Origin of the sequence: Croceitalea sp. MTPC5, from assembly GCF_036985505.1 — a bacterium.
In the GTDB taxonomy this organism is placed as follows: Bacteria; Bacteroidota; Bacteroidia; order Flavobacteriales; family Flavobacteriaceae; genus Croceitalea.
The window spans coordinates 115,343-173,013 of the sequence record NZ_BTGQ01000007.1; the positions used below are offsets into that span (position 1 = coordinate 115,343).

64 protein-coding genes and 1 tRNA gene (2 of these 65 running past the window's edge) are annotated in these 57,671 nt (G+C 33.6%); 33 read left to right on the top strand and 32 right to left on the bottom strand.

All coding sequences use genetic code 11. From position 1 onward, the window contains the following. Nucleotides 1-498 carry the 3' end of a site-specific integrase gene (locus AACM45_RS18670; protein WP_339144554.1) on the top strand. Its footprint begins 699 nt before the window's first position, so the window shows 498 of its 1,197 coding nt (coding positions 700-1,197); its start codon lies beyond the left edge, outside the window; it ends in the stop codon at nt 496-498. A gap of 109 nt (nt 499-607) precedes the next feature. Here the strand turns inward: AACM45_RS18670 and AACM45_RS18675 are convergent, their stop codons facing one another. Further along, nucleotides 608-1,171, bottom strand: a complete 564-nt coding sequence (locus AACM45_RS18675; protein ID WP_339144556.1) for a Crp/Fnr family transcriptional regulator — start codon at nt 1,169-1,171, stop codon at nt 608-610. Between the two features lie 185 nt (nt 1,172-1,356). Between AACM45_RS18675 and AACM45_RS18680 the strand changes: the two genes are divergently transcribed. The 20 genes from AACM45_RS18680 (at nt 1,357) to AACM45_RS18775 (ending at nt 18,560) form a co-directional block, all read left to right on the top strand. Then, the gene (locus AACM45_RS18680; protein WP_339144558.1) at nt 1,357-2,094 is read left to right on the top strand and encodes a DUF3108 domain-containing protein; all 738 of its coding nucleotides are present in this window, start codon (nt 1,357-1,359) and stop codon (nt 2,092-2,094) included. A 44-nt stretch (nt 2,095-2,138) separates the two neighbouring features. Beyond that, entirely contained in the window at nt 2,139-2,588 is a 450-nt protein-coding gene (locus tag AACM45_RS18685) for an SRPBCC family protein (RefSeq protein WP_339144559.1), read from the top strand. Nucleotides 2,589-2,692: 104 nt separating this feature from the next. Further along, nucleotides 2,693-3,421, top strand: coding sequence for a hypothetical protein (locus AACM45_RS18690; RefSeq protein WP_339144561.1), 729 nt, complete (start codon nt 2,693-2,695; stop codon nt 3,419-3,421). 1 nt (nt 3,422) lies between these two features. Continuing rightward, nucleotides 3,423-4,367 carry a hypothetical protein gene (locus AACM45_RS18695; protein ID WP_339144563.1) on the top strand — a complete coding sequence of 315 codons (945 nt, stop codon included), beginning with the start codon at nt 3,423-3,425 and terminating at the stop codon, nt 4,365-4,367. 66 nt (nt 4,368-4,433) lie between these two features. After that, nucleotides 4,434-5,450 carry an OmpA family protein gene (locus AACM45_RS18700; protein WP_339144565.1) on the top strand — a complete coding sequence of 339 codons (1,017 nt, stop codon included), beginning with the start codon at nt 4,434-4,436 and terminating at the stop codon, nt 5,448-5,450. 43 nt (nt 5,451-5,493) lie between these two features. After that, nucleotides 5,494-6,189 (top strand): hypothetical protein, encoded by a 696-nt coding sequence (locus tag AACM45_RS18705; RefSeq protein WP_339144566.1) that lies wholly within the window; start codon nt 5,494-5,496, stop codon nt 6,187-6,189. Between the two features lie 24 nt (nt 6,190-6,213). After that, a complete protein-coding gene (locus AACM45_RS18710; RefSeq protein ID WP_339144568.1) occupies nt 6,214-6,639 on the top strand; it encodes a hypothetical protein in 426 nt (141 codons plus the stop codon). A 147-nt stretch (nt 6,640-6,786) separates the two neighbouring features. Further along, nucleotides 6,787-7,671, top strand: a complete 885-nt coding sequence (locus tag AACM45_RS18715) for an alpha/beta hydrolase (protein ID WP_339144570.1) — start codon at nt 6,787-6,789, stop codon at nt 7,669-7,671. Between the two features lie 75 nt (nt 7,672-7,746). After that, nucleotides 7,747-8,565 (top strand): carbohydrate kinase family protein, encoded by an 819-nt coding sequence (locus tag AACM45_RS18720; protein ID WP_339144571.1) that lies wholly within the window; start codon nt 7,747-7,749, stop codon nt 8,563-8,565. 11 nt (nt 8,566-8,576) lie between these two features. Then, nucleotides 8,577-9,248 carry a hypothetical protein gene (locus tag AACM45_RS18725; protein ID WP_339144572.1) on the top strand — a complete coding sequence of 224 codons (672 nt, stop codon included), beginning with the start codon at nt 8,577-8,579 and terminating at the stop codon, nt 9,246-9,248. Nucleotides 9,249-9,251: 3 nt separating this feature from the next. After that, the gene (locus AACM45_RS18730) at nt 9,252-9,674 is read left to right on the top strand and encodes a hypothetical protein (protein WP_339144573.1); all 423 of its coding nucleotides are present in this window, start codon (nt 9,252-9,254) and stop codon (nt 9,672-9,674) included. Beyond that, the gene (locus AACM45_RS18735; RefSeq protein ID WP_339144575.1) at nt 9,671-10,744 is read left to right on the top strand and encodes a family 16 glycoside hydrolase; all 1,074 of its coding nucleotides are present in this window, start codon (nt 9,671-9,673) and stop codon (nt 10,742-10,744) included. The genes AACM45_RS18730 and AACM45_RS18735 overlap by 4 nt, the downstream gene beginning before the upstream one ends. Before the next feature lie 382 nt (nt 10,745-11,126). Next, nucleotides 11,127-12,035, top strand: coding sequence for an alpha/beta fold hydrolase (locus AACM45_RS18740; protein WP_339144577.1), 909 nt, complete (start codon nt 11,127-11,129; stop codon nt 12,033-12,035). A 5-nt stretch (nt 12,036-12,040) separates the two neighbouring features. Then, nucleotides 12,041-12,988 carry a TolB family protein gene (locus AACM45_RS18745; RefSeq protein WP_339144579.1) on the top strand — a complete coding sequence of 316 codons (948 nt, stop codon included), beginning with the start codon at nt 12,041-12,043 and terminating at the stop codon, nt 12,986-12,988. A 133-nt stretch (nt 12,989-13,121) separates the two neighbouring features. Next, on the top strand, nt 13,122-14,153 hold the full coding sequence (locus AACM45_RS18750; RefSeq protein ID WP_339144581.1) for an alpha/beta fold hydrolase: 1,032 nt from the start codon (nt 13,122-13,124) through the stop codon (nt 14,151-14,153). A 10-nt stretch (nt 14,154-14,163) separates the two neighbouring features. Next, the gene (locus AACM45_RS18755) at nt 14,164-15,378 is read left to right on the top strand and encodes a serine hydrolase domain-containing protein (protein ID WP_339144583.1); all 1,215 of its coding nucleotides are present in this window, start codon (nt 14,164-14,166) and stop codon (nt 15,376-15,378) included. Nucleotides 15,379-15,504: 126 nt separating this feature from the next. After that, nucleotides 15,505-16,404, top strand: coding sequence for a hypothetical protein (locus tag AACM45_RS18760; RefSeq protein WP_339144584.1), 900 nt, complete (start codon nt 15,505-15,507; stop codon nt 16,402-16,404). Nucleotides 16,405-16,577: 173 nt separating this feature from the next. Further along, on the top strand, nt 16,578-17,144 hold the full coding sequence (locus AACM45_RS18765) for a Crp/Fnr family transcriptional regulator (RefSeq protein ID WP_339144586.1): 567 nt from the start codon (nt 16,578-16,580) through the stop codon (nt 17,142-17,144). A 64-nt stretch (nt 17,145-17,208) separates the two neighbouring features. Next, the gene (locus tag AACM45_RS18770; protein WP_339144588.1) at nt 17,209-17,847 is read left to right on the top strand and encodes a hypothetical protein; all 639 of its coding nucleotides are present in this window, start codon (nt 17,209-17,211) and stop codon (nt 17,845-17,847) included. Nucleotides 17,848-17,849: 2 nt separating this feature from the next. Further along, nucleotides 17,850-18,560: a class I SAM-dependent methyltransferase gene (locus tag AACM45_RS18775; RefSeq protein WP_339144590.1), complete on the top strand. Its 711-nt coding sequence runs from the start codon at nt 17,850-17,852 to the stop codon at nt 18,558-18,560. A 268-nt stretch (nt 18,561-18,828) separates the two neighbouring features. Here AACM45_RS18775 and AACM45_RS18780 read toward each other — a convergent pair whose 3' ends face one another. Continuing rightward, a complete protein-coding gene (locus tag AACM45_RS18780) occupies nt 18,829-20,388 on the bottom strand; it encodes an amidohydrolase family protein (RefSeq protein ID WP_339144592.1) in 1,560 nt (519 codons plus the stop codon). Between the two features lie 113 nt (nt 20,389-20,501). On the opposite strand from AACM45_RS18780, the gene AACM45_RS18785 reads away from it, so the two are divergent. Then, nucleotides 20,502-21,566 (top strand): helix-turn-helix domain-containing protein, encoded by a 1,065-nt coding sequence (locus AACM45_RS18785; protein WP_339144594.1) that lies wholly within the window; start codon nt 20,502-20,504, stop codon nt 21,564-21,566. Between the two features lie 56 nt (nt 21,567-21,622). On the opposite strand, the gene AACM45_RS18790 is transcribed toward AACM45_RS18785, so the two are convergent. The 3 genes from AACM45_RS18790 to AACM45_RS18800 all read right to left on the bottom strand — a co-directional run bounded on the left by AACM45_RS18790 (nt 21,623) and on the right by AACM45_RS18800 (nt 27,615). Next, nucleotides 21,623-22,732, bottom strand: a complete 1,110-nt coding sequence (locus AACM45_RS18790) for a type 1 glutamine amidotransferase domain-containing protein (RefSeq protein ID WP_339144596.1) — start codon at nt 22,730-22,732, stop codon at nt 21,623-21,625. A 421-nt stretch (nt 22,733-23,153) separates the two neighbouring features. Next, complete coding sequence (locus AACM45_RS18795) at nt 23,154-26,723, bottom strand: ABC transporter permease/M1 family aminopeptidase (protein ID WP_339144598.1); 3,570 nt, start codon at nt 26,721-26,723, stop codon at nt 23,154-23,156. 1 nt (nt 26,724) lies between these two features. Continuing rightward, nucleotides 26,725-27,615, bottom strand: a complete 891-nt coding sequence (locus AACM45_RS18800; RefSeq protein WP_339144599.1) for an ABC transporter ATP-binding protein — start codon at nt 27,613-27,615, stop codon at nt 26,725-26,727. A 200-nt stretch (nt 27,616-27,815) separates the two neighbouring features. On the opposite strand from AACM45_RS18800, the gene AACM45_RS18805 reads away from it, so the two are divergent. Further along, nucleotides 27,816-28,931: a sensor histidine kinase gene (locus AACM45_RS18805; RefSeq protein WP_339144600.1), complete on the top strand. Its 1,116-nt coding sequence runs from the start codon at nt 27,816-27,818 to the stop codon at nt 28,929-28,931. Then, complete coding sequence (locus AACM45_RS18810; RefSeq protein WP_339144602.1) at nt 28,928-29,632, top strand: LytR/AlgR family response regulator transcription factor; 705 nt, start codon at nt 28,928-28,930, stop codon at nt 29,630-29,632. The genes AACM45_RS18805 and AACM45_RS18810 overlap by 4 nt, the downstream gene beginning before the upstream one ends. 196 nt (nt 29,633-29,828) lie before the next feature. Here AACM45_RS18810 and AACM45_RS18815 read toward each other — a convergent pair whose 3' ends face one another. The 10 genes from AACM45_RS18815 to AACM45_RS18860 form a co-directional block, all read right to left on the bottom strand. Continuing rightward, nucleotides 29,829-30,392, bottom strand: coding sequence for a BfmA/BtgA family mobilization protein (locus AACM45_RS18815; protein ID WP_339144603.1), 564 nt, complete (start codon nt 30,390-30,392; stop codon nt 29,829-29,831). Between the two features lie 373 nt (nt 30,393-30,765). Then, nucleotides 30,766-30,839 (bottom strand) — tRNA-Arg (locus tag AACM45_RS18820). Nucleotides 30,840-31,106: 267 nt separating this feature from the next. Continuing rightward, nucleotides 31,107-31,937 (bottom strand): RteC domain-containing protein, encoded by an 831-nt coding sequence (locus AACM45_RS18825; protein WP_339144604.1) that lies wholly within the window; start codon nt 31,935-31,937, stop codon nt 31,107-31,109. A gap of 157 nt (nt 31,938-32,094) precedes the next feature. Then, nucleotides 32,095-33,684, bottom strand: coding sequence for a type IV secretory system conjugative DNA transfer family protein (locus tag AACM45_RS18830; RefSeq protein ID WP_339144605.1), 1,590 nt, complete (start codon nt 33,682-33,684; stop codon nt 32,095-32,097). 2 nt (nt 33,685-33,686) lie between these two features. Continuing rightward, nucleotides 33,687-34,766, bottom strand: coding sequence for a MobB family relaxase (gene mobB / locus AACM45_RS18835; protein WP_339144606.1), 1,080 nt, complete (start codon nt 34,764-34,766; stop codon nt 33,687-33,689). Between the two features lie 2 nt (nt 34,767-34,768). Then, nucleotides 34,769-35,350: a BfmA/BtgA family mobilization protein gene (locus AACM45_RS18840; protein WP_339144607.1), complete on the bottom strand. Its 582-nt coding sequence runs from the start codon at nt 35,348-35,350 to the stop codon at nt 34,769-34,771. Between the two features lie 363 nt (nt 35,351-35,713). Further along, nucleotides 35,714-35,911, bottom strand: a complete 198-nt coding sequence (locus AACM45_RS18845) for a hypothetical protein (RefSeq protein ID WP_339144608.1) — start codon at nt 35,909-35,911, stop codon at nt 35,714-35,716. 10 nt (nt 35,912-35,921) lie between these two features. Further along, nucleotides 35,922-36,371, bottom strand: a complete 450-nt coding sequence (locus AACM45_RS18850) for a JAB domain-containing protein (RefSeq protein ID WP_339144610.1) — start codon at nt 36,369-36,371, stop codon at nt 35,922-35,924. 84 nt (nt 36,372-36,455) lie between these two features. Continuing rightward, entirely contained in the window at nt 36,456-36,938 is a 483-nt protein-coding gene (locus tag AACM45_RS18855; RefSeq protein ID WP_339144611.1) for a single-stranded DNA-binding protein, read from the bottom strand. An 11-nt stretch (nt 36,939-36,949) separates the two neighbouring features. Continuing rightward, entirely contained in the window at nt 36,950-37,087 is a 138-nt protein-coding gene (locus AACM45_RS18860; RefSeq protein ID WP_339144612.1) for a hypothetical protein, read from the bottom strand. A gap of 360 nt (nt 37,088-37,447) precedes the next feature. Between AACM45_RS18860 and AACM45_RS18865 the strand changes: the two genes are divergently transcribed. Further along, nucleotides 37,448-38,275: a mechanosensitive ion channel family protein gene (locus AACM45_RS18865; RefSeq protein ID WP_339144613.1), complete on the top strand. Its 828-nt coding sequence runs from the start codon at nt 37,448-37,450 to the stop codon at nt 38,273-38,275. Nucleotides 38,276-38,299: 24 nt separating this feature from the next. Beyond that, nucleotides 38,300-38,989 carry a TerC family protein gene (locus AACM45_RS18870; protein ID WP_339144614.1) on the top strand — a complete coding sequence of 230 codons (690 nt, stop codon included), beginning with the start codon at nt 38,300-38,302 and terminating at the stop codon, nt 38,987-38,989. Between the two features lie 139 nt (nt 38,990-39,128). Here the strand turns inward: AACM45_RS18870 and AACM45_RS18875 are convergent, their stop codons facing one another. The 3 genes from AACM45_RS18875 to AACM45_RS18885 form a co-directional block, all read right to left on the bottom strand. Further along, a complete protein-coding gene (locus AACM45_RS18875) occupies nt 39,129-39,539 on the bottom strand; it encodes a hypothetical protein (protein ID WP_339144615.1) in 411 nt (136 codons plus the stop codon). Further along, nucleotides 39,511-39,933, bottom strand: coding sequence for a VOC family protein (locus tag AACM45_RS18880; protein ID WP_339144616.1), 423 nt, complete (start codon nt 39,931-39,933; stop codon nt 39,511-39,513). The genes AACM45_RS18875 and AACM45_RS18880 overlap by 29 nt, the downstream gene beginning before the upstream one ends. Before the next feature lie 122 nt (nt 39,934-40,055). Then, nucleotides 40,056-40,589 carry a Pycsar system effector family protein gene (locus AACM45_RS18885; RefSeq protein ID WP_339144618.1) on the bottom strand — a complete coding sequence of 178 codons (534 nt, stop codon included), beginning with the start codon at nt 40,587-40,589 and terminating at the stop codon, nt 40,056-40,058. A gap of 221 nt (nt 40,590-40,810) precedes the next feature. Between AACM45_RS18885 and AACM45_RS18890 the strand changes: the two genes are divergently transcribed. Next, complete coding sequence (locus AACM45_RS18890) at nt 40,811-42,223, top strand: CotH kinase family protein (RefSeq protein WP_339144619.1); 1,413 nt, start codon at nt 40,811-40,813, stop codon at nt 42,221-42,223. 2 nt (nt 42,224-42,225) lie between these two features. On the opposite strand, the gene AACM45_RS18895 is transcribed toward AACM45_RS18890, so the two are convergent. The 8 genes from AACM45_RS18895 to AACM45_RS18930 form a co-directional block, all read right to left on the bottom strand. Next, nucleotides 42,226-43,398, bottom strand: coding sequence for a metallophosphoesterase (locus AACM45_RS18895; RefSeq protein ID WP_339144620.1), 1,173 nt, complete (start codon nt 43,396-43,398; stop codon nt 42,226-42,228). A 97-nt stretch (nt 43,399-43,495) separates the two neighbouring features. Next, nucleotides 43,496-44,266: a transporter gene (locus AACM45_RS18900; RefSeq protein ID WP_339144622.1), complete on the bottom strand. Its 771-nt coding sequence runs from the start codon at nt 44,264-44,266 to the stop codon at nt 43,496-43,498. A gap of 23 nt (nt 44,267-44,289) precedes the next feature. Beyond that, nucleotides 44,290-45,165 (bottom strand): mechanosensitive ion channel family protein, encoded by an 876-nt coding sequence (locus tag AACM45_RS18905; RefSeq protein WP_339144623.1) that lies wholly within the window; start codon nt 45,163-45,165, stop codon nt 44,290-44,292. 111 nt (nt 45,166-45,276) lie between these two features. Beyond that, a complete protein-coding gene (locus AACM45_RS18910; RefSeq protein ID WP_339144625.1) occupies nt 45,277-45,720 on the bottom strand; it encodes a hypothetical protein in 444 nt (147 codons plus the stop codon). A 15-nt stretch (nt 45,721-45,735) separates the two neighbouring features. Further along, nucleotides 45,736-45,945 carry a LapA family protein gene (locus AACM45_RS18915; RefSeq protein ID WP_339144627.1) on the bottom strand — a complete coding sequence of 70 codons (210 nt, stop codon included), beginning with the start codon at nt 45,943-45,945 and terminating at the stop codon, nt 45,736-45,738. Between the two features lie 26 nt (nt 45,946-45,971). Continuing rightward, on the bottom strand, nt 45,972-46,241 hold the full coding sequence (locus AACM45_RS18920; RefSeq protein WP_339144629.1) for a hypothetical protein: 270 nt from the start codon (nt 46,239-46,241) through the stop codon (nt 45,972-45,974). Between the two features lie 53 nt (nt 46,242-46,294). After that, the gene (locus tag AACM45_RS18925) at nt 46,295-47,056 is read right to left on the bottom strand and encodes a patatin-like phospholipase family protein (RefSeq protein ID WP_339144631.1); all 762 of its coding nucleotides are present in this window, start codon (nt 47,054-47,056) and stop codon (nt 46,295-46,297) included. Between the two features lie 219 nt (nt 47,057-47,275). Further along, complete coding sequence (locus AACM45_RS18930) at nt 47,276-48,106, bottom strand: GIN domain-containing protein (protein WP_339144633.1); 831 nt, start codon at nt 48,104-48,106, stop codon at nt 47,276-47,278. Nucleotides 48,107-48,440: 334 nt separating this feature from the next. On the opposite strand from AACM45_RS18930, the gene AACM45_RS18935 reads away from it, so the two are divergent. From AACM45_RS18935 to AACM45_RS18960, 6 genes are all read left to right on the top strand, one after another. After that, nucleotides 48,441-49,064, top strand: coding sequence for an RNA polymerase sigma factor (locus AACM45_RS18935; protein ID WP_339144635.1), 624 nt, complete (start codon nt 48,441-48,443; stop codon nt 49,062-49,064). Beyond that, nucleotides 49,064-49,240 (top strand): hypothetical protein, encoded by a 177-nt coding sequence (locus tag AACM45_RS18940; protein WP_339144637.1) that lies wholly within the window; start codon nt 49,064-49,066, stop codon nt 49,238-49,240. Before AACM45_RS18935 ends, AACM45_RS18940 begins: the two co-directional genes overlap by 1 nt. Nucleotides 49,241-49,363: 123 nt before the next feature. Next, complete coding sequence (locus AACM45_RS18945) at nt 49,364-49,564, top strand: hypothetical protein (protein ID WP_339144639.1); 201 nt, start codon at nt 49,364-49,366, stop codon at nt 49,562-49,564. Between the two features lie 20 nt (nt 49,565-49,584). Beyond that, nucleotides 49,585-50,412, top strand: coding sequence for a mechanosensitive ion channel family protein (locus tag AACM45_RS18950; RefSeq protein WP_339144640.1), 828 nt, complete (start codon nt 49,585-49,587; stop codon nt 50,410-50,412). A 119-nt stretch (nt 50,413-50,531) separates the two neighbouring features. Further along, a complete protein-coding gene (locus tag AACM45_RS18955; protein ID WP_339144641.1) occupies nt 50,532-50,960 on the top strand; it encodes a TerB family tellurite resistance protein in 429 nt (142 codons plus the stop codon). A 2-nt stretch (nt 50,961-50,962) separates the two neighbouring features. Continuing rightward, on the top strand, nt 50,963-51,802 hold the full coding sequence (locus tag AACM45_RS18960; RefSeq protein ID WP_339144642.1) for a universal stress protein: 840 nt from the start codon (nt 50,963-50,965) through the stop codon (nt 51,800-51,802). A 46-nt stretch (nt 51,803-51,848) separates the two neighbouring features. Here the strand turns inward: AACM45_RS18960 and AACM45_RS18965 are convergent, their stop codons facing one another. The 6 genes in view from AACM45_RS18965 to AACM45_RS18990 are tightly spaced (at most 17 nt apart) and all read right to left on the bottom strand, a layout consistent with a single transcriptional unit that may run on beyond the window. Beyond that, nucleotides 51,849-52,664, bottom strand: coding sequence for a DUF4138 domain-containing protein (locus tag AACM45_RS18965; protein ID WP_339144644.1), 816 nt, complete (start codon nt 52,662-52,664; stop codon nt 51,849-51,851). A gap of 11 nt (nt 52,665-52,675) precedes the next feature. Continuing rightward, on the bottom strand, nt 52,676-53,617 hold the full coding sequence (gene traM / locus AACM45_RS18970) for a conjugative transposon protein TraM (RefSeq protein ID WP_339144645.1): 942 nt from the start codon (nt 53,615-53,617) through the stop codon (nt 52,676-52,678). Further along, entirely contained in the window at nt 53,604-54,224 is a 621-nt protein-coding gene (locus AACM45_RS18975) for a conjugal transfer protein TraK (protein WP_339144647.1), read from the bottom strand. Before AACM45_RS18975 ends, traM begins: the two co-directional genes overlap by 14 nt. A gap of 17 nt (nt 54,225-54,241) precedes the next feature. Then, nucleotides 54,242-55,081 (bottom strand): hypothetical protein, encoded by an 840-nt coding sequence (locus AACM45_RS18980; RefSeq protein WP_339144649.1) that lies wholly within the window; start codon nt 55,079-55,081, stop codon nt 54,242-54,244. Nucleotides 55,082-55,084: 3 nt separating this feature from the next. Continuing rightward, nucleotides 55,085-55,654: a conjugal transfer protein gene (locus AACM45_RS18985; RefSeq protein ID WP_339144651.1), complete on the bottom strand. Its 570-nt coding sequence runs from the start codon at nt 55,652-55,654 to the stop codon at nt 55,085-55,087. Nucleotides 55,655-55,656: 2 nt separating this feature from the next. Beyond that, nucleotides 55,657-57,671 carry the 3' portion of a TraG family conjugative transposon ATPase gene (locus AACM45_RS18990; protein ID WP_339144653.1) on the bottom strand. Its footprint extends 394 nt past the window's final position, so the window shows 2,015 of its 2,409 coding nt (coding positions 395-2,409); its start codon lies beyond the right edge, outside the window; it ends in the stop codon at nt 55,657-55,659.

Below are 57,671 nucleotides of genomic sequence, written 5' to 3' on the forward strand. Positions count from 1 at the left end.
CGAAACTATTTCATTTGTTCTTTTCTATTATATGGGATGAACTTTACAGATATGTGCTATCTCAAATTGAAAAATATTGTAGATGGTAGAATCAAATTCAGAAGAAGAAAAACTTCTAAACTATATGATATCAAAATAACGGAGCAATTAGCTCAAATTCTTATCATATATCTAAAGGGAAAGGGTAAAGAGGACTATATTTTCCCAGTAATAAAAAGAGAAAATCCAGAACTACAAGAGCGAGAGATTTCTTGGGAACGCCAACGCTACAATAGAGGCTTAAAGACTATAGGGGAAATGTGTGGTATTGAACAAAGACTAACCACATATGTTTCGCGTCACAGTTTTGCCACACAAGCTATGCTCAACAATGTACCTTTGCAAGCTATCTCTGCCATGCTTGGTCATAGTAAACTAAACACCACCCAAATTTACCTAAAGTCTTTACCAACAAATATACTTGATGATTATAATCAGCAGTTGATAGAAATGATATAGGAAAAGTGAATAGTTCCTAAAAATTTAATAAACCAACTAGTTTTAAAAAAAGCCGGTTTAACTAAACCTATTCTATGAAAACTATTTTTCATCGAAAAGCATCAAAAAATCATCTACCTGAACGGATTCTGCTCAATGTCTCTTGGGTCATTCCTAAATACGAGGCTATCATGCTTAACGGAACTCTTTGTAAGATACCAGGGTGAGTGTTGATGAATATTTCATAACGTTCTGCGGCAGTATTAAAATGAATGTTGTCAAGTCTTTTGTCTAACAATAAGATTCCTTGATTACTAAATAGTCGGCCTATTTTTTCGAGTTCACGGCTAGAAGAAAACAGTTCTTCCAATTTAGCATATTCAAATTTCCATAAGACACATGGCTCCAAAGTTTCTATCCATTTATTGCTTGGCTCTCTTGTAAAAAAACTTCCAATGGCTCCAACAAATTCATTTTCTGGGCCTATCCAACAAGTCACATCTTTACCATCTTTATAGAGATAGATTCTGATCAAACCTTTCTCTACAAAATAAAGGTTATTGCATACATTGCCTTCTTCAAGAAGTATCGTTTTAGATGGGTATTCTACCCTTTCGATAGTACTAAGCAGTAGCTTTTCATTTTCGGGGGACAAATTACCAATATCCCGGAAGGTTCTCAATAAGTTTTCCATTCCACGTATTCTCTATTTTTTAATCTTCAAGGTTTCATTTCTAAGACGCTATCACAAGTGTTTTGTTACTTCAAATTTTCACTTTCTTATCATCTATATGTTACGCTCCCTATTATTTGATATATATCAAATATATTCTATTGGCAAATTTTCATTTTTGCCATTCATCAATCAATAATATAAACATGAAAAAAATCGTCCTATTCTCTTTATTCTGCTTAATTAGTACATCAACAGTAATATCTCAAAATGCAATTAACCCATCAAATCTCAAGATAGACAAAGCCTTTATATTTCCAGAAAAGTACACAATGAATATGTTCTTTATTGTGGATTCTCAAAAAATACCAATGGGGAAAATTCATACCTCATTAGTTAAAGTAAACGAGAATATTGCTATCATAACCAAGTTACAAATGCCAAATCAAACGGATGGTCAATGGATAGATAGCACCGTTGTTAATTCTACAAATTTTAAGCCTTTATATCATTCGTCAAAAAACCCTCAACGAGAAATGGTTATGGAATTTGGTAAAAAAATCACCGGTTATTATAAAGATTTAATGACCGGTTCTAAAACTCAAATTTTAGAGACGACTATTGAACCTTTTTTTGACAGCAACTTTTACCCTTATCTAATACGGTTACTACCGCTTGAAGATGAATATGCTACTGCAATATACATGTTTGATTACAACCCAAAATCAAAAATTGGAATTATGAAAGCAACCATTTTGGACACTAAGTCAAGTGAAATTGATTTTAATGGAAAAGAAAGAAAAATTTGGGTGGTTAAAACCACTAATGACATTTCTGATAATAAATTCATTACCACCTTCTATATAGATAAAACAACAAGACAAACACTGAAACAGGTTACTGAAAATGAACGTGGGCAACTTGTTATGGAGCGCACAGAATAAGTAACCATTGACACAATCAAAGTCAATTAAATAAACACCTATAAATGAGCAAAGAAAATAGAACAATAGAATTAGAAAGAACCATTAATGCACCACTAAAACTGGTTTGGAAAGTGTGGACAAACCCAGAACATATTGCCAAATGGTGGAGTCCCAAAGGAATGGAAACCCAAATAAACCATTACGAATTTAGTGAAGGGAACACCTGGAAATATATTATGAAGCTGCCAAATGGACAAGAATTTATTGCTGAAGGCCAATTTAAAGAGATTGAAGCTCCCATTAAAATTGTAACCGAAGCCCATTTTCGTCCAAAAACTGAAGGTGTTCTTCTGGAAACACTCTTTGAGAATCAAGGGTTACAAACCAAATTAAAATTTAATGTGGTACACCCCACCGAAGAATACAAACTGGCACAAGAACAAATGGGCGTAGATAGCGGATGGGAAGCAGCTATTGATAGGTTTGCTGAATGTATATGGAATTTATCATAATCAAAAAATCATATCAACATAAGATTCCATCGAATCAGTATAACCACTACAATAATACTATTTGAAAATAGACGAGTGAATTTCAGCGTAAAATACTTCTTGGATTGGAAGAAAATCAAGTTATGACCAATACCCTTAAAATCAGCATTTTTCTATTCCTAATGGTTCGGAGCATTGGATTTTCGCAACAAAAACAAGATAGTTTAGCAAATAGGATTTCAAAAATTAGTACAGCTACCACTGCAGAAAAATCAACAAAATCTTCCATTCCAGTAGAAACGATGTTCGGTAATCGAAAAGTAAACTATCTGTCAATATTAAATAATAAGTTAGGGAACAGTAAGAAGTTAAGTTATTTCAGTGTAATCACTATTGCTGCTCCATATGATAAGACCAATGGCCCTAATGAATTAATTGTTTCTAACGCATTGACTTATAAATTAAGTAAAAAATTGTTTGCTACGGGAGGGCTGCAGTACCATTTTCTAAAGGGAGTTGTTCCTGCTAGTGGTTTCCAGTTTTTTTCCGCAAATGCCAAATGGCTATTTGTTCTTAGTTCAAGCATTGCTTTTGCGTTAAACACTAGCTTTCAAAATGTTGGTATTATGGAGTTTAAGCCTTGTATTTCAAATATATTAAAGCTATACACCAGAGTACAGGGAATTTATAACATTAAATTAAAAAATAACCTTCATGAAAGAAGTCTTCTTTATCTACGTACGGGACTTACTATTAAAAGAACCAGTTTGGGTTTAGGTTTTAATATGGACTTTTACGGTCCTGATAAAACAAAACAGGAGAACTTTGGGATTTTTATCCATCAATTGTTGTGATATGATTGATATTTTAAAAAAAGTAAATAGCTATCCATCCATCTTGCTACTATTAATATTTATGTGTAGTTGTAAGAGTACCAATCTTTCGTATTTCAACAAAACGCTTCCTACCACAACACCGGTATTATTTGCTCCTAATTTGGTCAATACTAATAGGATTGAACTTAATGTGGTTTTTAATTATGATCATACAGAAATGTTCTTCTCAAGAATTGTAGAGAATAGTTTTGTGATACATCATTCTGAACTTATAAATGGTGAATGGTCCAATATCGAACCCGTTAAAATGTATGCCGATGATGTTTTAGTTTCTGTTGCCTGTGACCCTACTATTACTAAAGACGGAAAAACCATGTATTTTCTTGGTGTTGACCCAGGGTTATATACTAATGATGTTACTAGAGAAGAACTTTATAAAATACCTCCAGACATTTATAGAAGCAGAAAAGTGAAAGGAAAGTGGGAGTTAGCCTCTAAAGTGGATTTTTCAGTTTCCACTGAATATATAGAAACCTATCCTGTGGTTACGGCTGATGGGAGTTTATATTTTCGTTCAAACAGACCCAATAATAAAGGAGGAATGCAGACCTATCGTGCGCATTACCTGGGAGATGGAAAATTTGAAACACCTGTTTTAGTAAACCTTAAGACAGAGCACAAAGAACTAATAACCTATGTTTCACCAGATGAGCGATATGCCATTACCAATGGACAGGGTAGATTTCAAATAACGTTTAAAAAAAATGGCGAATGGACTAAACCGAAAGAAATACCCTTAAACTATGATAGTGATTGGAGGTATTATTGTCCTTACATGTCTTCAGATGGAAAGTATTTTTTCTATTCCAGACGATACAATGACCCCAACAAAAAAGGATGGGTTGGAGTGGAAAAAGGAGAGGTTTATTGGGTAAGCGCAGACATACTTTTAGACGTAAAATAGAATAAAATTTCAGTAAAAAAATTAAAAGATTGGGACACTGATTTTAATTAAAACTTACTACAAATAATGAAAAAAACATACTTAATAAGTTTTGTCTTACTGTTGCTTATAATAGGCTGCAACGATAAGACCAAAAAGTTATCTGAATCCAAAAAAACACCTAGAGTGCCAGATTCATCAAAAGCAACTAAAACATCCAATCAAGAAAAAATAAAACAATTCAATTGGGATGATATAGCCGAATCAACTGTTGATATTGGTGCTTTTCCATATATCTCTCCTCCGGAGGGAATGGTTGTAGATAAAGAATATTCGACGTCTTATGAGTTCGATAAACTCGAATTTTTTGATGGCAACTCTTCCTTTGTTTTAGATGGTAGGGTAGAAAGGATTAAGACAGAAATGGAAGGTGATAAAGAGTGGCAAGAATACTACTTTCAAAAAAGTATTTCAGAATATTTAAAATCCATAGGGGCACAACTACTATTTGAAGGGCAAATACCGAATGAGTTTATCCAGAAATGGGGAGAGGACCCTAATGCCATATATGCCCATATGCATGAATTCTATGCAGGCGATGTTGTGAATTACCCCGTTAGTATTTATGTCCTTAAGACACCGAATAAAAAAATAGGTGTTCAAGTTTCGCCAACCTCAAAAAGAATAGGTATTGTAGAAAACAGTGCATTTGTACAAACTATAGAAAAAATATCAGCAGATGATATTTTTAAGGCTATTGAAAAAGAGGGAGTAGCCACATTGTACATCAATTTTGATACGGGAAAATCTAGAATCAAAGCCACATCTTATGAAGTTATTGGCGAAGTTGCTAAAATGATGATAGACAATCCAAACCTAAGAATTAGTATAGAAGGCCACACCGATGCTACAGGTAACCCAATGGATAACATGAGACTATCTAAAAGCAGGGCTCAAACTGTGCTTTTAGCCCTAACTGATGAAGATGTAGATGCTGCAAGGCTACAGAGCAAAGGTTTTGGCCAAACAAAACCAATTGATACAAATACTACTGAAGAAGGAAAAGCGAAGAATAGAAGGGTTGAATTAAGAAAACTAAACTGATTGAAAAAACGGAGTTATTGAATAAGTTCAAATCTTAAAGCTAATGAAAAAACTATTAATTATCGTCTTTGGAATATCTTCAATATTACAATCATGCAAACATGATAAAGCTAAAGAGATATCAATTTTAAACCAAGAAAAAAAATCATTTGATTATTTAAATGTCGATTTAAAAGAGCAGTCAGACTATTACTGTAAAGTAAAAATCAATAATGACGAAGGGGTTACTACAGATTACCTAATGAGCAGTAGTAATGCCATGAAAAAAGAAAACATATTAACATTATTTGGTATCTCACTGAACGATGCGATGTATGAAAAATATGAACTTTATATCAGCTTAAATAGAGTTCATAACTCTATAGATCCAAAACTCGAAGTTGGAACTTACAAAATAATTCCACTTTTTTCAGATATCGAAGATGATAGTTTAAGCTTTCGAATTGGTGAAAGTGTAATTAGTGAACAAAATTTTGAGGAAACTAAAAAAAATAATCTATTACATGAGATAGAAGGAAGCTATGCACTTGTATCTGATTATCCTAACGTCTTAAAAATTAATGATGTAATCAATTTAGGAATTACAGAAAAAAGCTTGTACTACACAACCGGCAAATATCGAGTAAAAGGAGAAGCTCAACTCGAATTATTAAGTGTTGATACTGAAGAGAAACTAACGGTAAGTATTGACTTCGATGTTGAGCAAGAATGGTATTTAAGCAAAAAGAATCTTGATTAAACTAGAATATCAATAAAAAGAAAAATGATTAAAAAACAATTTTTAGCAATAACTATATTAGCTTTATTAACATTATCTTGTTCTTCAGATGATGACCCGAGAGATAATTACCCCAAAAAAAAGGACATTTCATTTTCTGTTACATCTTCTGACACGGATCGATTATCAAGAGTAACAATTAAGATTATAGGGAATGGTGTGGAAATTTCTAATTCTTCTTATAGTCAGTCCCATCTACCTTTGACAAGGGAATATTTGAAACAATCAATTCCCTTCCAAACACTATTAGGTATTACATATGAAGATAACTCAGGCGGAGAGATTGGAGTTCCTTTTGAGCCATATAATATTAAATTTATAATAAAAGTGGACTCTGAAACTGTTGCTGAAAAAGAGATTACGATTAACGGCCCTGGTACTGTTGATTCTGTTGAGTTTACATTTAATTAAGAATTTGGGTTACAAAGTTTACCCGCAATTTGACAAACTTGAATGTGTTTGGATTTACCAAAATTCCCAAACTCAAAACCAAATCGTATAAATAACTAACGATTCCTACTTTTTTCAATTATGAGAGACTGGTATAAAAAATACACAATGAAACATAGCTTTACATATTATCTTACACTCATAATAATCAAATTAAAAGGTTTAAAACAAAAATTTAGTCAAGACCCTATTGATTATGAATCCATACGCAAAGAAGATGTATATAAACCCAATGGAAAGTTCTTTAAAAAGAACATAACTAATAGGTTACAGATATTAAACACCTCAATTACTGAAATTGGGCTTAATGATTCAAATAAACTCATATTGTTTATACACGGTGGAGCGTTTATCTCTGGTCCTGGTAAACATCACTGGGATACCGTAAAATCTATTGTTCAAAGTACAGATTGCACAATTTGGATGTGCAATTATCCAAAGGCGCCCGAATTTCATATCAGTGACATCTCAGAGAATATTGATGCTGTTTTTATGAAGGCTACTGAAGTGTTTGAACCCAAAAACATAATCTTATTAGGAGATTCCGTGGGCGGAACATTAATCACAAGTTTAGTGCAAAGACTGTTACAAGAAGAATGGCAATTGCCCAAAAAATTACTATTGATTTCACCAGTAATGGATGCTTCTTTTACCAATCCAGATATTGATAAGATAGATTCCTTTGACCCCATGCTCTCAAAAAAAGGGCTGTTAAGTGCAAAGAAAATGTGCGCAAAGGACTACCATTTAAAAGACCCTATCATTTCCCCTATTTATGGAAGTTTTGAGGGTTTTCCAGAAACGATTCTTTATGCGGGGGAAAGGGACATTACCTATCCTGACCAAATTTTGGCCTACAAAAAAGCAAAAAAAGCTAACGTAAACATCAAACTGATTGAGGGAGAGAACATGCCTCATATTTGGCCCTTTTTACCTATTATGAAAGAAGCGAAGATGGCATTAAATGGATTAATAACCAAAATCAAAGAATAATCTAGGTAATTCTCTGAATAAGTTATCAGTTTAATCTCTTGAATACAGTTAAAGACAGTCTAAATCCTAAATATTTTGCATAACAATCCAATTAAAATCACAGCTTTAACCTCTTTCTGCGTTGACTTCTTTCCAGAAATCGGCACAACATATGTAGGTGGTAATTCTTTAAATTTTGCTACACAATGTAGAATATTAGGTCAACCTAATATTTCAGTAATTGGTGCCATTGGAAAAGATACATTTGGAGATCTTATCCAACAACATTTACATAGCTATACTATAAATACTTCTAGAGTATACGCTAGTGGCGAACCTACGGCATCAAACAAAATTTTTATTGATAAAAATGGAGATCGGTTCTTTAAAGAAGATAGTTGGAATGGAGGAGCTTTTGATACATTCAGATTATCTGAAAATGACTGGGATTCCGTTAGAAATAGTCAAATAATAGCCATGCCAGCAGGTGATCCCAATTTAATAGAACTGCTGGATAGAAGACATCCGGATCAATTGGTAGTGATTGATTTTTTAGACTATTTGGGATTAGATTATATAGAAAAACATATAGACAATATTGATATTGTTTTTTTAAGCGGAAAAGAAAATCAATTAAATGACCTTTTTGAACTATCTGTAAAAAAGCAAACTTTGATTGTTCCTACAATGGGGGCAAAAGGCAGTATCGCTTTTTTTGAAAACAAAAGATACTTTCAAAAAGCAATTGAAGTTGATAAAATAATTGACACGACAGGATGTGGCGATGCCTTTCAAGCAGCATTTAGCATAGAATGGTTTTATACAAAAGACATTAAAAAATCCTTATACGCTGGCGCTTTTGCTGCAAGTAAGGTCCTAAGTTTTTTAGGTGGAGTTCAAAAAATAATTAATTAAAAATCTTAATTATGAAGATAAAGACATTTCAAAAAATAGGCGGGTTCTCCTCAATTTCATTAGGTTTAATTTACATCTTAGCCTTCGTAGTCTATGGTGGGATATTAGATTATCCGAGCAAAGAAGCATCTGAAACTGAAAGACTAGCATTCTTGTCAGATAATTACTTAGTGCTATCCTCAATAACTTTTATTAGCTACGTCTTGTTCGGGATAATACTAGCTGTTCTGGTGATAGTTATGCATCAGCGAGTAAAAGATAGTTTTCCCAACAGTTCTTTGGTTACATCTGCCTTTGGTATCATCTGGGTTGGTTTGGTTGTTGCCAGTGGAATGATTGCAAATATTGGACTTAATTTGGTATTGGAAATTGGAATTGAGAATCCTGAAAAAGCCATGACAATCTGGTCTAGCGTGGGTATTGTTTCAGAAGGACTAGGTGGCGGCAATGAGATAGTTGGGGGGATTTGGGTGCTGCTATTAAGTACTATAAACCTCAAAAGTTCCCTTTTTTCAAGGTCATTGAACTTTATAGGCTTGCTTGTGGGTTTTGCAGGTATCTTAACTGTTTTACCTATTGATATATTCAAAGAGGTTTTCGGAATTAGCCAAATCATTTGGTTTATATGGATTGGTATGACATTAATTCGCAAACCAATCGACATGAAATACAATGTAATTTAAAATATGAATTCCAAATTGGCAATCAAGATAATGTTATGGGCATTGGCAGGCATCATATTCTTTCACTTTACCGTCATATTTAAACTGGTGCCTTTTGAAATCACCTGGGGAGGTAGATTAAAAAGTGATATGGAGATGTACATTTTCGAAAGCATTTCAATCCTACTCAACCTACTTTTGTGTACAGCTCTCCTTATAAAGGCTACGTATTTGAAAGAGGTTATATCAATGAAATTCGTAAATATCATTTTATGGTTTTTTCTTTTTCTGTTTGTCTTAAATACGATTGGAAATCTTTTCGCTAAAACACATATCGAGAAATTCTTTGCCATACTCACTTTTATGTTCTCCCTTCTGATTTTTATCATCCTTAAGAAAAAACCACAAGATAAATTCTACCGAAATTCTTCAACAAAAAAATCATGAAACAACTCCTTTACCTTGTAATCTGCTTATTTGGCATCCAAATTTTAGTAGCACAAAATACTCAAACTCAAATTGAGATGATTCCTTCTAATTGGAACGTCCCCAATGATGCCTTGTTTGAAAAATTTGACAATAGAAAAACCCTTGTTCTAAAAAATGGTAGAGCAACAGTAAAGAATTTGAATTTTACTAATGGATCTATCGAGGTAGATGTATATGCTAAATCTAAAAGAAGTTTTGCCGGTATCAGCTTTAGGGAACAAGACGATACATTAGAAGAGGTTTACATGCGATTACACAAATCCAATCAGGCAGATGCGGTACAGTACACACCTATGTTTAACAACGAATCCAACTGGCAACTATATCGGGAACACCAAGCAAATACATCTTTTAAGGATGAAGGTTGGAATACCTTGCGCATAGAATTAAAAAACCGAAGCGTTCAAGTATTTGTGAATAACGTCAAGGTTATGACTGTGGATAACTTAAGAACAGAACAAAAAGAAGGTATTATCGGACTTTGGGCTTTATTTGGGAACCGATTCTCAAACTTTAGGGTTACGCATGGCAGTATTTCTGAAAAGCAAGCTGAAATAGAAACACCAAATAGGGACATGAATATCATAAGGTATTGGGAAATCACAAAAGCGTATCCCTACGAAGAAGGTAAAGTAAGATTCGAAGATTTTTCAAAAGAAAATTACACTACGGTATCAACCGAAGCATCTGGATTATTACCTATATCCAAGTATGTTAAAAAGACAACCTCTGGTAGCTTTGAACGAAATAAGGAAGAATATGTGGTTGCCACTACATCCATCAATTCAAAGACAAATAAAACACAGATTTTTTCTTTTGACTATAGTGATAAAGTTTTGGTATTTATAAACGGTAAACTTTTTTTTAATGGTAATAACGCTTTTAGACAAAAAGGCGTCCAATTTATGGGGCACATAGATATCAATACCAACAAACTATATCTTCCACTTAAAAAAGGTGAAAACAAAATTCATTGTGTGGTTATAGAAAAAGCTAATGGCTGGGGATTAATTGGAAAATTAGAATAATCTTTTACAACAGGGTTGAAACCTTTCAAACTAACTTAAACGGATCATCCAAAAAGGGCTTTTATGGAAGATTTATTATTGAAATGTATAACAACAACGAGCAAATCCTTGGAAGAAGAGATCAGTCCTTTAGAGAAAAAGTTAAAGCCTTTGAAGTTCAAAATGGGTTAGACCATCCTAAATATGGTAGGAGTGTGTTCATCGGCCTATTTTATTATGGATGGAGGTTTCTATGAGTATTATTTGAATGATGATTTAAACAGTAAAGTGATTGACCCTTGAAGTAATTTCAAAAAACCTTAGCCTTGGCAATGAAATGAAAATATAACGCTTTCAGAACTTAGTAAATGGTATACTTGATGTATAAATTTAGATTTACTCAATGAATTCGGAAATAATAGAAACGAAGATAAATAGAACCAAACAGCGTATTCAACTCAGAGATAAAAGACATCTGGGTTTTGCTGAATACGGTCCTCGTGACGGATATCCAATAGTCTATTGTCCCGGCTCACAAAGCTCAAGATTAGAAATGCATTATGATCTTTCTTTTACAATTACCCATCAGCTAAGAATTATTGCAGTAGATAGGCCAGGTCATGGGATGTCAGACTTTAATCCAAAGGGTAGTATTCTTGAATTTGCACGAGACATCAAAGAACTGATGGGGTTCCTCAAGATAGATCGATTCTCAGTTGCAGCCATGTCTGCTGGAGCTCCTTTTGCTTTCGGTATTGTTTATAAAATTCCTGAGAAAATTAATCAAATGGCTATTGTTAGTGGATTTGCTCCTCTAACAAAGCATAATAAGAAAGCTTTGTCTAGAAAAATTAAGCTGATGCTTGGTGTGTCAAAATCATTTCCTAAATTCTTTGCCCTACTCTTAAGGTTTCAGGCGAAGCAAATAGCTAAGAACCCTGAGAAAGTACTTCAAAGTTTTTTAAAAATGATGAATGACTCAGACAAAAAAATCCTTGAGAACCCAGCGGTGATTAAGGTGCTTCAAAATATGTTTACAGAAGCCTATAGAAATGGCAGCAAAGGGGTTGCTTATGAGATTTCTAAGATATTGGTAAAAGATTGGGGGTTTGATTATAGCAAGACACAAGTTCCTATATCATTTTGGCAAGGAGAGAAAGACAATAACGTTCCTTATGAGTGGGCCGAATTTATGGCGAATCAAATAGAGCGATCCAGTTTGAAAACATACCCTAACCATGGACATTTATTGATATTTGATCATGCCGAAGAAATTTTTTCAAGCTTAAAAGATCCCGTATCGTTAAACTGATGATCATGATGAAAATAGTTGACAAAAAAATATTTTATAAAGCTCTAGTAAAATTCTACATCCTCTTTTTATTCTTGTTGGTTGGAGCCTGTGTCCCCGAAAATAAGAATACACTATATACTCTGGAACAGAGTCCGAATCATTTTCCAATTGACTTCAAAAGTGAACTTGTTCCCGAAGGAAAAATCATCCATAGAGGAATTTTTAGCCCCGACCTTAAAGAGTACTATTACACAGTTTCCGACACGAACTTCGGAAACTTTCAGGTCTATATAATTCATAGCCTAAATCATGGCTGGTCCGAACCCGAACTTGCTTTTTTTAATAGTCAATACAATGAGCATGGAATGAGTTTTTCTCCGGATGGAAATACTCTTTATTTCAGTTCTACGAGACCGATTCCAATGGAAGGAGTCAGTGCAACATGGCACCTGTGGAAGTCTGAGAAATTGAATGGACGATGGAGTGAGCCTGTTTTTGTAGACATTCCCAATTTAAGGAGTAAGCTGGTTTCTCATCCCACCGTTACCAATTCAGGAACCCTTTACTTTCATTCGAGTAACCTTGACTATAGTGAAATGAGCATTTATCGATCTAAAAAAGTGAAAGGAGTTTTTCAAGAGGCAAAGCAAGTCTCATTTTTCAACAATTCAGAAATACCAACCTGTACGCCATATGTTTCACCTAATGAAGACTATTTGATCTTTGCTTTGGTTGGAAATCAGCTTGATTTGATGATTAGTCATCGTGATGGTCAGGGGCATTGGTCCAATCCGATAAAATTGGATAAAAAAATAAATACGCATGGACAAGGAAACCCATATGTAACACCAGACAACAAGTTTTTGTTTTTAGCAACTGGCAAAGAGGGAGACTCATGGAAGATTCAATGGGTGAATATTGAAGGAGAATTGGAAAATCATTCATTTCAAAATGGTTACAACCTTCCTTAATAGCCGGGAAAAGTTTGATCAAATAGAACACTTATAAAAACCGATAAAATCAAATTATGAACACAAAAATATTGATGACCTGTAGCGCTACTTTCTTGTTCATAGCAGCTCCTCATAAGCTAAAAAAAATCGGATGAAAAAGATCGGAAAGACAATTTTAGCAGTGCTCGTATTGATTGTTGTAATTCTTTTTGTGTATACCAAAATAGATAAAAGTCCTTCTGAAGATACCATTAGCAAAGAATTAAGGAATTGGAAATCAAACTCGGAAGTCTTTCAATTCCAACAATTCAATATTTCCTATTTCGACACCAAGGATGCATCCAAAGAGGTTATTGTATTGCTTCATGGATATCCAACGTCGTCCTTTGATTGGAGCTTACTATGGGAAGATCTGAAAAAAAACTACAGACTCATAGCTTTAGACATGTTGGGTTTTGGTCTGTCCGATAAACCTAGTGATATTCAGTATTCCATTTCTCTTCAGGCGGACATCCAAGAGGCTATTTTAAAAAATCTCCAGATTAAAAGGTTCCATATTTTGGCTCATGATTATGGAGACAACGTTGCTCAAGAAATGATCGCGCGCTTTATGGAAAGCGGATCAAAATATCCTTTCCAAATCAGGTCAGCAACACTGTTGAATGGAGGCTTGTTCCCAGAAACTCATAAGCCTACCAGGGTGCAATCTTTACTAGCGAGCCCATTAGGAAGTCTTATTTCCCCTCTTGTTAATCAATCACTCTTTGAGAATAGCTTTAAAAAAGTTTTCGGAGCGCAATTCCTTCCATCAAAACAAGATCTTATTGACCAATGGTATTTAATATGCCAACAAGGAGGCAACAGAATCAATCATAAATTAGTTCATGCCAGCAACGACAGAATCGTCAATCAAGAACGATGGAGAAATACACTTGTTCAAGATAGAATTCCCATACTTTTTATAAATGGACTACAAGATCCTGTGACTGGCAAAGAGACCGTTGATAGATACAGAAAGATTGTTCCAAACCCAAACCTAATTACGCTTGATTCCATTGGGCACTTTCCTCAATTGGAAGCACCAAAATTGGTCCAAAAAAATCTTGTTAGGTTTATAAATAATCCAGAAATGATTTTTGAAGAACCAAAGGTCCTTATTAACGTAGTTACAACGAATTTATAAAAAATATCAAATGAAAAAGTTACTGAAGAGTACATTACTCACAATTCTTTCAATTGTCCTATTCCTAATTGTACTTTTATCAATTCAATATACACCTACTTACGTTTATCGACTCATAATTATGAATGTAGCGGATGTTTATGATTATAACAATTTTGAAAATCATAGGATTAAAGGAGCAAAACATGCGAATACATTTATTTCAAATCCAAAAGAGAAGTATATAGAATCCCTATTTGAAGAACTCGTAACTAAAACTGGATTTAACAGCTTTAAAGACTGGGCAACCGGGTCTCAAACGACTGCTCTTATTGTTATAAAAAGAGATACAGTCATTTATGAGAAATATTTTAATGGTTTTAGTAGAGATTCCTATTTCCATTCTCAATCTATGGCAAAGTCTTTTATATCGTTTTTAATTGGGACTGCTATTGATGATGGTTTTATAAAAAGTGTTAATGAACCCATCACAAATTATATTCCTGAACTTATAGAGCGAGATTCAAACTTCGAAAAAATAACCATCGAACATTTACTTGAAATGCGTTCAGGGCTTGAGTACAACACAAGTCGAATACCCTTCACTAATATTCATTCTCCTTGGCACGACGAAGCGGTTGGATACTATCATCCCAATGTTCGAAAGTTGTTGCTTAAGGATGTAGAAGTTTTATCCGAACCAGGAAAAGATTTTCAATATTCTAATTATAATACAAGCTATTTAGGATTAATTCTAGAAAGAGCTACTAACTTATCTGTATCAAATTATTTGGAGCAGAAATTATGGTCAAGAATTATGGAATATGATGCGCTTTTTTCCATAGACAGCAAAGAATCTAATTTTGAATATATGCCAAGTCGTTTGATTGCCCGAGCGATTGATTATGCGCGTTTCGGTCAGTTAATGCTAAACGAAGGAAACTGGAATGGTAATCAAATTATATCCAAAGATTGGGTTTGGGAATCTACTAGAGAAAACAAATCAATTCCTAGAGCTATATACCCTAAATGGTTTGGTAGAGGAGAAAAAAGAATTTACTATAACTACCAATGGTGGGGGCATGTAAATAAAGATGGTTCTTTTCATTTCTATGCAAACGGAAACCTAGGACAGAATATTTACATTATACCACAAAAAGAAACTGTAATTGTCCACTGTGGTAATTCACTTCAATATTACAGCAGTGATTTTGACTTATGGAACGTTGCTTTACAGTTGAAATAGAATTCAATAAGAGTTAGGATTCAAAATGAAAACTGACTGTAACACAGTGTATAAAACATAGCTAATAATTACCAAACCGAGAGGTTTGTATATTCTTATGTTGGCGGTAATTAAACTAAAGAGAACTTGAAAAACAACATAATTAAATTTTCAGCACTTATTTTCATTCTATTTTTAAATGCTTGCAAGCCTGATAAGTCGAACACAAAAGAGAATGATTCATCAAAAAAAGAGATTCTTTACCTAGGTCAAAAACCACCTGGCTTAATACCAGAGCCTTTTGCCCCTGGATTAGTTACTACTCAAGGCTGGGAATATTATGGAGATTTCACACCGGATTTAAAAGAATTCTATTTTCTAAGAGAAGTAGGAAAAACTAAAGAAGATAAGAGAACGGAATTCGTCGTTATGAAAAGAACTCATAATCAATGGCAAGATTCAGTAATATCCTCTAGAGTTGGTACACCTTTTATCTCTCCCGATGGTAAGACTATGCACTTAGGTAGAAGATATAAGGAACGTAATGATAACGAAGAATGGTCTGAAATAAAGGAACTTGATTCTCCTTTTGACAGCTTACCGATCATGCGTCTTACGGCTTCTTCTAAGGGCACCTACTTTTTTGATGAGTTCAAAAAGGACTTTACAGGTGATATTCGTTACTCGCGACTTGTAAACGGAAAATATGAAGAACCGAGGCTACTCAATAAAGAGATTAACAAAGGAAAAAGCTTTCACCCATTTATTGCTCCAGATGAATCATATCTACTTTTTGATAGCAAAAGAGAAGACGGATTTGGGGATTCTGATATTTATATTAGTTTTCGTCAACAAAATGGTTCTTGGGGTAATCCTATTAATTTAGGAAATAAAATAAACACTGAAGCTTGGGAAGCATCGGCGAGTGTTACGCCGGATGGAAAGTATCTTTTCTTCAACAGGAACATGGGTTCAAAAGAATATGAGAATGTGGATATTTTTTGGGTGAGTATGCAAGTTGTAGAGAACTTAAGACCAAAAAATTAAGATATAACTACCGCCAACACGGTGTATAAAACATTGCTGGTAAATGCTAAACCTAAAGGTTTGTGTATATTTAGAAAGTCCGCCAAATTTTTAATTTGGCTTTTAGAAAAAGAAACCATAGAAATTCGGCTCTGTATTAAACCGATAAGTTAGATTCTTTTTAAAATAGACTTATGTCAAAGAATAATTCACTTCAAAATTATTTAATACAAACCATTAAGCTTTCTAAAAGAGAAACAGACTTCGTAAAGAATAAGCTTAATCATTTAGAATTAAAGAAAGGCGATTCATTACTTAATATTGGTGATGTGTGCTCATCAGCTTATTTTATTATTTCAGGAAGTTTCTACCAATACAACCATGATGACGATTTTAATATAAAAGTTATTGACTTATATTCTAAAGAAGATTGGATGTTAAATCATCGAAGTTTTACTTCAAGAAAACCATCACAAAACTCTATTGAAGCTTTTGAAGACAGCACGGTGTATGAACTGTCCATAGAATCAATACATGAGCTCATAGCAATATCTCCTAGTTTTCTTAAGCTTGGGAAAATATTAGATATAGCCAATAATCGTCTAGAGTTTTTTGATCAAAACAAATCTGCTGATGAAAAGTATAGATATATACTAACTCAAAAGCCGATGCTGATTCAAAAATTTCCTTTAACAATTATTGCTTCATATCTGAAGATATCTCCAGAAACATTAAGTCGTGTTAGAAAAAGAATTAATTGACTTTAGTCAAGAGAGAGATCTTAGAATAAGATGAATATTTGTCGATATTTTAAATTTCTCTTCAATGAAAAGTCAATTTTATAAGATTACAGGGATTTCTTTGTCAGCAGGTTCCTTCTTGGCTATCATTACAATGATTTTACATCCATCAGGTGGCAGCTTCCAAGAAATTATTAATCAAGCAGCTAAGATGCAAATTGCACATTCAATTGCTATTGCTTGTATACCATTTATGTTGTTTGGATTTTATGGCTTAACCGATAGGCTTTTAGGTCTAAGAAAAATTTCTAAACTTGCCCTTATTTCGGTTACTCTTGGACTTTTTTCAGCAATGTTAGCAGCTCTATTCAATGGCTTAATATTACCGAATTTTTTAAACCAACACGCAAAAAGTCTAGAACAAAGCGAGTCTTTTTTGAAGATCCTAGTAAGTTATGGTTTTACCATTAATAAGGCATTAGACTATGTATTTATTGTTGCTCTTATTTTTGGAATCTTAATCTACTCTATTTTAATAATTAAAACTCAAAAAATCTCTAAGTACTTAGGCTATTTCGGATTATTAATATTAATATTTTCAATAATTGGTGGTCTTACAGGTTTTGCTTTCACAAGCTTAATTGGTTTTAGGATTTTTGTTTTTAGTGTTGCCGTTTGGATTTTATGTTCAGGAATATCATTAATTCAATCTAACAAGGCGTAGTTATGAACAAACTAAAAATCAAAGCGGCATATAATGAATTAGCCGAAAGCTATAGTAGATTGATAGAGCACAAACCTCATAATGCTTATTACGATAGACCTAATACATTAAGTTTACTTGAAGACGTAAACAACAAATCAGTTCTCGATGCAGCTTGTGGTCCTGGAAAATATGCGGAAATATTGCTTTCAAAAAATGCGCATGTAACTGGATTTGACTTCAGTTCTGAAATGATAAAATTTGCTAAAGAAAGAAACCAAAGTAAAGGTAAGTTCTTTGTGCACGACTTAAGTAGTCCTCTGACAATGATAGATGACAAATCCTTTGATTTTGTTCTATGTGCATTGGCTTTACATTACATAGAAGATTGGAACTTAACAATCAAAGAATTTCACAGGGTTCTCAAAACCAAAGGTCAATTAATTATCTCAATTGAACATCCATTTTTTGAATACAATTACTATGAATCTAAAGATTATTTTAAAACAGAACCCGTTAAATGTATTTGGTCAGGGTTTGGAAAACCAATTGAAATCAATAGTCACAGAAGACCACTTCACGATTGTATTTCACCCTTAACAAAGAATGGGTTTTATATCGACAAATTGATAGAACCAAAACCCTTAAAAGAGTTTGAAAAATTAGATCAAAAGCATTATGAAGAACTTATAGAATTTCCAGCTTTTATGTGTCTTAGAGCAGTTAAGAAATAGAAGGCATATACCGAAGACCTAAAAACAACACTATAAATAAAAATGAATCTTTTGTCTTTATTTCTCCAAACTCTTTAAATTCTCGGAATAAATACGATGTGCACGTGTTAAAAATGAATCTATCCAAACTATTTTATTCTCTTTTTTAGAAATAGTACCTGATTTACTTACAAGTTTTTGGACTTGCAAAAAAAAGTGGACAATCAGATAAAAACTACCATTAAGATTAAAAGGTTAAATAATATAAACCAATACAGTCAGTAGATTTTTAGTCTGCAAACTGTACTCTAATTAATGGACTACTTATAAAACTATACATCACTTTAACATTCATATGAAAACTAGAAGCTATAGATTGCGTGAAGTCTTTTAATTCTTGTAAGGTACTGGAACTATAATATGTGCCATTAAGAATAACACTGTTGATTGATTTTGAATTAGTTATTTTTTTTAAAGGATTTTTGTCTAGAATAACTAAGTCCGCTATTTTTCCGTTTTCAATAGTTCCATATTTGTTTTCCATATTTGCAAATTGTGCAGGAATAATAGTTGCACTTCGTAAGGCTTCTAGGTTTGAAAAACCACTTTTGGTTAACTCTTCCAATTCGTCATGAATACTAAATCCTGCAAAAGTATAAGAGTCTGTAACATCTGTTCCCGCCATAATAGGGACACCTATTTTATTAGCCATATCAACTTGCTTTTTTGAAGCTTCATAAAAAGAAGCACTAAGTCCTTTATTTACTGATGATGTATTTTGCTTTTTATTATGATTGACATCAAATCTCCACCATAGATTTTTTCGTGCCCAAGAAACATATTTTAGTTTGGGATTGCTTAAAAAAGAGTCTTTATGTGCAAGCGCTTCAAATTTCAATGTTTGTAGTGTAGGTGTCCAATACACATCATACTCTTTCATAAGATGCATGAATTCAGTAGCTTTTTCAAAATTAAAATCCTTCACCATTGATTTTTTTGATTTTTGAAAAAACTGTTTCCAGTCTTTAGATACTCTAAGGCTATCTGCTTTAGGAAAAGCTTCATACATAAAAACACGACCATGTTCAAAACTGCGCTGTCCCAACTTTATAGATTCTTCTAGACTTACAAAAACAGGTTTGTGTCCAGCTAAGTGTAATCCATGTTTTGGTGCCTGAGTTGCAAGTCTCTTATAAGCTCTAGGTGAAATCTGCTGATATACTTTTATAAAATCGACATTCTTATTTTTATAAAAGTTTAAAACTGAGTCTACATCTTCATTTTTTTGAAGTTTAAAATATTTTGGGTAGTTGTCTGGTACAGAAAAAGAACCATCCATTTGATAACTACTTTGTAATATATATTTTGGTGCTACTCGTAAATTATTATTAATGTCTTCATTCCATTGTAAACGTTCTTCACTTCCTACCCAATAACTATCTTTTTTATTTAGTTGCCCAGACATATCTCGTACTCCTGTAATACCGTTAGCAATGTACAATGGGTGATGAAGCCATTCAGACTGCTGATTAGAATGCGTATGCATATCCCATAACCCAGGAATTATGTATTTTCCTTTTCCCTCAATTACTAAATCTGTTTTTTGTATTTGGTATTTTAAAGTGTCAATAGATATAATGATATTATCTTTTATTAAAATAGTTCTATTAGACCTTACTTTACCTGATTTAACATCAATTATGTTTATAGATTTAATCAAGGTGCTAGGATACTTTTTTGGGGTCTTAAAATTTGGCAAAGGCCATAAAATAGCTACTCCAAAAATTAGAATAAGTAGTAAAATGAATACAAATAGTACTTTAATTGATTTAATGATTTTTTTCTTCATTAATAGGATTTATTATAAAATAGTAACAAAGGCTAAAACGAATCGTCTCATTTTAAAGAACCTTTAAAAATTTGTATTAATAAAATAATATCTGTCCTTATGGCGATATATATATGAATACCTATGCTAGTATGCGTTTTATAGATATTTTTCTTCTTCTTATTAGTAGCGCTGGGCTTCTGCACGGAATTACATTTGCTATTTATCTTACTTTTTTCAAGAAGAAAAAATCAACTACTAATTATCTTCTATCCTTAATTTTGCTCATTATGGCTTTTAGAATTGGCAAATCTGTTATGCTTAATTTTGGGGATAATTTAGAGCCTTTATTTATCTTTTCTGGTTTGACCTTACTTTTATTAATTGGACCATTATTAAGATGGTATGCCAAGGGAATGACAACAACTGACTTTAAATTTTCATCTTATTCTTTTATTGAAATTATTCCATTCATAACCATTTTTGTTATTAGTTTTTTTGTTCCTGAAAACGTATTCGAAACTAATCAGCAAAACGTTATAATACTATTCAGCAGTATTTTAATCTTTTGTTATTTACATCTCATAACTTATATTTTTATTGTAAGTATTTCTACAAAAAAATTAAAGAAAAAAAATCTAAATCAAACAAAGTCCCAAAGAACAATATTTGAGTGGCTGCGTTTATTAATTATTGGTTTCATCATCATATGGATTTCATATGTTTCAAACATTGTAGACAATTCAATTCCCTATATTATTGGCCCTATTCTTTATTCTTTTGTCATTTATTTTTTAAGCTTTAAAGCTTACCAACTTAAAATAATTGACATAGACGGAAATGTATTTAAAACAAATAATGGCAGCCAATTATTTAGTAAAATATCCTCGCTAATTATTGATGAAAAATTATATTTAGATTCTACCTTTTCGCTTGCTTCCTTGAGTAAATTAATAGGTGAAAGCACTCAAAAATCTTCACAAATTATTAATGAATATGCCAAACAAAATTTCAATGATTTTATCAATTATCATCGCATAGAAGAAGCAAAAAAACTTTTAGTAAATCAAAGTAATGAAAAATACACTATATCATCTATTGCTTTCGATTCGGGCTTTAGTAGTTTATCCTCATTTAATAGTGCTTTCAAAAAATTTCAGGGAACAACGCCGTCTTTATATCGAAAAAAAGGTGTTTAATTTTTTGAAAATAGTAGTACAATATTCATTTACCAAGCATCAACTCATTTTGATTTTTATTGGTCTCTATCTACTTTAGATTCACAATCTTTAGCAAAAGATACCAAACCACTAAGATTATAGAAGTCACCCATATTACCTTGCATAGCTGCCATAATACTGTGCTTTGCTATTAATAATCTATTTAAAGGTTTTTTCTCTTTTAGCAGAATAGATGTTATCATATCCTTGGCCTTAGATTTACCAAACGATTTATAGGTTGATAAGACTTTTACGGCATTTTCTTCATCGGTTACTACTCTTGGTTTTGGTTGATACCCCATTTGCTTAACCATTCCCTCAGCAACGCCCCAAGTTGACCATGGATTTTGTCCTGTTATTATATTATCATCAAAACTAATTTTTTCTAGATATATATCACCTTCATTAAATTTGGCTCCACTTTCAATTATTTTATCTTGTAATAGAAATGGAAATATGGATGCTGCATCCGAAATTAGCAACAACTCTTCTTTGTTGGTGAATGCACTTATCTTTTTATTTTCTAAGAGATGTCGACCATTGTCTAAAGTTACATTTACGAGAGCAGAAGGTCCATGGCAGACTGCGCCTATAACCTTATTAGCTTCATAATGTTTTTTGACGATAGATTGAATGTTTTCGTTATTCGGAAAATCATACATTGTACCTTTACCACCTGCAAAATATATGGCAATGTAATTTTCAGGTTCTACTTCATTTATTAGAAGGGTATTGGCTGCCTTATATTGCGCAATTGAATCATTTAAAAAAGCATAATCATAAGACCCCATATCTTCATCATCAATAACTACTGGTGATTTTCCGCCTTTGGGGCTTGCAATATCAACTTCGAAGCCATTAGCTTCAAACACATAATAGGCCCGCGCTAATTCTGTTAATTCATATCCTGTAGTTTTTCCACTAGTACCCATAGTGGCCGTACTCGTTACTACAACCAAAATCTTTCCTCTTTTGGGTATTCTATTTTGAGACAAGTAAGGCAAATCACCTTTATTTATAGTTTCTAAAGAAAAATCTTTAGGTGGTATTAAGCTTTTAAACCAAAATCCGAAAGAAACAACCCCAATAATTAAAAGAAGAATGAAAATTGATATCCGTTTGACCCATTTATATTTTCTAAACATAATTTTAAATAATTTTAAATTCCGGTCAAAAAAAAGGTTTAAAGCCCATACAAACTGTCGAAATGATAATTCCGTCAGACAATTTTATCAAATAGGAAGATACTTTTATCTGACTTAAAAGACTGATTATTTTAAGTATTTAATAATAAGAATACATAAACTAAACGTTCCTGAAGTTATACCTAATTAGGAAGAAATAATTCTTAGAGGTAAGCTTTGAAGAATTTCTGGTTTCTTGTTTATTAAAATTCCACTACATTCTTTAGCATTATTTAAGTGAAGACTGTCAAATAATTTTACAACTAAAGACAATCCATAATTAGAAAACAATCTACCAATATTTCCTAGTTCTTGAATTATAAAAAAAGAAGTAATTTCAGTAGAATATAACATTGAGGAAAAAAATACTCATAATTAAGCTTCATTTTTCCAAACTCCTTAAATTATCGGAATAAATACGATCTGTGCGTGTTAAAAACGGATCAACAGAAATCACATCTGGCAAAACATCTACTTGGATTCTAAGTATTGTAGAGCTATCCTTTAAATTATGCTGCTCTAAATAGATTGGAGTATCGTTTTTGCCTAAACCTTTTGGATGTTTTTTGAACAAACCTATTTGAATAGGTTCGTTAATTGCAATCTCTTTTTCTTCACCATCAGCCAAAGTTTTATAACGCTTTGCTTTTACTTCCATGATAATTTCAAAAGTTCCATTGTCTAGTTCTTCATAAGAGGATGAGGTAATAGATAAGTCATAACGAACTATTTGTTTCATCCAATCATCAATCAAAGAATGATGTTTTTCTGGAGTGATTTTATATAATTCATTTAAAAACTCCAAAGTATGTACTTCAAATTCTTGACTTTGTTTATATCTCTGTGAAAGTGTTCTCAATACCTGATTCAATTTATCTTCTCCTATAAGATCACGTATGGACAACATGACGAGTCCACTTTTTCCATAATTTAGATACCCTTGACCGGCTGTAAGATAGAGTGGAGACTCTTTTTTTACGGCATAAGAACGGCCCTCAAAATATCGATCATTAGATGCTTGATTCAGTTGCCAAAGTGCTCCTTTTCCGTACATCTTTTCAAGAACAACCCCTTCTGTATATTTGGCAAAACCCTCAATTAAAAATCCACTTCCAGCTAAATTTTTAGCCTTTAGAATCATACCCCACCATTGATGAGAAACTTCATGTACAGTGCGTTTAGAAACAAGATCGAAAGTCCCAGTATTTCTGATATCGATTAGGTATAAATTATCTTCTACCATACCGATAAGTCCAGGGTGCGCTGCCCCTCCAAAATTATGGAAGGACGGTATTTCTGCCATGCGTAAGTAATCAAAAGGGTAATTCCCGAAATTTGTCACAGAATATTTCAATGTGGCTTTCACACTATTGTCAATTGTATTGTGGTTCATATCATGATTTGGATGGTAATAGTGTTCTATTGAAATATCTTTAAAGGCACTTTTTCTTAATTCATACTTACCAGAAATATACGCTAGGGAAGGAATGTTTTTAGAAGGAAATTTATAGTGATAATAATGCCTGTCATTTTCTTCCCAATCCTTGATTAGATTTCCGGCAGCTAAAGCTATTTGATCATTGTCTGTAGATACAATCGTTTCATAAGTAACACTCCCAAGACGTGCTTCTTTGGAAAAAAGATGTGAATCTCCTTCTAGTTCGATCTCTTGTTTGGGAAGCCCTCTTTTTTGACGTTCATAAGCATTGGACAATTCCATGGAATGACGATATCCTAAAGCAGGCTCAAATACATCATGTCGGATATAGCTACCATTTTTTACAATGGTTTTATCCACTTTAAATGGACTGGATTGCTTTGTGAGGTTATAGCGCAATCCAGTTGTTTCGTTTGGAAGAATAGGCTGAGTAAATTTAAATAGGTAGGTGCCAAAAACGGTATCTCTAAAGATTATTTCTGCGTTTTCCAGTGTAATTTCAGAAAGTGATTTTCGCTCAGTGATAAATAGGTGCGTTATTGGAACTTCGTTTTTGTTGATCAAAACGTAATCTGCACTTACGCTATATTTTCGTTCGTTAGGATAGATATCTACTTCTGTTTTCATATCTAAATAATGAAGTCTAGGAATACTGTCATATACTTTGTATTTTCGTTCATATGCCTCAGCATAATTCATTCTTTCATCTGAGTTTAGATACCTGTTTTCAATATTTACCTCATTAAATAACACAATTCCTGAACCAAGGAAAAAGATAAACGAAACGAACATTCCTCCAATCTCCCGTTGTTTCCATTTTTTAAATCGAAAACTCTCTAGAAAATTACTAGTCCTTAATGTGCCTCGTTTCCATAACTTAAAAGACAAAATAGATAGAATTATTCCGAAGGAGGTCCAATACAATGTATATGTGTGAAAAGCAGAGGTTTGTATAGAATACCCTGTCATGTTGGAATACATAGGGATTGGCATATCGCCTAGACGCAGCATTGGGTGTTCTATCCCAATATAGAATGACAGTGAAGAACCTAGAAATAAGAGTACAAAACCAGTGATTCCCATTCCTAAAAACTTATTATTTACAACACTCTGAACAAACACGGCAAGCATACAATATACCAGCATAGAAGCTCCATAATAGTAAAAGATAGAGACGTATTGTTCAAAATCTAGATGGGAAGACCCTTTTGCTAGCTGAAACCCAATGCAAACAATGATTACTGAGGCAATAAGGAGCATCGGCACCAATACTAGTGTAAGTAATTTTGATAAGAAAAACACCCAGTTGACTGTAGGGGTTGAGTATAAAATACTATCCATTTTTCTATCTCTAGCTCTCCAAATAAGTTCTCCACTGTAAAAAACGATCAGAATAAGGCTTAAAATTGGCACTAATTCCATGACTATTTCTATCAGTACGTTTGTTAATGGGTACAAGCTATCACCATAAATACCCCCTTCAGATATTCTTGCATAGACTTCATAAATAGAAGTTACTATGAGTGTCAGAATAATCACTAAAAATGGGAGACTCTTGAAAACACTCCTCATATCCATCTCACATAATGACCAAAAAGCTTTCCATTGTCCTTTGGTATTGATTTGACTAACAACCTTGAAATACGGGGTAATTTCTAAGGGTTCGGTAGTGATTTTTTGTTTTCCAATCGTTTTTTTAGACGTCTTTCTAAAAGAAAATAAACGGTACGTAATAGCGAGAACGATACATGATAGTCCTATCCACAGTATTCTGTTCCATAAATAAAATCCTGAAAATGAAAATGTCAAATGGTTTTTGTCATAAGGTGTCCAAAATTGCGTGTGTTCGAAAAATGTTGCCCCTGAAAATGGGTCGGTCATAGCTGCCATGGCCATTGCTTCGGGTGAAGCAGAGACGGATGATGCAAGGATTGGTGAATTGGAATAAAACGCGATAAGAAAGTACAGCATATAGATGAGCACAGCACTTGCATAAGTGGCGAGATTACTCTTTGATAGTATGCTAACAGAAAAAATAAGCGTTGAGCAGATAAAAAGATTAGGGATAATAATAACGGTAAGGGGCCATATATATGATTGCAAATGAAACGGTGCTATACGAGTAGAATCTAAACCTGAAATAGACAATCCAGTAAAAAAACCCGGAAGGAAAAGGCTAAAGCCCAAAATGCTAAAAATGAAAACACCAATAAACCGACTCCAAAAAAAATGCTTTTTCTTGACCGACGTACTAAAAATAAGCGCTTCCATTTGATGTTTTTTGTCTCTAATGACACCGCTAATGGCAAAGAACATAACAATGAAAACTGAACCTAATGAAAAAATAGTCGCGTAATTAGTGATCTGATAAGCCGAGTTGAAATTTACTTGAGCAGGTGCTTGACCTCTACCTCCAATAAAAAAACCGAAGAAGAAAAAGAGTAAAGCAAAAATGAGCAGTGCGCGTTGCCTTGATTGATATAAAACTTCAAAGCGTACTAAATTTAATAACATCCTAGTCGTTTTTTAATGATTGATTTAAAAACATTTGCGCGAAGTAATAATCTTCTAACCCTACGGTAACCAACTTGAATTTTGAGGTAGGCTGCTTATCAGAAAGCACCCTTATTTGCGTCTCTCCAGCAATGAGTCTAGTAGAAATGACCTGATAATTCTCTTTGTATTCCTCTAACTGATCTTTTGGAATAATCTTACTCCATACTTTACCAGAAATACCTTCTACCAAAGCTGAAGGACTCCCTTTTGAAATAATCTTCCCTTGAGCCAGAATCGCAATTTGTGTGCATAATTCCTGTATATCCTCCACAATATGGGTTGATAGAATAACAATTATATTTTGTCCAATTTCACTTAATAGGTTCAAAAAGCGGTGTCGTTCTTCTGGATCCAGTCCAGCTGTGGGTTCATCTACAATGATGAGCTGTGGATTCCCTAATAAAGCTTGTGCAATACCAAATCGCTGTTTCATACCGCCAGAAAAAGTATGAACTGATTTTTTTCGATGCTGATACAAGTTGGTCTGTTGTAAAAGTGCTGAAACCTGATCTTGACGTTCTTTTCTGTTGAGAATGCCTTTTAAAACAGCAAAATGGTCTAGAAGTTTTTGAGCGGATATTTTAGGGTACACATCAAATTCTTGTGGTAAATACCCCAAGCCTTGACGCATAATCTGTGGTGTTTCAATAATGTCAATATTATTGAATTCAATAAATCCTGAAGAAGGTTTTTGAAGGGCTGCAATGGTTCGCATCAAGCTAGATTTTCCGGCACCATTAGCTCCTAGTAATCCAAACATTCCATTAGAGATATTTAAATTAATTGAATCTAATGCTTTTACGCCATTGGGATATCTTTTAGATACATTTTCAATTACAAGTGTATTCATCGATTTTTAATTTAAAGCGAATCTATTTTTGAACTTAAACACTGGCTAATAAAAATGACCTTTGCAGCTTTTTTTGGAGTATAAAACAGGTAAAATACCACAAACCCTTTCTTGTATTAAAACAAGGGTTATTGATGGCAAATATGATGTTGTTTGTCAATTAGTTTGTATACAGACTTTTACCACCGTAGTTTTAACGTATGAGTTCTGCTGTAAAAAAATATAAAACCTTCGGAATCGCTTTTGTTTTACTTGCTTTAGTTGTATTCTTTTTAGAATGGATGGGCTTCATAAAAATTCCTAAGGATGCCCCTCTGGAAACAGCAATTATCTTTGCTTTTTGGCTGTTGGTTGCCTCTTTTGCTTTATACCATTACAATTACTTAAAAAAGAATAAAGCAATCCTTGTAAAAGTACTGGTACTGTTCATTATTGCCTTTATAACTTTTGAAATAGAAAACCATTTTAACGTTCCAAATCACCCTTTGGTTATTTTTTTAATAGTTCTTTTTTGGCTGGGTGTGGTTTACACATTATTTCCAAAGTTTTTTGCAAAATATAAGGTTCTAATTGTGCTAACTTATGGCTTGTTATTGTGTTATTTCTTATATATACGTTTTGATGAAAACTATCTCGACCTGCACCATCAGAAAGCTATTAATTTACTTGTGTTTCCTATTCCCATTTTATTTTTCATTTGGGCTTACGAGCAATGGAAATGGTTTAATACTCTAAAATCTGAAAAGGCCAAAGCAGAATTAGAATTATTGAAAACCCAAGTAAATCCCCATTTTCTTTTTAATACGCTAAACAACTTGTACGCACTCACAGTTAAACATTCAGAGAAAGCACCCGAAGTGGTTCTAAAACTATCTGATATGATGCGATATACCATTTATGAAGGTAAAAATGACCGTGTTCTTATTACTGAAGAAATAAGTTATCTAGAGAATTATATGGCACTACATAAAATAAGACATCACAAAAATGTAAGTCTTAAATTCAATCATAATGTTTTACCTAATGATGAGGTTGCCCCATTATTATTTATTATTCTGTTAGAGAATGCATTTAAACATGGTGTTGAAAAATTGACTAATGATGCTTTTATTGAGATGACACTTAATAGCACAAAAAAAGATATTCATTTTTCAATTACAAACAATTATGATTCTTCTGTAAAACAAAGTAATAAAGGAATTGGGTTGGAAAATCTAAAACGAAGGCTTTCTCTTACCTATCCAGATTTACACAAACTTACAATTAACAAAACTGCAACGACATATAATGTCGAATTAATAATTAGTAAAGTATGATAACATATATCATAATTGATGACGAACCATTAGCTCACGAGCTCATCGAAGAATTTTGTGGCATGCTACCTCACCTTGAGCTTAAAAGGAACTGTTATAATGCTATGGAAGCCATGCAGTTTTTAAACAATGATTCAGTAGATCTAATATTCTTGGATTTGAATATGCCAAAACTTACTGGATTTGAATTTTTAAAAACACTAAGCAATCCACCTAAAGTTATTGTAACAACCGCTTACAAAGAATTTGCCTTAGAAGGTTATGAATTAAATATTTCAGATTACTTATTAAAACCTTTTAGTTTTGTGCGTTTTGTCAAAGCGATTAATAAAGCTATTGGTCCAGAACCGCAAAAGATTCATGTCAATAAAAAACCTAAAAATCATCTTCGTTTTTTCGTAAAGGGGGATAAAAAATACCATCAAATTAAATCAGAGAACATTTTATATATTGAAGCGTACGGTAATTATACTAAGCTCTACTTTCAAGAAACGTTTATAATTAGTCACGAAGGTATATCTTACTATGATGATCTTTTACCAGTTACTCATTTTCAAAGAGTGCACAAGTCATTTATTATTGCTTTAGATAAAATAGATCAGATAGAAGGAAATAATATATTGATATCCAATAGAAAAGTACCAATCGGGAGAACCTATAAAAGTAACGTTAGCCTGTTATTGTCAAATAAAAAGACTTAACTAAATAAATATGTTGATTACAAAATCCGAAAAAAGAATATTTGAGAAGCTTTATAAAAAATACTACGGATAATTATGTTAATTAAAAATGCCTTCATTGCTCTATATGTTATTACTCCAACAGCGAGCGAAACGTTGTTTCGTGCTGCAAGCCCCAAAACTTACCAAACTTCATCCTATCTTTTTGCGAGGTAAATCACAATTCTTGTTTAAGTGATTCCTTCAAACTTTCCAGATGACTTTGTTCTACATCAAGTTTGAAGTATGCTTTGCCAAATCGGGGTTTTTCCAGTGTGATTTGATTCAATAGTTTCAAAATCTGTATACGCTCCTTTTTCCAGTTTTCTTTAAGCATATAGTTATCGTATTGGGTCACCCTATCCCGCTTTAAGGATTGGTCATACATTTTTTGCTGCAACTCTAAATCCATTCTACTGTTTTTCTCTTCTTGCTCTGCAAAGTCGAATATCTTCTTTAGCATATCATGGATTTTTGGGATGCTACTGTTCTTTTCCCAATTTCGAAGGAGCTCCTCTATATAATCAAACCTTTTGGTCATGTAATGTACGTAACCCATATAGTTCATCAGATATTTGTTTTTTGGGGAGATTTTTGCGCCCTCAAAGAAGTCCATCATCAGTTCCAAAGTCAGGGTATGTGACTTGGAAATTTTCTTTGAAAACTCCCGATATCTTCCAGCGACTATCCGATTGATGCTTATGGCCGAGAATTCACTTTTTTTCTTCTTTTTCAATTTCATTTACAGTAAATTTTTTCAACGTTTATAGGGTCTCACAGGGTTTTTAATGTGTTTTTGATACAAAAAATAATTGTAACGTATCTTCAATTCATTGAAAATCAATGGTTTGTAATCCGTAACATCGCTTTAGCGTGTTACCCTCTTGCTTTACAAACCTTATCCGCTTCGCTACTAATTTTTGTAAACTCTAATCTGATGGTTATGAATTAATTTGAAGATAAAACAAGCTTAGTTAAAAACGAAGAATCTATTTTCCTTGATGGAAATTGAATCAATAAATGTTAAAATTTGATAAATTTTGAAGTGTTTGCAAATTGTTTGCAAATAAAAAAGTCTCAAAAGTGTAAAACCTCTGAGACTCTAGTAATACTAGTGATCGCGGAAGGATTCGAACCTTCGACCGTCTGCTTAGAAGGCAGATGCTCTATCCAGCTGAGCTACGCGACCTTATCCATTAAATAAAAAAACCGAATCTTCCGATTCGGCTTTTGTCGGGGTGGCAGGATGACAACCTAACCACGTAATGTCTTCAATAACCGAATCTTAGGGGATTTCTATTATTCTTGTTCCCGAATCGTTTCCGATTTAATTGATTTAACTTGTGTTAAATTCTACTGCAAAGATAAAGAAACTTAAACATCAAAACAACTCAAAACACCAATAAATTCAGTACAAACCAAAAGTTTTTTAAAGGATTCAAAACGTGGTGGTTGCCTAAAAATCTTCTTTATTCATGCGAAATAACAAACCCTCGGAAAGTTCATCTAAAAACTTGGTGCGGCTCTTTTTTCTTGCCTTTATTTCCGAATAGGTTTTATAGAAATCCTTTAAATCAAAGTCAAATATTTCTTGAAAACGTGATACAATTTCCTTGAGTTCAATGTGTCCATTATTGATTGACCTTGAATGATTGAGAGCATAGATAAGTTCGACCAAAGCCGCTTTTGATGATGTCCATTTTAAGCCTTTTAAAACACCATTAACTTTTTTGCCATTCCTTTTATTCAAACTTTTTAATCGTTCTTCTAGGTACTTTATAAGTCTTTTATTTGCCCATAATTTCGCTAAAAGTAAATCGTGTGAAGTGCTAAAATCGGGGTCGCGATAATAGTATTTCGATGTAGTAACATTAAACTTATTGAAAAATGCTCTGGTGAAATAGCGGTCGTCTAAGTACATTCTTCCTTGCTCTATATATTGATTAAAGTCCATATTAACCATAAAGAACCTATTGAGCTTTTTTATCTTTTTTAGAATTGCTTGTTTTTGTACAGTTTTATTTCCTTTTGGAAACTGCGCTTCAAATGACCGTAATTCTGAATAATAAATTAAGTTAGTTAAGGGAACTTGTTTGGTATCTTTAAAAAATTCTATTTCTAAGGTAGGGGTTTCAAAACCGTTAGCTAGTACCTTCCTCTTAAATTTAGACAGGAGATTTCTACACAGTACAATTGATAAATCTGCCTGTTTGATAATATCCAAAGTTGTTGACTTGATACTTTCTAACTCATTCAGCAACTCTTTCGTCAGCAATTTTTTTTCCATAAATCTCTGTTTTTGATAATTGGAACAGCATACTTATGTGGGCGGGTTGTCTGGTTTTTATGTATTCAAACCTATTCATGATAAAATTTTCTTTTTCTTTATGAATAATCATCAAAAATTATGCCTTTATCCTTACATATAGAAGGATGCTATACTACTAAGAATCAAATAATGACTGCGCTTCCCGATGGATTTTATCAAAGTTGGCTTTAAATTCTGCTTCTGTAAAATTCAAAGGTTCTGGAAGTTCCCTTTTTATTTCCGCTAACCTAAACGTTACCTTTTTGTCTTTACCGTCAAAGAATACAACAAACTCTCCCTGTTTCAACCCATAGAAAGCATCAGCACGTCTTTTAGCCACTTCTTTTTCTCCTTGGGTTATACGGGTATCAAAATTCAAAGAATGTCCTTTACTAACGCTCCTAGTTTCTTTCTTTATGATTTCGAAAAAACGTTCGTAATACTTTGCAGTATCTGGGTCATTAGCTTTACCAAAAAATTGATATGAAAGGTTACTCAATATAGCTTTACTTGCTTTATCGCCATACATCATATCGTTCTGAATTTTATCCTGCAAAACGTAAATAGTAATGATATCATAACTACGTAATGTTGCTGGTATTCTATGCATATTTAAAAGCCTCAGCGTTGCAGCTTCTTCCATTAATAGAAAAGAAGGAAGCCGATTGCGCTCACTCATTTGTTTGGTTATGGAATGAATTACCGTTGCAATGACTGGAGATAACGATGTTTCTTTTTTAGGATTGTTGACCACCGAGATTACGGACGGAGAATCTGGATTGTTTGGGTTCAAAGGCACTTCATCAGCAGATAAAACCATGAATATTTTTTGGGTACTTATTTTTTTGAATGCATTGGCTAGAGTGCTTCGCACTCCTGCCGTTTGTCTATCTGAATCTACTCCAACAATATAGGCATCTGCCATAGCCTTTGAGGTAACATTTGCACTTAGGAATTCAACCAATTCATTGGTGGTTAAATATTGATAAATTGCTATCATGTGAGGAATGGTACAGTACTCTGGGTAGTTTTCCTTTAACCTCCAAATTAACCCGCCAATTAATCCTTCTACGGCATCATTAAAAAATTTTGATGCGCCTGTACTTCCAGATTCTTTTAACTCCAATAAGTTCTCGATAAGAACTCTAGATATTTCGTTTACACTTTCCTCGTCTGGAATATATTTTGGGGCAATTGGATTTACTTTATTATAAATGGGGTCAAACGAAACGATATAAAAATCCTTATTGGTCTTTTTGAAGATAGGATAAGCCATTTCGGATATTTCAAAGTTTTTGTAGTCATGCATAACACCACAAAAATCATGAGTACCTAAATGTTCAAATAAGCTGTATACAACACTTTCTGTTTTTCCTGAACCTGCCGAACCAATTATGGAAATACCTCTTCGTATGTTTCCTAATTTTAAGCGATACCCCTTAGTGTCTATAATGACTTTGTACTTTTGAAGCACATTAGGCAAATCTTCTTCCTTTGGATAGTGAATAAACAAAAATAGATTGCCCAAAATATAAGGCAGTTTAAAATATACCAGGGTCTTTAAAAAAACATTTAAAGGCACTATAAAAACATACAACACTATTGAAATTACAACTGCAATTAGAACAATGTAGAATCCTCTATGCATATACCTAATCGCACAATAAGAAATGGAGCAAAGTAGCATAAAACATAAAATTGATATTATAATTGTTGAATCTATCATAATCAAACCCCTATCGAACCTGATTGAACTGCTTTATCAAGTCCCTTTTTTAGTTTATTGAATACTTTAATTGCTAGCTCAACTTTGTTTGTAGGAATGCTAGGTACATTTAATCCTGTCTTTTCGAAAAGTTTAAATGCCACACCTTTTTTATTCGTGGGCAATCCTATCTTTTGCAAAGTTTTAATAGTTGCCATTCGCTCATTAATGGGAAGCCCTGCAACAATGGCAAAAAATTTAACAGGGTTCTGTTTATAAAGGTTTTTTGCCTTATAACTTTGTATGAACTCCCTTTGGTACTTGAAAATTTTGTCAAACCTCTTTTCCGAAGCCTCAAAAAAAGTACTCCTATCAAAACCTTGCTTTTGTTCCTTTCCGTTCAAAATAGTTGTGTTTTTGCGGTGTTGAGAATTAGGAGATAAGCTGTATGTATTTGTAACATCCTTTCGGCTTACAATGATGTGAATGTGGGTTTGCATTCCGTCTTTTTTCATGCCTTCTGTTAAAATTTTTCCATTGATTTTATAAGGAGCTTGCGTTATCTGTTCATTAATTTTTCGTTGAATTTTTTTTGTGTTTCCTTTAAGCTCTCCATGCTGTATTTTGGCAAGTTGATTTTGTAATTTTGCTATCCTTTTTCGATAAGGTTCATTGGCTTTAACCTTCTTATCAAAACCTCTATAAGTTCGCTCATGTTCAATCTTAGCATAATACTTTATATCGTCCACGGTAATCTTTCTATCCCTGTAAAATGATGCTGCATAATCCTTCATTAGTTCCCTAGTATAATACCTTAAAAATGCAGGGTCATTGTTAATATGCTTCAGTTCTTTTGCGCTTGGGCTTACAACTATGGAGTAAAATTTCGGGTCTCTTTTCTTTAGTTTTTTAGTGTTTCCGTCAATTTCCGAAATAACTTTCTCGATGCTAACCTCATCGTTAATTTGGTCAAAGAAATATTCTTGTAATTCAGGATGTTTTCCCTCATTTTCTTTCTCTAGATAGTTGACATAATCAGTAACACTACTGTTATATGTTTCGTTACCTCTTCCTATTTTTTGTGGTGTTATACTAATATGCATCTTCATTTATTTTTTAGTGCTCTTTTAAACTTTTCCAACTCCTCTTTTGATATGGATAGCTTTAAAAACTCTTTCCCAAAATTGCTTTTTACTACTTCTATTTTGTTCAAAACATAATCGTAATCTTTGGTAATGCTTTGCATCTTCTCTGCCAACCTTTCGTATCGGATTTTGGGAACGGTTATTTCAATTTCCTTTCTTGTTTCAATAACTTTTTCATTACTTTTTTTCTCCTTTCTGATTGTTTTTTTATCCTTCGTATTGGCTTCAAAAAGGGATAAAAGCATCGCATTAGTAGGCTTGGTTTGATTGATTTCTATGTCTCTTAAAATAGCTATAGTGGCTTCATTTCTTTTTATGGATGTATTGGTTAACTCTCTATTTTTAAGCAGTTCTTGAAGCATACTTTGAGCAAACTTTTTTGATGGATTAAAACCGTGCCACTCAAAAAAGTCCATAATAATGGTGAGGGATTCCGAATGCGATTTGGCTATTTTTTTTGAAAATAAACGAAAGCGTTTCGCAACCAATTCCCTTAGGTTTATGGTACTGTATTTATACTCGTATTTTCCTTTTACAATCATTTTGCGCCAAACTTTTACCGTGTTTATGAGGGTTTGAGAACGGTTTGCGCCAAAATTTGAATCTCTTCTATTACTAAAAAACGTTCAAACTCCATTATTTATGGGCTTTTGCGGAGCAAATCAAACTCGTAGCGTCGCTTTAGCGCGCTACCCTCTTGCTATTCCTTTTCGCCCGCACACGGTCGAAAAACAATACAAATACCAAGGTATTCGCAAATACCCAACTTACAGCCCAGTACCTAGGTTTTAAGAAATCTGGTGAATTGCTTTTAAAAGATTCTCAATAAGCGTAACAAATGATTGTATATCTATCAAAAAAAAGAACAGTCTTACAACTGCTCTTTTTAGGTGGGTAACATATTTCTATATATTAAAAACGTAATCAAAACTATACAAATTACGTTGGGCTTCTTGTTCCAATAGCGATTGGTAACTAAGGTTATTCTGTTTTGCATATCGCTTTAGCTGTACACCATATTTGCTTTCAATATCGGACCTTGATAGGGAGAGTAAATACTGCTGTGTATCTTCATCTAGGTTTGTAAAATTCAAATAAATCATAGTTAAAAATTTAAAGTAACCCGTCATCGGCAAAACTGAAATAATCGCCTGTTGGAGTGATTATAATATGGTCTAATACCCGAACATCAAATAACGCCGTAGCCTTCTTTATTTTGTTTGTAACTTCCTTATCCGTTTTACTTGGGCTTAACGTACCGCTCGGGTGGTTATGGGTTAAAATAATACCAACGGCAAGGCTTTTTAAAATGACTGCCAGTAATAATCTTAGGTCTACTGGCGTACCAGTTATACCACCCTTTGAAAGTTCAAAAACCCCTTTCACTTTATTGGCGTTGTTCAATAGAAGCACCTTAAAACTTTCGTGGGCTTCAATGGTGTCTTTATCCCAATAATCGTAGATAAACGAAGCTGCATTTTGCGAGGTAGTTAACTTTATCCAATTATCGGACTTTATGCGGTCTTTGTAACTTATCTTAATTTCATTAACTTGTTGTCTCATTGTAATCTGTATTAGGTTATTAATGAAAAAAGAGGGCGTTACTTTTGCGGGTGCGCCCTCTTTACTTTAGTTCAACTAGCTTATTTAAGCTGTTTTCTCCGTTTTATTTTTACGGCTTTGGGTTCTTCTTGTCTGTGGTGTTTTTGTGGCAGTAGTTGCTTCTTTATTGCCTTTGTTTTGAGGTTCTTCGATAGCTTCTTTTACTTCAATTTCATTAGTATTTACACTATCGTTTTTAGAACCCAATAGCAAAATTTCGCTTGCTACAATTTCCGTAACGTAACACTTAACATTCATTTCATTGGTATAGCTTCTTGAAATCAATTTACCTTCAATAGCTACCTCTTTACCCTTGTGCGTGTATTGTTCTATAATATCCGCTTTCTTATCCCACGCTACCACATAATGCCATTGTGTAGACTGTACTTTTTCGCCTTGGGCATTTCGATAATACTCATTTGTGGCCATAGAAAAACGGGCAAGTTTATTACCGTTTTCAAGGGTTGTAATTTTTGGTTCGCTTCCAATGTTTCCGATTAACTGAACTTTGTTTCTTAAAGTACTCATAACTAAAAAATTTAAATTATTACTATTTGATTTTTGCCTTTTCGTAAGGCTTTTAAAAGTGATTTACTTATTATATCCAGAGCGTTTTCCTTTTTTTGATTTTTTAACTTTTGTATCGCTTCTGTTTTATTGTTTCTGTATGATTTCATCTTTTTTGTTTTTGATTTACTTCCCATAGAGCCGTCACTGTTACCTTTTTTTGATGCTGTTGTGGATTCAATATTTATCCCTAGCAGGGCGTATAAAAAGTGGAGTTTACGTAACGGCTTTATGCCGCATCGCTAGGGATAAATGTTGTTGTTTTGCTATCAAAAAAAGGTAACAGTGATGGACTTGCCTATGAGGAAATTATAAACAGAATTTGTGAAATATAGAATCAATAGAAGCGATACAAAATACAAAGTGAATACAGCTATAGGAATGGTATTATATTTCTTTCCAAATAAATGTTGAAGTGACCCAATAGTTTATTTCGTGTCTCAAGGGGTATCATATAACAAACTTCAATTATGGAAATCATCAATAAAATTATTAACTATACCATTTCCCTTGGGAAGGACATACAAATTTCAGTTAAGGCAATTCTTATCCTAATTGTCATTTTTATCATTACATCCTTAATACTCCAGGTCATTCGAAGAATGGTGAATAGAAAGTTAAGTGTAAACGAAAGTCAGAAGTTCAAAACTGTTTTCTCTTTTGCCAAATATTTTATTTACATCATTGTAACCTTTATTACTCTAGATAATATTGGTGTTGATATTACTGCTATTTTTGCGGCATCTGCTGCTCTTTTAATTGGAGTTGGTTTAGCATTACAAACGCTTTTTCAAGATATTATTTGCGGTATTTTTGTATTACTTGATAAGACGGTTCACGTTGGAGATGTTATAGAAGTTGATGGAAAAGTGCTTAGGGTTACCGACATAAATTTGAGAACTACCAAAGGGATAAATCTTGAAAATAAAGTGCTAATTATTCCTAACCACACGTATTTGTCCAATACCCTATACAACTGGACTCAGAACAATAAACTTACTAGAGAAAATGTGAACGTTGGTGTTGCTTATGGGTCAGATACAGAATTAGTACAACGGCTATTAATTGAGGCAGCCAATAGCACTAAAGGCATATTAAACAACCCAGAGCCTGTTGTGTTTTTTACCGAATTCGCCGATAGTTCCCTAAATTTTAAGTTGGTTTTTACTGTTGATGATAGCTTTCTAGCCGTTAAACCAAAAAGTGATTTACACTTTGAAATTGATAGATTATTTAGACTAAACAAGGTTACGATTCCCTTTCCCCAAAGAGATGTTCACCTTTTCGCTCAACAATAATTTTTTCGAAAATCTTACCACTTCATGGATGCAATTATTTCGCTTCTTTCTCTAATAGCTTTAGAAGTCATTTTGGGAATAGACAACATTATTTTCATTTCAATTCTTGCCGATAAACTCCCCGAAGGTAAAAGGGATAAACTGCGTGTTTGGGGTATTGGTCTTGCCCTTTTAGTAAGGCTTGCGTTACTGGCATTGATATCTTGGATAATAAAGTTAGATGCTACACTTTTCACATTATTAGAAATTGAATTTACCGGTAAAGGAATTATTTTAATATTTGGTGGGTTGTTCTTATTGTTCAAAAGCACCAAAGAGATTTACTTAAAAACCGAACAAGAAAACAGTACATTAAAGCCTGTAAAAAAGGTAAGTTTCAAAACACTTTTATTTGAGGTAATCATTCTCGATTTGGTGTTTTCTATTGATTCCATAATCACAGCAGTTGGATTGGTAAATGAAATTTGGATTATGTATACTGCCGTTATTGTGGCAGTAACTACAATGCTTATCGCATCAAAAGCAATTAGTGAATTCATTTATAAACATCCATCTTTTAAGGTTTTAGCGCTTTGTTTTTTGATGATGATTGGAACTTCCCTAATAGCCGAAGGGCTTCATTTTGAAATACCAAAGGGATATATTTATTTCTCTATGGGATTTGCCTTCTTCGTAGATATTGTGCAAATGAGAACAGTTAAGGCAAAGCAATAAAATTGTTGAATTTTATGTGACCTTGGTTAACAACAAGTGTCATAAAAGTGCGAGTGAAAATGATGAGATGATTAGTTTTTTTGATTGATGAAACAATCTAATCTATTGGTTGGAACACTAGGTTGTTATGAAGCTAGAGCTAACGCTCTAGCTTCTTTTTGAATAGCAAATTCAATTGGGTGAGCATTATTATTTCAGACTTATTCTTTTTGTTAAAAGATGAAACTATTGCATCGCAGGCTTCTTTAATTGTATGTTTAAGCTGTTCACTAAAAATCGCTATATGATTGGAATAATACATCTGGAATATTTCAAAGGCTCTAGAACTTTTTTGTTTATTAGCAATTAAATCCCTTAATGTTTGATACATTATCTCTTTACTATTAGTAGTATCAATAGGTACTGACCAATGTTGTTCTACTGATGCAATAATTTTCAACTTTTCTTCACGGGTCATAGACCCGTCGGACATTGCGATAGCATAAAATAAATGAGCCAATGACTCGTAAAAGTCTATTGCATCAGCGTTGTTGGAAAACTTCAACATCATTTTTAAAACTTTTAAATTCTATCATATAACCATTGGGGTCTTTTACGAAAAACGAAAGATGTTCCCCTACCTTGTTTTCCATAAAAACAACTTCGGTGGTAACCTCTAAATTGTTATTCTGAAAAAATTGCTTGTACAGGTCTACCCATATTTGGTTTTCTATGATGATTCCAAAATGGAATGACGGGAGCACATTTTCACCAATCTTATAATCCTTAAAATCAAAATTGAACTCCCCTGCACAGGTGAACGTAATTTGATTACCCAATAAATTAACATCTATCCATTTATCAGTTTGTCTGCCCAAAAGCATGCCTAACTGTTGCGTATAAAACTCTTTGGTTTCTTGTATATCTCTACAAGGTAGTGCCAAGTGAAACTTTGCGTTTATCATGATAACATATATTTAAAAGAACACACTACACTCTTCTGATTTTTTCATATCCTAGGTGTGTAGTTCGACTATATTTTAAGTAGATTTAAGACCCTAAACAACATTTTGGGTCACACAGTTTTTCACTGTACAAATTTTAAAATAATAGAAAGAATAAGAGCTATGCATACACCTATAGTCAAAGCAACAACTGAGTTTTTCAAATAGCGTCTTTTTCTGTCAAGTATTACGCCAATATGGTACATATCCTTTAACATTGACCGATGGGCAAATTCACTATCGCCTCCCATTTCAATCATCGTGTTCTCAAAGTCTTCTTCCTCCATACTAAGATAGTTACCAAAATATAGAGGGTTTAGAGAACCACTTTTTAGGGACTCAGCATTCATTTGGTTTTTATCACTCTCCGGAATAATTGCTAAAACAGAATAAATGATGGATACCAAGCAAAATAAACTACCAATCACAATGACATAAAATTTAAAATCGTACACATTCTGATTAGCAATAATTCTACTTATAATGAAAGAAAGTAAAACCACATTTACAGATAATATAATACGTGCTTTTCTATCTACCATTTGATTTAAGGTATAATGATTTCTGAGGGTATTGGTGAGCATATTCGTAAATGCTCTATTTTTTGACTGGCTCAATGTATTATGGTTTAGGTATTTGCATGAAACTTTCTCGTTGTATAGCATCTATAGGCGCAAAACCTAAAAATTCCATAAAAGAAGTAATTCTTGCTTATTAAAAATGCAAAAATAAATACTTTTTAACAGTTTATTTTTAAAAAAGTGGAAGATTCTTATTTTTGAAATTTATTATAAAGTCAAAAATGCACGCCAAAAATCTTACTTTTTTTATATGGTCAATGATAGTATTATCGATTACCAACACACTTTTTTCGCAAACTATTGTTCCCAAAAAAGGTAGTTATGGGGTAGATGATAAAAATAAGATTATCGTCTGGCACAATTCCAATTTAGATAGTCTAACAGCTTTTGAAAACAATAACAAAATAGAATTCAATGCGGTCTATCAACTTCCCAAGATTACTTCTAAACTGTCTTACAACCAATCTTACGAATTAAAAAGAGATAACTCTACTTTCCATTTATATATTACAAGGTTACCCGTAGTGAAAATAAACTTTGATACGGTTAAGTTGGTCAACAATAAAAAGACACCAGGGTATCTTACATACTACAATGAGAATAAATTTGAAGAAAGTGTTATGGGCATACGCCAAAGAGGTAATCTATCATTAACCTTTCCTAAAAAATCCTATGATATCGAGGTATGGAAAGACTCCCTCAAGAAAGAATCAAAGGATGTAAAGTTCAAAGGACTTAGGTCTGATGATGATTGGATTTTGGATGGACTCTACAACGAACCTTTACGTTTACGCTCTACTGTTGCTACAAAGATGTGGACAGATTTTCACAAACCTTACTATTTAGATAAAGAACCGAAAGCGGTCAATGGTTTTGGTGTAAAATTTGTTGAGTTGTTTCGAAATGGCGAATATCTTGGATTATATGGGCTTTCAGAATCTGTTGACAGAAAGCAACTAAGGCTAAAAAAGAACGATGGAACAAAGGTATTTGGTGAATTGTTCAAAGCCAATTCTTATGAAGGTGGTACATCGTTCAAAAAGGCTGGCGAGTATAACAACATTTTTCCTCATTATTTGGGGTTTAGGATGGAATACCCAGTAATCGATTACAATTCACATTGGAACAATCTATCGGCTTTACTAGATTTAGTAGTCAATCAATCTGATGATTCTTTTATAAAGAACATAGGTAGGCAGATTGATATTTCCAATACAATTGATTACTTCATTTATGTGAATCTTTTAAGAGCTACCGATAATCTTGGTAAGAATTACTATTTGGCAAAATACGATGCCAAAGAACCTTACTTTTTTGTGCCTTGGGATGTTGATGGAACTTTTGGTGTTATTCTAAAAGGGAAAAGAATAAGTACCACAAACGATATTTTGAGTAACAATCTTTTTGACAGGTTACTACGTTTAAACCCAAATGGATTTAACGAGAAATTGAAATTGCGTTGGCAAGCATTACGTGCAGATGAATTGAATGATAAAAATATCTTCAAACGATTTACAAAATATTATGAGCGTTTTAATGAAGAAAAAATATATGAGCGCGAATTTAATCGATGGGCAAAAGACACTACCAATGATAATGATTACGATTATTTAAATAAGTGGATTTCGGATAGGTTGGCATTTCTTGACGACCATTTTAATAAGCTATAAAGCTAATTTAAAGGCGTTTTACTGCCTTTATCATCCACAACATATTCTTTGCCATTTTCAATCAAAAGCCCTTTAGTTCTTCCCGAAAACTTCTTGCTCCCATGAGACACATCTACCCGAATAACTTTACCCTTGAAATCAGAAGAGACGGTATTTACCACCGAATGCCCAATCACCATTTTTTTAGCATTGTAGAAATTTAAAATCTCATCCAATTCTGCTTGTACAATTTTAGAATATTGTGGTCTTGCTGTTACCAGACCCCTGTACCATATCGGTCCTTTAGAACCGTATAAAAAGCGAGTGGTATCACTTGGCTTTAGCTGACCTTGCACGTAGTGCAATCGCATTTTTTGATTGATGTCCTCTAAACTTAATTTATAATCTAAAATCTCGGGGCTTAATCCTGCGTGCACAAATAAATAATCTCCAATCTTTTCAATAACATTTTTGGTCAATAGCCAACTACCTAGTTCAGATTGGTCTGAATAAATGTATTTTATCGCCTCGGTTTTATTTTTTTTACCGCTTATTTCCTGTGCAACTTTTATGTATTTACCCCTATTGTAGGTGTGATTGCCTTGAAAGTTAAGCACTTCGTGATTACCTAAAATAAAATGCACTTTACCTCCCGCTTTAAGAGCCTGTTGCTCTAATTTGTAAATTAGCCAGAGTACCTGTGTTACATTTTTGCCCCTATCCACAAAGTCACCCACCAAGACAAGTTTGCCCTTACCATAAACCCAATTATGGTTTTCATCAATAACTTGGTTGGCGAATAAAAAACTGGAAAACGCATTGTATTTACCTTCAATATCTGAAATAACCATCATTTTTTCCGAAGGTTGAAAGGTACTTTTTGAAGGAATATATTTTGAGCGCAATTTTAAATAAAACTCGTCATTATCTACATTATCCGCACGTATAACCAAAGAATCCGATAGGAATTCAGGAACGGTTAAAAGTTTATTTTTAGCATTGACGCGGTATAAGGTATCATTAATAATATAAGGACCATCTTTACCATTTAGCACAATAGGTTTATCCTTGTCTTTATGGCTTGTAGAATCCTTCTTTTGGGCATTTAAGGAAGTACTGAACAATACTGAGCATATAATGATATAGCCCAACATAAAATGGTAAATAGACTTGTTTATTTTGGTTTTATAAAGCAAACTAAAAAATTTGAACAAAGATATTTTGGTCGTACAAATTCCATAAAATTATGATATATGCTTGCAAATTCTGCAATAAGATGAAATAAAACAGCCTTTAGATTGTAGAACGCCAATCAAAACGCCAAGACAATCCTGCATCGGCAAACCAACTGGTAGTATTACCATTGCTTAAAGTTCCGAAAGAGAAATCAAGTTGTAGGTCTTTATTCATCAAAAAAGCAAAGCCTGCATCAATATCTATATCAATATCATTTAATGCTCCAAAAACTTCAACGAACGTCGATAACCTATCCGTAATACCATATCCTAAATTTATTACATAGCCGTAAGATGGTCTACCACCGTTTCGTTTGTAGCCTAAAATCCAATTAGTACTTAGGGAAAACTTTTCAGTTAAACTGTTACCCATAGCTAAAATGAACCGTGCACCCAAATTTTGCATCCTAAAGGCTTCACTCTGTAAATTCAATAAAATCCTTCCTTGTAAGGCAATAGCTGGTCTCCAACCTTCATTTGTTACTATGGTATAACGTCCTCCCAATTGGGTATCACTAATTCCACTAACCGTATTGCTTTCGTTAAGAATTTGATTTTTATCGCTTTGCCAATTCACGACACCGCTTAATTCAAAGCGTTCGGTTATTCCTAATCTAAGTACATTATTAAATTGAACATTACTGATTTGAAAGTTCTCACTTGGGAATTGAGTACGGGAAAAACCTGATTGTAATTGAAAAACACTTTCTCCAAGAGTTCTTGCACCGATAGCTTGTCCTGGTCTACCACTTGCAATATTTTCAGCATATTGTCCAAATGATGGAGCGGTAAAAAATATCAAAATGAATGTAACTAGAATACGAAACATAAGCGAAGTAGGTTATTGGGATATTATTTTGGAAAAGCGGTGATTTCAAATGCTGTCGATGCCACCTCTAGTTTTCCATCTGAACTATTAATTGCGGTTAAAATTTTATCTGACAAGACAGATTTTGTAGTTCGTCTCATCTTAAAATCTACCACATAACGAAGCGTAAAGGTTATCCAATTTTCATCAAAAATCATAGTTACCATTGGTTGTACCTTGGCATTCTCTATGCTGTATTCGCCAATCATTTTATCCCAAGCTACTTGCGATTGGTTTGAAAAATCTCCAACTACTTCTTTTAAAATTCCTTCAAAGGTTTGTTTGGCAAATTTGTGGTCGCAATGGGTTTTAATGGGTACTGTAAACTCGTCCCATAAAAAAGGAAAATCACCAGAATAATTATACACTGGGTCTTTAAAGAGAAAACTGTTGGCAACCCGTACTATTTTTCCATTATAAAGGTCTCCGTTTACCCAATCCCCAATTTCCATAAGGGTTGTTCGTAACAACCCAATGTCAACGACATCACCTTTAACACTGCCTAATTTTATACGGTCGCCCACCTTATAAAACCTACCTGTAAAAATGGCAATGTAGCCCGCTATACTTACAATTACTTCCTGTAGAGCAAAGGCAATACCCGCTCCTGCAACACCTAAAGCAGTACCAACCCCAGAAAAGCTCGTATTAAAAATGAACATTAAACCAATCGCAAAAAGGACATAACCAAGAAAGGAGACCAATTTTCTGAACTTATACTTGGAACTATTGTCTTTTGTGACTCGTGAAACACCCTTTTTTAACAAGCTCACCACAATGTAAATTATTATAAAAAGGATAAAAATGGATGCAGTTTTTACAAAAAGAGGGTGTTCTAAAATGGAATTAATATCGTTCATTGTTATGGTTGGTTGTTTTTATGGTTTAATTTATTTCCTGAGTTTAATATTTGGTTAATACTAAACCTACATTTGCTATTTGAGTATATCAATCGGCACCTTAAACAAAATTTAATGTAATAGTATAGATTCAAAGGGTTTTGACCATTTTGATGCTCTACCAACAGCAGGAGTAAGCGTCGCAAATATTTCTAGTTTTCGTGAAATAGATGTATCACCCTTTTTAAGTTTTCCCAAATGCAGTGCCATTGGTATATTATACTCCATCCGCTTTTTTAAGGCAATAACCTTTCTGGTCGCAGAACCTAGAAAATCATCTCTACTGTCCAAAGCTATAGGATGGATAGCACTTTCATCCCAATTGGGCACTACCAGTGGAGCATCTATTTCTCCATGAATGTCATACATAAATAAGTGCAAGCAGTATTGCATCCTTAATTGTAAATCTATTAAATGATAGTCTAATTTTACCTTAACTATAATGTCGTGAATATTATCATTTACAATAATTTCTTCTGGAACACTATCGGGTTCAACCGTTATAATTTTTGCCATTTTTTAAGTTTTAAATTAATCTTCTTTTTTGGGTATAAGTCTTCGTTTCATAGAAACTAATATTCCTACCAATACACCAATTCCAAAACTTCCGAGGATTATTAAAACCCTAGACATTGACAATTTCCAGATGAGGAATTCCACATCGGTTACTTCAGAATTTTGTAGTGAGAACACCACGATAATCGTTGCAAAAACTAATGCTAATATTGTTTTAAGTTTCATTTTTAGATTGTTTTGGTTATTTTTATTTACGCGGCTAAGCGTTCGGTTTGTTTCAATTTTTGTAATAATAAATCCCTTGCCTTAATAAATCGTAACATTGCTGTTGACCATTCATTTTTAGGAATTGCATCTAGTGCATTGTATTGTTCTATCAAGGCATCCCTTTCATCTTCCAATTGTTTAAACAATACAGAACTAGCCGAAGTTCTCATAAGTTCTTCTTCTAACTCTTCAATTCTTTCACATATATGGTCCAAATTCGTTTGCGCCATAAGTTTAAAATGTTGTCTTTTCATTGTGTTTCATTTAGATACATACTTTAAGACACCTATTGTAAAAACGGGTCACCCTAAATTTCAAAAATTCGTTTGACCCTTTGTATATCTTGCTTCAGGGCATCATACCCGACTTTAAAAAGTTCTTGGGACTGCTGTAAATCAAACATACCAAATGGAAAGGCACCTTCAATTTCTATGGCAAAATCACACTTTGCCATTCTACTTTCCATATTGTTCCAAACGGCAAGATGGAATACACGTTCTGCAATATCTTTCATCCCATCTACCCTACTATCGTATTTATGTGGGCAAACACTAATACCCAAAATTTTGTCGACATCAGCTTCTAAGCATTCAATAGGTAAATTATTTGTAACTCCACCATCAATATAAATGTCTTTTCCAATTTTTTTCGGTCTAAAAAGTAAAGGGATAGAACAGGAAGCAACAACCGCATCCACAATATTCCCACTGTCAATTATTTCAAACGCTCCTGTATTGATATTCGTTACACCCACTTTTAAGGAAACTGGAAGATTTTCGAAGGTTTTTACTTTGAGATTGACGTTTAAAAACTCTTCTAAATAGGTAAGCTCGGTCAACCCTTTATTGATAAAACCAAGTCTAAAGATTTTTAAAAAAGAATGGTTTGTCGATAATTGCAATATTTCTTTTGGGGCATATCCGCAACAATACAAGGCTCCTATAAGCGCCCCTGCACTTGAACCCGAAACAGCTTGTGGAAAAATATCATTTTCATTGAGCGCTTGTAACGCCCCAGTATGGGCTGCACCCCTTGCGCCACCTCCTGATAATGTAATACCTATTTTCAATAATCGTAACCTTTATTTATTGCATTAAAGATAAAAAGTTAATTTAATCTTAAAATAACTGCCTCTGATAAGCTATTTTTCAGTTTCTTAGGTAATTATCAAAACACCATAAAATCTAGAAAAAGATTGAGCAAACTATTTCATAGAGAAGCATACAGAATGAAAAAAGCCTCCCATTTTGGAGGCTTTCCAATAATCATAAACTATTATGAATTATGCTTATTTCTTGATAATCTTAGATTTGTCAGTCAAACCTTTAATTTCCATTTTAGGGTCGCCGTACACATAGATTTTACTTTTACCTTGTGCATATAACTCTAGGTTCTTACTGGCATGTACATAAACATCTGAACTGTTAGAGGTGTACAAATCTACAGACGAAACTTTCATTTTACGAGAGTTCAAGTTTGATGAACCTTTTAGGTTAAAGGCAGCAAAATCTGCATCTCCCCTTAAATCCAATTGTGCGCTTTTCGTTAATGTAACTCTAGCTTTCTTCGCAATAACCGTGGCTTTTAAATCAGTTCTATCATTCATTACAATGGTAGTGTTTCTAGAATCTGCCTTTAACTTACCACCAGCGTTACGTTGAAGTGTTACCACAACATCATCTGCCTGCACATCTAAATCAATCTTACTAGAATTGTAAGCATTAATATACATTACGCTAGAGGACTTTAATTGCCCCTGTCCACTAACCTGCACATCGTTTTTCAAGATAAGGTGCTTAACCTCCTTAACGTTTAGGTTAATTTCCAGTTTCTTCTTGCTTACGATTTTATTTAAAGTATAAATCTTTAAAATACTATCTGTTACGTTAAATTGGATTATCTCTTGTAAATTCTGGTCGGTAGTAACCAAATACGAGTTTTGTCCTGTTTGGTTAATCACAACTTCTAACCCATCGTTTACCTCAATTGCATTAAAATCTGCATCTAGAACATTATTAACGGTCGTTACGTTTTTATCTCCTTTTATTTTTGGTTTTTTTTGACCAAAACTTACAGAGCTTACCAATACACATACTAACAATAAGGTTATTTTTTTCATTTTATTATTATTTAAATTATAGTCCTTGTTTATCTTTTTCGGACATTTCGGAAATTGAGACACTCGCTGTAATTTTGGGTCACTTTTTTTTGAAAAAAAATTTCTTCATTGCTAAAAAAAGAATAAAATAAGCTACTTAAACAATGATTTACAATTACTTATATCTGCTAATTTTTTATTTATTTTTTTGTTAAAATTATTTTCTTGTAAAATCATCCATCAAATTCAGGCGCAGATTTATCCTCTAGACATAAGACACTAATAGCAATACTTTTAAATTTTAACATTTATTTTTAACTTTGATTTTCCATAAAATCTTGAATGTTCCCCTTAGATGAGCTTGCTAAACAAGTTAATTTTAATTGTAGTCAATACTGCAAAAAGTACCATTGGTAAGCCCAAAAAACTTTCCGATTTAGAACTGGTGCAAGAAATTGTATCTACCAACAACACACTATTCTTTAGCAAACTTTATGACAGATATAGTAGGAAGGTTTACAATAAATGCTACAGCTTTTCTCGTAACGAAGAGGAAGCAAAAGACCTTACCCAAGAAGTATTTTTAAAACTGTATACAAAACTTAGCACGTTTCAGGGGAAGTCCAAATTTTCCACTTGGTTGTATTCCTTTACCTATAATTTTTGTGCCAATTATGTAAATAGAGACAAAGGCAGGAAAATGAGCGATGCGTCCGATACTTGGGATAATCACGATTATTACCTTTCTGAAATGGAAGATATTGAGGAAGATGATTTGTTTGAAATGAAAGCCGCAAAGTTGAAGAAAGCATTAGAGCAGATTTCACCAGAGGATAAAGCATTATTATTGCTCAAATATCAAGATGATATTTCAGTAAAAGATTTACAGAAAGTGTTGAAAATTGGGGAAAGTGCCGTAAAGATGAGATTAAAAAGAGCTAGAATTAGGGTTGTTGAAGAACACGATAAATTGAAATGATGAAAAAGAATCCGTTTAAAGAGATAATTAATGATAAAGATGTTCCTGAAGAGGTAAAAGAAGTGGTTATGAGCGAATTGAACTCAACGAATCTCTTGACAGATTTTGCAGACCTGTTTACGTTAAAATTCGGTTCTGTTTTTGAAGATTTAATCAAGAACAAAAAGAAAAAATAAGAATAGTCTTTCCATAATTTTTGCACTCTAAATCCTAAATGAGTGACCCGTTTTTAAACCCTGTGTCTCAATCTTCATCAAAAATTCGCTAGCATGTAAATTGCTTGCCTATATTTTAAAGGTATGAAGCAGAGAAACCCTTTTAAAACGTTGGGACATCCACCAAAGGAAGTTCCTAAGGACCTTAAAGAATCTGTCATGAGAGAAGTAGAAGCGCTAAAGCTGTTAACCGATATGACTTCACTTTTTACCAAGGGCTATGGCAATACCATGGGAAATATTTTATTTCAACCTAAAAATAGTAATGAACATAAAACTGAATAATAACCTTAATACATAATACAATGGACAAAATCACACAATGGTCTGACCTAACCGTAGCTTCTTTGAAAACAATGGGCGAGAAAACACTTTCTACCTTACCCAATATATTAGGTGCAATCGTAATTCTAATCGTAGGATGGATAATAACCAAAATAGCGGTCTACCTACTTAAAAAAGTACTAAAGTTAGCCCGTGTAGAAAAATTAACGGCTAAAATCAATGAGCAAAAAATCTTGGGCGATTCAAAAATCAAGTTCAATATTACCAATGTGGTGGTCGTTTTTGCAAAATGGATTTTGTTTTTGGCATTCCTTATTGCCGCTGCGGATGTAATGAATTGGGAAATATTATCGAGAGAGATAAGCAATCTTCTAGGGTACTTACCAAAATTATTAAGTGCAATTGCCATCTTTATGGTGGGTATGTACATCGCTAAGTTTGTTAGAACTGCAATTGATGGTTTTTATAATTCTTTTGACCTTGCCGGTGGTAAAATAATCAGTAACCTCGCATTTTATATTATCGCCATAATTATTTCAATTACAGCACTTAACCAGGCTGGAATAGACACAACAGTAATTACAAACAATGTAACCATAATACTTGGTGCATTTTTACTAGCCATTGCTATAGGCTTTGGTCTGGGGGCTAAAAAACTTATAGGTGATATTTTATTGACTTTCTACACTAGAAGAAATTATGAGGTTGGCGATAAAGTCAATATTGCAGGAAGAGAAGGAGTTGTAAAAGCCATTGACAACATCAGCATGATTCTAGAAAACGAAAAAGGCAAAATTATTATTCCTATTAAAGAAGTTTCCGAGTCGCAGGCAGAGGTTCTAAAATAATCAGAAAGTTGCTCTATCTAGGAAAAGTACATTACTTTTTATCATGGGTAAGATAGCTTATAAGTGACCCACATTTTGATTAAGGGTCTCAATACCATTAACTAAAAACTTTAATTATCATGTCAATATCAGATTTATACCAATCAGGCACGCAAAAAAACAATATTGCCCACTTTGCAGCTATTACAAACATTGCTGCCGTAGATGGCGAAGTAAATGAGCAAGAAAAAAAGCTCCTTTTCAATTTTGCCGATAAATTGAACATTAACGAAAATCAGTTTGCAGAAATCGTTAAAGACCCTTCTCGCTATAGCATCCCTTCTGTAAGCAGCAAGGAAGAACGATTACAACATATTTTTGACTTGTTTAAAATGATTTATGCAGACAATGAAATTGACGAGCAGGAAGAAAAACTAATCCTTAAATATGCTATAGGATTGGGATGTTCATCCGAACTAGCTAAAGACATAATTCAAAAGTCAAAAAAGATTTTTGAAGGTGGTTTGGATTTTGAGGACTACACCTATTTATTGGATAAAAAAGCATAACTATGAAACATATAATGCTTATTGCAAATGTAGATGGACAATCGCAACAGTTACTGCGGTACGTTAGTAAAATGTGTAAAGCATTGGACTTGCGGTTGCATATTTTACAGATTGATGAAACCAGAGAGCCTATATTTTTATCCTCACCTCATTATTACAATAAGGTAGGTATACTTTTTAGCAAAGAAAGAGAACAAAAAAGAAAAGACCTCGAAGCGTATGTTGCCAAAAACACGAATGATGTTATTGATTCGGATTGGGTTTCTGTAAAGATGGTGAGAGGGGTTGTAGATAAATCTTTGGAAGCATTCATCAATGAAGAAAAAATAGATTTAATCATTGCTAGTCAGGCAGTTTTTAAAATATCGGAGTTCAAGGAACAGAGTATTTTTAGACAAGTACTGTTGAATGTTTCAGAACTACCCACTTTGATAGTGCCCAACAACCATTCCTTTAAATCATTGCTCAATACTGCTTATTTGACCACTTTAAGAGGGGATGATTATGCCTACATAAAATGGATAAAGAATAACTTTTTGGAGACCGTAATCAAAGTATTACATTTTTCTGAAAATGAACCGTCCGTAGAGAATCGTAAGAAAATGAACTATATACTTTCTGAGTTGGGCGAAAATGCATTTACCTACGAAAACAGGAAAGAAGATATTGAAAATTTCGTAACCCGTGAGGCATCTACTGAAAATCCAGAATTCGACCTGATTGCTTTACGCACCAAGAAAAGAAATTTTTGGGAACGCCTTATGGACCCTAGTACGGCACTAAACATTATCCTAAGACTAGACACCCCTACACTACTGTTCAAGTATTCTGAAAATGACTAAGCGATTTTCTCCATAAAAAAAGCCTTTTCAACAAAGGCTTTTTTTGTTATCGCCAATTTAAGACGACCCCTCTAGTTGTTTCCTTTTCCTGTAAACGCACTTCCATTTTTTCATTTTCTGCAAGTGTAAATTTTGGCAAGACATACACAAATTGAACTTTGGTATTGGGAAAAATCCGTTCCGGTTCATTAAATATATAAACGGGCTGTAATGCCAACTCTTGATAGGATGCATTTCGTTTTTTGTTGCCATTCACTTTAAAAATGTGCAAATAATCAAAATCAAACCGTACTCTAGATTTATTGTTAATTTCAAATTGAAGGAATACATTATCACCTTGATATTTCAGGTTTTTTAGACTCAATATTACGTTACCGTTTTTCTTCCTAATATTCTCTTCTTGTGGCAGTTTTAATAATGCTTCACAGGCCCTGCGCAGCAGATCCTGTGAAGCATTGACGGAAATGCTGTCTTTCTGGGCTTCTTTTTGTGATTTTACCTCCTTTTTTAATACCCGTTTAGCATCTCCTATACTCTCATCCAAGGTTATAAACCGATTTGGATTTTCTATATGTTCCGCATATTGCAAGATGTAGGAATAAACCTTTCCATCTGTGGTAAGTACCAATAAATTGCTATGGTTACCCTTAACCGCCTTTAACAATCCTAGATTTTGTTCTTTCTCTCTATTGTAGGTAAAAACAAAATTTTCTGAACCTGTGATACCTTGTTTTATTTCTGATGGAAAAAACAGCGCCATTGTCATTTTTTCATTTGCATAAATGGTATCTAACTGCTTTTCTATATTGGCGTGAGCAGAGATTGCAAACCCCAAACTCAGCATTGTTATTATCTTTTTCATACTGCCTAAATTTAATTTCTCGTAGCTACTTTTAATCGTAATCGGTAGTGTTCGTATACCTTAACTTTTACTCTTCGGTTAGAGCGTCTAAAAACGTTTTTTAACCCCGTTACCTGCGGTACACCAGGCACGTTTATATCATCAATCACATCACCAAGTATTTGCTGTTTTAATTCTTCTCTAAAGCTATTTTCAACATAAACCCCTTCCAAATCATCGTGAATATCAAATGCCTTTAAGGTGATGGGGATGTTATCTATATTATCAATGGTCAATAACACTCGATTGGGTTTAAAACTTACAATGCCGAAAAGAAGTGTATTTCTTGGAATGAAATGACCATTGATGGTTACATCTTTTAAAGTGCGTATCTGTAATCGGTCATTTGTCTGTATGACTTGATTCTTATTAATGGCAACTTCAACAAAAGGAGTAGTTCCATCTTCTAAATTGGGTAATGGATTTGATGCAAAGAACAACTGCTGTTCAAGTGCCATTTCCTTTGTGCCAATTTCGGGTAACTTTAAAGTTGTTTCCTTAATGGGCAACTTCTTTTTTTTTGTAATACGCTGGATTGCACTATCGCCTAAAGAAGTAGATTTTTTGTATGTTCCTGTGGTATAATTGATTTTACTATTTCTGTAAATACTGTCTACCATTCGTATTTTTTTCTTTTCTAAGAGGTCTGGGTCAAATACTCCCGTAGAATCCAAATACTTTTCATCATAAATGCTTGGAGCATTGGTTTCCCTCACTTCTTTCAAATCGTCTACTGCATCCAACCTAGACGAATAATCTTCCTTGGCAGTCTCTAATACAGGTACTAAAGGTTGTTGCAATGTGTGTTGTTCAACTTCATCACCACCAAAAGCCATCACAGAATAAGCGATAATGAATATGACCACTGACCCGATGATGATTGCAAAGGTGATTTTTTTCTTATCTATTTTCATAATCAATCTTTTTCAATGTGTTTTCAAAATAATTCGTTATCAAAAGTCCGTGGGTATTCTTGGGAAAATGCCTGTTTTCTAAGTGAATCAGTGCACCCGTAGTTACCATTTCATAGGTGTCCGTCATTGTTCCCCTATTAATCTGAAAAACTGTCTTTGTTGAAAAGGCGTAAGGTTCTTTGGCAAGGTCTATTTCAGATTCTATGCTGATGACTTTTTGCACCAAAGAATATTGCATTAACCTATTGAATACGCCATCTGCTTTTTTCTGCCGATACACATTGTCTACCGAACTATCCCCAAGCCACAATGCTTTTTCGATATTGTTTTCAAAATTGGCAGGGTCTAAATCATAAAAATAATTGTGGAAAAGGCGCAAATGCTCTAATGCTTCTACCTCTAAATTTTCTTTTTGTTGCACCCATTGTAGAGGTATTACCTCGCCTTGATTGCCTATGGCAAAAGAGCCGTTTAGTGCCTTATCATACATTTTGTAGGACACAATGCTTGATACCAAGGTAGAAAGCATGGACATTGCCACCACCGCCAATACTATAAAGCGATTGTTTTTTAGGACTTCATAAATGTTTTTATATGGTGTTTTCATAGCTTTTATTTATGGGTTTATGTAAATAATTTAAAGGTGAACGAGGTTGCCCTTTTATAGAGTTTGAACTTTAAAAAGACAATAAACCCTATTGTGCCCATCTCTAGTAGAGGTGCAAAAAAGGTGCTTCCAAAATCAGTACCGAACAGGCTGCTCCAGTAGTTGGTAGTAAACTCGGTATACAAAGCATTAACGAATACGTTTACCAGAAAAAAGGCGGGCACTAGCATATATACTGCTGCATATAGCTTAAAAAAGGAATATGCCATAGACCTAAACTTTTCAAATACGGCAAGGCTTATTACCAGTGGAAAAAATGCTTGCATGATTCCCAACAAGAAAAAACGTTCCGCTAAAAACAAAGGATAGATAAAAAGGTCTATCAACCATAAAAAGACACCAAAGATGAACGCAAGCATCCTTAGTCCGAACAATGGAGTGCTTAACGCCTCGAACAGCAATGCCAAACCTTTACTAGCTGCTTCTACCGCACCAATATCTTCTTCAATCTCTACGTCTTGTAATTGCAATGGCAATAATGACGGGGCTGTGTCCCGATATTGGGTTTCTATGGCTACTAGAATGGTATCGAAAACCTCTAGCACCTGACTTGAAAATATAACCAGAATAACAATGATGAAATTCTTAATAAGTTCTGTTGGGGTAAGCCCCCAAGTATAGCCATCCCTATTTGCAACACCTTCATTATACTTTTTTAAGATGTTGATTAAAAAGAATAGGATGGCAAGGGCTTTCATCCCAACAATGGTATACTGTAGAAAATCACTATCCTTAATAGTTTGAAAGATAGCGTCTACATATTCCAATCCTCCTATTAATGGGATAACCAATTGCATAATCTAAAAATCTGTAGTTCTGTTATTAATCTTGTCCTGCATTTCTCTAAAAGAAATAATGTCATTGTACCGCTTGGTTTTACGCATTGCTTCATCTACCATAGCCTTAGAGCGTTTTTCACGTTCTTTTAATACTGTGGCACGTTCAGCATCTGTCATTTTCAAGCTATTACTGGTAAGGATTTGCTGTACAAAATCTAAGTCTTCAATGGAGTTTTCGATAATGACTTCAAAAGATTGCGATACTCTGGCAACCTCTTCTGCTTTGATGTATGGCGAGTTTAAAATGTTTCGCACATCACCTCTCACCACATCAAAAAGACGTTCGTTGTTTCGGGCAAGCTCCCGTACCGCTTTTAACTGCTTTACTACATTACTTACCTTTTCGATACGCTCTTTTTGCTGCTTCATAAACTCTACCGTTTTTATAATGTTTTTGGTTTGCTTACCTGCTTCAACGAGCGATTTTGCCAGTGAAATAAAATTGGTGTTGTCGTACACGGGCATACCCTGTGCAACTGCATTTTGCATTGTTCCGAGTGCCAAAAGGCACATAAAAATTAATGTTCTCATAACTATTGTGATTTTAAATGAATAAATTCTTTGATGGCGCTCTCCATCGAGCCCTTTTCTTTATAAATGCTCATAATGCGGTCATTGTCCGCTCCATCGGTGAGGTAAGCTGCAAAAACTTCAAGGGGCACTTCTAGTCTAAAAATGTTGCTCTCTTTCCCTATTTTTATAAAAATCTCAGTGTACTTACGCTTACCGGACAGATTGTTTTTAATGGATTTTAATTGGTTCAGGTCATGGCTAGAAAGGTTTAAGCGCTTTACCAATTCATCATACCCCTTTTCATTGTTCAAACTGTAAATAACCTGTGTGTTTTCAAGTATACTTGCCGAGGTAGAGTTGTTTGGCAATTGATTAATGGATTGTAAAATAATACCAATAGCCCCTTCTTGTTTTCGGATGGCTTGATAGTAGAATTCCACCGATTCCAAAACATTATCAAACTTTAATTGTTTGGCAAACTCATCAAATAGGATAATGCCTTTTTCTTTCTTGTTTTTCCAAATGGTGCGCTGTATTGCTGTTTTTATAAGTTTGAGCATTACAGACAGGATTTCCTTATTATCCTTTACCTCGTCCAACTCAAAAACTATGAGGCGTTTGTCCTCTATTTTATACGATTGGTCCTCAATGGTTTCAAATAAAAAGCTGTATAAACCATCTCTAACATACTCCGATAAAATATGCAAGAACCCTTCTACATTAAAGTAATCACTATGTATATGCAACTTGGTTAAAAGGTCTTCCCGCTGCGATTCCATGTAAGAATAGAAACTATCTAAAGAGTGCTTTTTTAAAGTGGTTTTGTAGTAGGCATTCAGAATCTTTTTTAGGGCTACGGATTGCTCTTTCTTAGGTTTTGTTCCTTCCCCAATCAATTCAAAAAGAAATACTGACAAATCCTCCAAACGCTCGGGAGTAATGTCCTTTGTATTGGATATGTAAAAAGGATTAATCCCCAAGTTCTTGCCACTTTCATAACGCAATACTGTGTACTGCTCAGGATATAGGCTAGCAAATTTTGTGTAAGACCCTCCCAAGTCTATAATCACCAAGCGAACGTCCATTTCAAAATACTGGCGCAGAATGTTGTTGGCTAAAAATGACTTACCCTCGCCTGTTGGTGCAAAAATGGCAAAGTTCCGTGCTTTGATTCGTTTCTTTTCCTCATCCCAAACATCCTTTAAAACTGGTATGTTATGCTCGCGGTCATTAAAAATGATACCATTCGAATCGGTTCTATAATTACTATTGTTCAAAAACAAGCATAATGCATGTTTTAGGTCGGTGACGTATAAATCTTCATTTGAAAAATTAGAAGAAAAACAGGGATAACTATTTATTATGTAATTTTTACGTTCTTCCCCTCTTGGATAGTAAGGTGTTATATCAAGCTCTTTGAATTCTGATTTTATTTGAGAGCCAATACGCTCCAATTGAGTGGCATCTTTATCCCAATAGATGATGTTGAGATGCCCTCTTATGATTCTAGCATTATCGTCATTGTTTATCTGACCGACAATATGTTCTATTTTCTTTAAAATGACCTTGTTCTGCGTTCCAAAATTTGAACTTTTCTTTAGCTCTTCAATTTTCTTATCCAGTAGCCTACGCCATTTTTGTTTATCGTCTAAATAGATGATTTGATTAACAATATGGTTTTCATTTAACGAAAGCCCCAAACCATCAATAAACCCTTGATGAAAAGCAAAATCATCCGAGGTAAACCGTTCATTGATTTTACTGGTTTGCACATTTTCACCAAAACAGGATTCGCTATTTACAGCCAACACATCAAGATGATGGTTGCCAATGGTCACTTTAGATTTTTCTAAAAGAATGTCTGTATCATATCCTTCATTAAAACCGTTAAAAAAGTTTTTGGAAAACCCATAAATCTCGTTGGGAGTCAACGGTGAGAATTTCACCTTTCTACTATTGTTGATATAGGTAACAGAATCGTTTACCGCACCTATAAAACTGTGAACCGTTTGGTTAAGTTCTTGATGTATACCCT

Coding starts and splice junctions, on each gene's coding strand:
- AACM45_RS18725 (WP_339144572.1), top strand. CDS start 8,577: ATGAAGATAAAGACATTTCAAAAAATAGGCGGGTTCTCCTCAATTTCA.
- AACM45_RS18745 (WP_339144579.1), top strand. CDS start 12,041: ATGATGAAAATAGTTGACAAAAAAATATTTTATAAAGCTCTAGTAAAA.
- AACM45_RS18850 (WP_339144610.1), bottom strand. CDS start 36,371: ATGAGACAACAAGTTAATGAAATTAAGATAAGTTACAAAGACCGCATA.
- AACM45_RS18845 (WP_339144608.1), bottom strand. CDS start 35,911: ATGATTTATTTGAATTTTACAAACCTAGATGAAGATACACAGCAGTAT.
- AACM45_RS18915 (WP_339144627.1), bottom strand. CDS start 45,945: ATGAAACTTAAAACAATATTAGCATTAGTTTTTGCAACGATTATCGTG.
- AACM45_RS18910 (WP_339144625.1), bottom strand. CDS start 45,720: ATGGCAAAAATTATAACGGTTGAACCCGATAGTGTTCCAGAAGAAATT.
- AACM45_RS18770 (WP_339144588.1), top strand. CDS start 17,209: ATGAAAAGTCAATTTTATAAGATTACAGGGATTTCTTTGTCAGCAGGT.
- AACM45_RS18965 (WP_339144644.1), bottom strand. CDS start 52,664: ATGAAAAAGATAATAACAATGCTGAGTTTGGGGTTTGCAATCTCTGCT.
- AACM45_RS18710 (WP_339144568.1), top strand. CDS start 6,214: ATGATTAAAAAACAATTTTTAGCAATAACTATATTAGCTTTATTAACA.
- AACM45_RS18695 (WP_339144563.1), top strand. CDS start 3,423: ATGATTGATATTTTAAAAAAAGTAAATAGCTATCCATCCATCTTGCTA.
- AACM45_RS18865 (WP_339144613.1), top strand. CDS start 37,448: ATGGAAATCATCAATAAAATTATTAACTATACCATTTCCCTTGGGAAG.
- AACM45_RS18785 (WP_339144594.1), top strand. CDS start 20,502: ATGAATACCTATGCTAGTATGCGTTTTATAGATATTTTTCTTCTTCTT.
- AACM45_RS18955 (WP_339144641.1), top strand. CDS start 50,532: ATGTCAATATCAGATTTATACCAATCAGGCACGCAAAAAAACAATATT.
- AACM45_RS18985 (WP_339144651.1), bottom strand. CDS start 55,654: ATGAGAACATTAATTTTTATGTGCCTTTTGGCACTCGGAACAATGCAA.
- AACM45_RS18890 (WP_339144619.1), top strand. CDS start 40,811: ATGATAGTATTATCGATTACCAACACACTTTTTTCGCAAACTATTGTT.
- mobB (WP_339144606.1), bottom strand. CDS start 34,766: ATGCATATTAGTATAACACCACAAAAAATAGGAAGAGGTAACGAAACA.
- AACM45_RS18935 (WP_339144635.1), top strand. CDS start 48,441: ATGAGCTTGCTAAACAAGTTAATTTTAATTGTAGTCAATACTGCAAAA.
- AACM45_RS18960 (WP_339144642.1), top strand. CDS start 50,963: ATGAAACATATAATGCTTATTGCAAATGTAGATGGACAATCGCAACAG.
- AACM45_RS18740 (WP_339144577.1), top strand. CDS start 11,127: ATGAATTCGGAAATAATAGAAACGAAGATAAATAGAACCAAACAGCGT.
- AACM45_RS18815 (WP_339144603.1), bottom strand. CDS start 30,392: ATGAAATTGAAAAAGAAGAAAAAAAGTGAATTCTCGGCCATAAGCATC.
- AACM45_RS18790 (WP_339144596.1), bottom strand. CDS start 22,732: ATGTTTAGAAAATATAAATGGGTCAAACGGATATCAATTTTCATTCTT.
- AACM45_RS18920 (WP_339144629.1), bottom strand. CDS start 46,241: ATGAAAAGACAACATTTTAAACTTATGGCGCAAACGAATTTGGACCAT.
- AACM45_RS18750 (WP_339144581.1), top strand. CDS start 13,122: ATGAAAAAGATCGGAAAGACAATTTTAGCAGTGCTCGTATTGATTGTT.
- AACM45_RS18675 (WP_339144556.1), bottom strand. CDS start 1,171: ATGGAAAACTTATTGAGAACCTTCCGGGATATTGGTAATTTGTCCCCC.
- AACM45_RS18795 (WP_339144598.1), bottom strand. CDS start 26,723: ATGTTATTAAATTTAGTACGCTTTGAAGTTTTATATCAATCAAGGCAA.
- AACM45_RS18730 (WP_339144573.1), top strand. CDS start 9,252: ATGAATTCCAAATTGGCAATCAAGATAATGTTATGGGCATTGGCAGGC.
- AACM45_RS18715 (WP_339144570.1), top strand. CDS start 6,787: ATGAAACATAGCTTTACATATTATCTTACACTCATAATAATCAAATTA.
- AACM45_RS18825 (WP_339144604.1), bottom strand. CDS start 31,937: ATGGAAAAAAAATTGCTGACGAAAGAGTTGCTGAATGAGTTAGAAAGT.
- AACM45_RS18880 (WP_339144616.1), bottom strand. CDS start 39,933: ATGATAAACGCAAAGTTTCACTTGGCACTACCTTGTAGAGATATACAA.
- AACM45_RS18805 (WP_339144600.1), top strand. CDS start 27,816: ATGAGTTCTGCTGTAAAAAAATATAAAACCTTCGGAATCGCTTTTGTT.
- AACM45_RS18780 (WP_339144592.1), bottom strand. CDS start 20,388: ATGAAGAAAAAAATCATTAAATCAATTAAAGTACTATTTGTATTCATT.
- AACM45_RS18905 (WP_339144623.1), bottom strand. CDS start 45,165: ATGAACGATATTAATTCCATTTTAGAACACCCTCTTTTTGTAAAAACT.
- AACM45_RS18840 (WP_339144607.1), bottom strand. CDS start 35,350: ATGATTGTAAAAGGAAAATACGAGTATAAATACAGTACCATAAACCTA.
- AACM45_RS18705 (WP_339144566.1), top strand. CDS start 5,494: ATGAAAAAACTATTAATTATCGTCTTTGGAATATCTTCAATATTACAA.
- AACM45_RS18735 (WP_339144575.1), top strand. CDS start 9,671: ATGAAACAACTCCTTTACCTTGTAATCTGCTTATTTGGCATCCAAATT.
- AACM45_RS18765 (WP_339144586.1), top strand. CDS start 16,578: ATGTCAAAGAATAATTCACTTCAAAATTATTTAATACAAACCATTAAG.
- AACM45_RS18775 (WP_339144590.1), top strand. CDS start 17,850: ATGAACAAACTAAAAATCAAAGCGGCATATAATGAATTAGCCGAAAGC.
- AACM45_RS18685 (WP_339144559.1), top strand. CDS start 2,139: ATGAGCAAAGAAAATAGAACAATAGAATTAGAAAGAACCATTAATGCA.
- AACM45_RS18945 (WP_339144639.1), top strand. CDS start 49,364: ATGAAGCAGAGAAACCCTTTTAAAACGTTGGGACATCCACCAAAGGAA.
- AACM45_RS18810 (WP_339144602.1), top strand. CDS start 28,928: ATGATAACATATATCATAATTGATGACGAACCATTAGCTCACGAGCTC.
- AACM45_RS18975 (WP_339144647.1), bottom strand. CDS start 54,224: ATGAAAACACCATATAAAAACATTTATGAAGTCCTAAAAAACAATCGC.
- AACM45_RS18860 (WP_339144612.1), bottom strand. CDS start 37,087: ATGAAATCATACAGAAACAATAAAACAGAAGCGATACAAAAGTTAAAA.
- traM (WP_339144645.1), bottom strand. CDS start 53,617: ATGAAAATAGATAAGAAAAAAATCACCTTTGCAATCATCATCGGGTCA.
- AACM45_RS18930 (WP_339144633.1), bottom strand. CDS start 48,106: ATGAAAAAAATAACCTTATTGTTAGTATGTGTATTGGTAAGCTCTGTA.
- AACM45_RS18680 (WP_339144558.1), top strand. CDS start 1,357: ATGAAAAAAATCGTCCTATTCTCTTTATTCTGCTTAATTAGTACATCA.
- AACM45_RS18940 (WP_339144637.1), top strand. CDS start 49,064: ATGAAAAAGAATCCGTTTAAAGAGATAATTAATGATAAAGATGTTCCT.
- AACM45_RS18830 (WP_339144605.1), bottom strand. CDS start 33,684: ATGATAGATTCAACAATTATAATATCAATTTTATGTTTTATGCTACTT.
- AACM45_RS18855 (WP_339144611.1), bottom strand. CDS start 36,938: ATGAGTACTTTAAGAAACAAAGTTCAGTTAATCGGAAACATTGGAAGC.
- AACM45_RS18800 (WP_339144599.1), bottom strand. CDS start 27,615: ATGAATACACTTGTAATTGAAAATGTATCTAAAAGATATCCCAATGGC.
- AACM45_RS18875 (WP_339144615.1), bottom strand. CDS start 39,539: ATGATGTTGAAGTTTTCCAACAACGCTGATGCAATAGACTTTTACGAG.
- AACM45_RS18700 (WP_339144565.1), top strand. CDS start 4,434: ATGAAAAAAACATACTTAATAAGTTTTGTCTTACTGTTGCTTATAATA.
- AACM45_RS18950 (WP_339144640.1), top strand. CDS start 49,585: ATGGACAAAATCACACAATGGTCTGACCTAACCGTAGCTTCTTTGAAA.
- AACM45_RS18900 (WP_339144622.1), bottom strand. CDS start 44,266: ATGTTTCGTATTCTAGTTACATTCATTTTGATATTTTTTACCGCTCCA.
- AACM45_RS18755 (WP_339144583.1), top strand. CDS start 14,164: ATGAAAAAGTTACTGAAGAGTACATTACTCACAATTCTTTCAATTGTC.
- AACM45_RS18870 (WP_339144614.1), top strand. CDS start 38,300: ATGGATGCAATTATTTCGCTTCTTTCTCTAATAGCTTTAGAAGTCATT.
- AACM45_RS18980 (WP_339144649.1), bottom strand. CDS start 55,081: ATGCAATTGGTTATCCCATTAATAGGAGGATTGGAATATGTAGACGCT.